Genomic DNA, 51304 nt, shown 5'->3' on the forward strand with positions numbered 1-51304 from the left:
GGTATTGTAGATAACTATACAATAGTTCAACTGTATCTATGTCTCTAGATAGATAGACAAAATATACGAAAGCGTTGATTATACTGAAATACTTAATATCTGTAGTTTTTGCTATACAAGCAAAACTACTTGCACTACTTTTCAAGGAAGATGATCAAAAAATTTACTAAAATGTTGACAACAACGGTCTCCGTTGTTATGGCTGGAACAATAATAGGTTTTGCTAATTTACAAACGGCATCAGCCGTAACATTAGGACTTAGTTTCCAAAATACTACTTGTAAGTTAACTGTTTTTAATTCTGAGATAGATTGTTCCTCTGCACCACCTTTAGTTTTTAACGGAACAATTGATATTAATGACTCTCCCAGCCCGGATTTTAGTGATTTGATTACAGATTTTAATTTGAATGTTTTAGCTCCCGCTCTTTCCTCCCAAACTTATAATTTATCTAAGTCTGCATTAGATAACTTATTTACTTCTGGAGTTTCTGCGGATACGATTACTATACTTGGAAACATAGTGCCTGCTGATGGTGATATTGGCTCAATTGGTGTGGATTCCTCTGGGTTATTTTTTGAAATTAATGCTTTTGCAAATAGTATAGATACGATCAGAATTTATGGTAATGCCTTATTACCACAGGTGCTACCACCAGAGTTATTAACTCTTGTTCCATCTGACGCAAATCCATCTGACGTTGAACAGTTTATAGGACTATTACCAAAAACACCGGAGTCTTTACCTTTTTCTCTGCTTCTGTCTGGAGACTTGGAAATTTCACCAATTAATCAAACTGCTGTTCCTGAAAGAGTTCCTGAATCTAGTACCATCTTAGGTACTGCTCTTTTAGGAGTTGGAGGCTTACTGATTAAGCGCGGAAAGGGCAAAAAATTGGCAGGTGTTCAAGCTTCCTAATTAATACCTGTATTGACGCTTCACTGACTGATACTACCTTTTCCGCAGCGTCGCACTAGCGATAATAATCTTACTCTGTCTGGTGCGTCCGTTTAGAGTCGTGGCAATGCCCTGTCCCGGCTTCTTTATACCCCGTCCTTGAGGACGGGGTTTTTTTTCATCTCGGTTGTATTTAGTGCCACAGTTAAAGACTTGAATCTTCTGAACTTTCAATAACCTAGCCAGTTGTAAGTAGGGCTTGCTGATAGCGTGGCGGTAGCCATATAAAGCTAGAATCTATTCCAAATCAAAAACCCATCTGAGACTTGTTCAGCAAATCCTACTTAAAGTTTTATGACAACCAAAACCACCTTTAATTCCTGGGTAACTTGTCCTCAACCCAACCCCCAAGCCAAAATACGTCTATTCTGTTTACCCTATGCAGGGGGTAGCGCCACGGTTTTTCGGACATGGCCGGATTATTTACCCTCAAGTATTGAAGTGTGTCCTCTAGAACTTCCTGGAAGGGGAAGACAAATGCGATTACCTCTCTACACAAAAATGCAACCGTTGGTAAAGGAAATAGCCCAAAATATCAGCCCTTATCTAGATAAACCCTTTGCTATTTTCGGTCATAGTATGGGTGGATTAGTCAGTTTTGAATTAACTCGCTTACTACGGTCAGATTATGGCTTAACTCCATTACATCTATTTATTGCTGCTCGCAATGCACCACAAGTTACTCCGACAAAAAAACCTATTTACAATTTACCAGATCCAGAGTTTTGGCAGGAAATTCGGAATTTTAATGGCACTCCTGATGATGTCATGAAAAATACAGAGATTATGAAACTTTTTCTCCCTATTCTCCGGGCAGATTTTACGGTTTTAGATACCTATATTTACACACATCAACCAGCTTTTGATTTTCCTATTAGTGTTTTTGGTGGGTTAAAAGATCAAGAATTTACTGATTATGAACTAGAAGCATGGTGTGAACAAACTATTGCTCCTTTTTCTTTGCAAATGATAGATGGTGATCACTTTTTCATCAATAAAGCTAGAAATATTTTACTTAAAAGTGTTATTCAATCTTTACAAGATATAGGATAATTATTTGATTTTGGAAATATCGCCACAAGAATACGGTAATTACGATAATCATATCTATAAAACCGAACTGTAATCAATTTATTTTCTAGTGTTATTATTTAGGTAGGAAGCCAAAGATAAAGCTTCAAAAATTTGAAAGTTAAAAGTTAGACCAGTCGTATTATTGTTTACCAAGTGACAAGCTGAAGCTTTAGGCTTAACAAATCAAGAAATCCAATAGTGAATTTTTGAGGAGATAGTTATGGCACTTATACGTTGGGAACCTTTCCGGGAAATAGAACGCTGGGACCCCTTCTCTGAAATGGGCGTTCTCCGGCGACAAATGGATCGCTTGTTTGAACAATTATTACCAACTAATGGAGATCAAAGAGAAGGAATAACTTTTATTCCTGCTGCTGAAATTTCTGAAGCTGATGGTAATTTGAATTTGAAAGTGGAAATACCAGGTTTAGACGCAAAAGATATTAATCTCGAAGTCACTCCTGAATCCGTTTTTATTAGTGGTGAAAGGAAATCGGAAACTAAAACGGAAGAAGAAGGTACAACTCGTTCGGAATTTCGTTATGGCAGGTTTGAACGGGTAATCGCTTTGCCTACAGTCGTAGAAAATGACAAAGTAGAGGCAGATTATAAGGATGGAATTCTCCGTCTTACTATTCCCAAAGCGGAAGAAGGAAGACACAAAGCTGTGAAAATTCCTCTGGGTTAATTGTAGGTTAAACCCTGAAGGGTGGAATGACTTTTCATTTCATCCTTCATTTTTATCCAAGTAGGGACGATAATTTATCGGTTTTTCCCAAGTAGGGGCGAAGCATTCGGGCGATTAATTCTCGGTTTTTTCCCCAGTAGGGGCGAAGCATTCGGACGATAAATTATCGGTTTTTCCCAAGTTTATTTTCCGAATGCTTCGCCCTTACACCGAATGCTGATGCTTCCAGCCCCTGTTAGGGATACGCCCTTACACCGAATGCTGATGCTTCCAGCCCCCGTTAGGGATACGCCCTTACACCGAATGCTGATGCTTCCAGTCCCGTCAGGGATACGCCCTTACACCGAATGCTGATGCTTCCAGTCCCGTCAGGGATACGCCCTTGCACCAAATGCTGACGCTTCCATCTCCCGTCAGAGATACGCTCCTACGACTTTTTCCGCAAGCCCTAATTAGTGATTACCTATGTTTGAAAATATGCCTAAAACTATATTTGCAATTATATAATTAATTCTCAGGATAGATGTTAAAAAGCACTGTTGTATTTAGTAATTACGCGGGTAATAATTTTTTATATATTCCTGTTAAGCCTATGACTTAATGGATGAGTAAATATATCTCTGTCACTGTTAATATATCGGAAATAGCTATTCTTTTTTCTGGCTTGGATAGGATTTTTCGATTTTTTGGAAAACTTCCATAAAAACACACACTGATACAGTTTCATTTGCTTGAATAGCTATATAAAGAGGATTGAGATTGGCAATTATTAATTATGGCAACCAAAGTAATTGATGTTAGAGAATATACTGTCAGAGCGCACAAAAGGCTGATTCACACGAGAGTTTTTAACTTTGTTTGTAAAGAATGTAATCAGGCTACAAAGCGGGAAACTTTCGGAACACGCCCTCTATATTGTGAAAGTTGTCGTCCTCCCCAACCTCCTAAAAAATCATTACAGGTATCTCAACCGAGTAAACCTCGACCGATGTCTTATACCAGCGATACAACTTTAGATTGATTGAATTGCTATGAATTCTCCAGGACAATTAAAATCACCACCCGATGTATTTATTACGCCATTGTTGGAATTACGAGATTACTATGGGAGTCTCGCCCAAAAATACCAACGTCTATTCATAGAGGCGCGATCGCAATTAGATCATGTAGAATCTTTGTTGTCTACTTGGTCTTACACTGATGACAATGAACAACTATCACAAATTGAGGATGTTGAAGATGATTCATTGTTATTGTTGTCTTCTAACCACAGCCATAATCGGGAAACTTGGCAGTCTTTAGAGTCGCAACGTTCAACATCAGACTCTTTAGAAATCACTCATTCCCTTTCCGAAATTAGAGATGCGGATAATTCGCCCCCTAAGCGTCGTCACTATGTCACTAAAGGGGAAGAGATTCCTATGCTTCCCCACTATGGAAATATGACTCGCATGGAGGCTTTAAAGAAGCTCTTGCGAGAATTTGTGGGGACTGTCTGTCACATAGATTTTATTGTGCGATCGCTTTATGGTGATTTAGAGTCTACTATCTTTAAAGTCGTTAAAGGTAGAGTCCAATCATCTCTGACTCAAGGACGAGAAAGTGGCTATTGGTCTGGCATTCCTAATGAACCTGGCTGTTACACTCTAGATTTAGGTTCACTTGCTCCTATTCATACTAAGGGAATATCTAGAGGCATTAAAGCCACTAAAACCAATAAACATTTCATCAGACCTCAGATGAAAGTAGTACCGATGTTGCCACAATTTGAGGGTCAATTTTTAATTGATGCTCTAACTGTATTCCTAGAAGACAATGCTGGACGAATTTTTAATGTTAATGAAATCGTCAATGGCATTTATGGACATCTAAATGCAGAAGAAGTTAGAGAGGTCAAAAATAAGGTTCTCAATGAACTATCTAGGGGTCATCGCACAGGCCGATTTGTCAGAGTTCCTCACCAAATTGGTTTGTATACTTGGGATATGAATATGGTCTCCCAAAAGTAAAATAAAGAAGGTGCGTTAACTACTTTTAACGCACCTGATCTATAAATACATTTTGACGAATAAAGAAGAAATGAACCACGTTCGCGGAGCGTGCCGTAGGCATTAGGACGCGAAGAGCGCGAAGGAAGAAGGAAGAAGGAAGATTATTTACCTGTCAATTACTTTTTGACAAACTACTAGCAATTTATGTTATCTATTTGAATTCCCACCTAACTACAACCTATAGCTGAAGCAGAATTAACTTTGATTAAATCGCCTGTAAATACGGCTGTGTATTTAATAGGTGATGGAGTACCTGCAACACAAGTCATGCGAGTTTTATTCGCACGCAGTGGACTCCATGTAGAATCTGCTTTTACAGTCAGAGTTGTACCATTCCATGATAATTCTTTAACAGTTAGAGAGTTAGTTTTCCCATCGCTTTTTTTAGCGGGTAAAAATGTAGCGTAGTTGACATCCCCATTAATGGGATTAATTCGGGCTATAACTCCTATTTTTGCCCCACCACCGCTACCATAACTGGTTAGCCAACGTCCACTAGCAAAACGTCGGAAATCATTGCCAGTCTGTGTACCTGTAGATGAAAAAACGCCATATAAAACTCCGCTTCCATCCCAAATTAGTCCATAACCTGTACCATCATCACCAGTTGTTTCATAATCACTACGACACCATTTCTTCACACCATTATCAAAACGAACAATCCGGGGATCTTTATTGACAGATGATACTTGTTGATAACCAATATAGATACTTGTTGTCCCAACAGTTACCTTGGGTCCATTTTTGGCTTTGATGGTTGCTTCTGTATCATTACAGGTAAATGTAACACCTTTACTCACCGATGATACTGCTGTTGTTTGGGCTAAAGCGGTAGACGCTATACCTGTGATTACTAAATTAGCCCCTAACATTACTGATAAGACTGGATACTTCAGATACTTTGCTAATTGCTGTTGATAATTCATGGTATTGCCCAATGATGTAACTCGCAATTCCTATTCTGTATACAAAACTTTGTTTCAACTAGGGTGAAATTACTGAGGTTGCCATTTTTATTAAGGAATTGTAAAGACCAGCTTTTAATCCGATCCTATATTGCACCCCTCCTTGTCTCCAAGTTAATGTGGCATCTGAACAATTAGCACCACAACGAAAATCAACAAAATAGCCTGTAACACCCTTAGCTAGAAATACAGGTTTACCAGTTAGGCGAGGTGTTGCCCGTGTGATAGCTTCTCCTGTAATTATACTGAAACGACAGGCCGAACCACCATTACAATCTGGACTAAATCCTAGTAATATCTCGTATTTATTTTTTGTAGCAGTTTCGATAATCGTGTAAAGTGGATTTTCTCCGTCTGATTCAGGAATATACTTAGGTAATAAAATCTTAATCTGGGTTTTTTGCTTTAAAGCCGGGAGAATTGCTTGAAAAGCTGGATGGGGTTGAGAATTTTTTCTCTGCGGTTGCTGTTTAACTATGATCTGGGGCTGATTTTTTACAGATGCTATGACTGTATTCTGAAAGCTGATGATCGAAGTTATCAAAATTAAGCCACATATAGTCTTGATATTTTTGCAACTACCCATTATTTTTTCCTTAAAAGTTTAAAATGTCTAAAGATGCTTCTATTTCTAATTCTATAATTCTAGCTTGTGTATCTTTATATTCTGCTAATTTTCCTTGTTGCCAATACAAATCTGCGGCTTTATGAAAATCCTCAACTGCACCCTGTTTATCGGCTACTTCTAAACGGGCATTTCCTCGATTGTAATAAGCATCAATATATTGAGAATTAATTTTGATTGCCTGAGTATAGTCAGTAATTGCGGCTGAATAATTTCCTAAATCAGAGTAAGCATTACCTCGATGATAATAAGCATCAACATCATGATTATTAATTTGAATTGCTTGGGTATAGTCGGCAATTGCCCCTTCATAATCTCCTAATTCAGCCCGATTATTACCGCGATTTTTATAACCAATAGCATCATCAGGATCAATATTAATTACTGGCTGTAATTGCTGTTGATAATCTAATAAATAACGAGATATTTGTTTGTTTTTCTGGGTGGTGGCATAATGAGGGTTAATATTAATTGCCTGATTATAATCTTCTATTGCCCCTTGATTATCACCAATATGAGAACGAACATCAGCCCGATTTTTATAATTAATAGCAATATGGGGATTAATTCTAATGGCTTGGGTATAATCTTCTATGGCTATTTGATAAGCACCTATTTGATAATATGCCAAACCTCTTTGATGATAGGATTTACCATGATTAATATTAATATTTATTGCCTGGCTGTAATTAGCGATCGCTGTATGATAATCTCCTAATTGATAATTAACTAAACCTAGTTTATAATAAATATCAGCGTCATGATCATTAAGTTTTAATGCTTGATTATAACTATTAATTGCGGCTGCATATTCCCCTTTTTGGAAATATTCATCGCCACTAGTTAAATAAACATTAGTTAAATCAACAGGAATAGATTGGTTGGGACTCAATGAATGCTGAGATAAATGAGAATTACTAGAAACTTGAAATTGTTCTAAATAAGAAAATAAACCACCACCATATAATAATTGATTAATGCCAAAAGAAATTTTCCCAGTTTTCAATTTAATCATTTGAGTGGGGAGAAATCCAGCCAAAAAAAGGTGATATGCAGATTGGGCTTCATTAACTTCTTCTTGAATTAATATACAGACAATTACTGCATTCTTCTCCACTTCTTCAGCACTAACTGACCACCTAACTCTATCAATACTACCGTGACGGGATTTTACTTCCACACCAACTACAGAATTAGCAGTCAGAGTAAAATCACTTTTACCATCACCACCAAAACGTTTTTCATAATCAATTTCAGTAATAAAATCCGCTAACCTTTCTTTAACAACTTCTTCACCTAATTTACCTTTGAGATTATTAATAAAAACGTCACGGACTGGGGAAGTACGTTTATATTTTTCTGCCATTAACCAGCAAAATTCCCGCAATGTTTTTAATCTGTTACCAGAAATAATAGTTAATTCACTATGTTGACCTTCTATTTCACAATGGAGTAAACAACCAGATGTTAACCTTTTGAGAAAGTCAGATTGTAGCGATCGCAGGAGGGTAATCCAATCCATTTATAATATATTTCTGCGGTATCCATAACTCATTGTTAATCGTCAATTGTACATTGTCCATTGTGGAAATAGGATGTTTGAAAAGTTTTGGGCGAATATAATTCACTACTACACAAGCAAAGTCCACCTACGTGGACTAACAGAAATTTGGAATTTAACCCACGGAGGTGGTGAGACCAGTCCTGTAGGCGGGTCTCCCACCGTAGGGAACTGGCGAACCCGAAGGGGTTTTGTCTGTGTAGCCAAGCCACTGCGTTGGGCGGGTTCCCCGACTTGTAGCAAGTGGCGCGTGACTTCTAGTCGCCAGGATTAGTTAAGGGTTTTTTCTCTCTTCCTTGATTTGACGTAATTTTTGGATGAGTTGTTGATTTGATTCTGTAGATACGGTAGGCTTATCGTTGTTTTCTGTAGGTGAAGGTGTAGGATTAAGGGTATTTACTCTAGGGGTATCTAGACGATTCTGGGAATTTTCAGGAGTAGATACTTTTTCAGAATTTAGAGTTTGTGCAGGTTGTTTTTCAGAAGTAGATACTTTTTCAGGATTTAGAGTTTGTGCAGGTTGGATATTAGCACTTACTCCAGAAGCAGGAGGATTATTTTGGAATCGCAATTGGAAAGCATAAGAAGTAGTTAGTTGTTTATCAGCTTGGGGTGGGTTAGCATTAAAAAACTCTCTAGCTTTAGATTGTAACTTCTGTGATCCCGTTCCTTCTTGGAATTTAATATCTAAGACTTTACCATCTGGATCTACAACTAATCTACCCAAAACTGTACCTTCCATCTCTGATTTACCTGTCGAGATGACTTCCCTAATTACCCCTTTTTCTTTGACATTCGGATATTCTTGGCGAATGTTTTGTCTCAGGGTGTTGTAAGCATCCAGTTTAGCCAACAGTTGTTTATTTGCTTCGCTTTTTGGTTCAGATTGGTTTGTGAGAATTTCTGGTGATTTCCTCACAGAAGTATCTGCTAAAGCTATTTTTTCGCCATTTTGAACAACTCTAACTTTATTTTCTTCTGACTCTATTGTTTGTGGTGGTGCAACTCCTGCGGCTATTGTACTACCAATATCAATAGGTTCAGATGATGGGTTATTTAGTGGTTCTCCAGGTATTTCGTTATTCTGCCTAACTTGTGGCAATCTATTGATATCTAGAGGTTCAGTTTCGGGGATTCTTCTGGTATTGAAATTATTATTATTTACGAACGGAGAAGTAGATGGAGAAAATGTACTTCTCGCTTGCAACCGAGATATTTCTGCTTGTAAATTATTGGGAGTCAATCTTTGGATAGATTGCCTACGAGGTAGGTATGAGAGGTTATAGTTGGTTGGTGAGCTAGGAATAACGGGTAATATTGGTTGAGTAGATAATGATGATGGTTGGATGGGGGGATAAATAGTTGATGAGTTGCCGAAGTTATTAGCTGGTAGCTGTTGTTGTAGGGGTAGTTGGGGTTGCTGTAAAGCTACTGGGGATGTACTGGGGGCTTGTGGTAGTCGGCTTTGATCTGCGGGACTCAATTCCATTAGTCCGACTGCTTTTGTGGAGTCAGTGTTTGAAGATTGACTAGAGTTAACTGGCATGAATGGCACAATTAAGGCAATAGCACCGTGAATACCAAGCGAGGCTATAGCGGCTACCCCCGTTGGTTGACTTAATATTTCTGGTATGTTTTTCAAAAGGGATACGTAAGACATAGCTGTTATCGTTCACTCGGATCAGTTGAAGTTGAATAGAAATTTTATCAAGAAAGAATTCACAGAATCATCCGCAGGATGAGGTATGTAGTATAAAAGCAAGAATCAGAGAGGAATTGAACTTTTTGTTGAGGTTCGATGATATAATAGAAGATTGCACCTAAACTTTGTTTTTGTGAATTCTTATTTTTTAGACTATCTTGCCATTTCTGAGATGCAAATTATCTTTACAATAATAACTTCTAACAGAGGATAATTCCAGCAGGAATATTAAAGTTTTTTGGGAGTCAACAGAAGAACGAAGTATATTTCTCCTTGGCTGGTTGTTTGTTCACAGATGACGGATCACTTCGGCTACAGACCAAGCTTGGGCGATCGCTCCTCTGGGTAAATGGGGAGCATCACCATCGAAAATTTCCGAAATTGATCCCAGGCAAGCACTATGATGAAAGTGATCTAATAATGGTTGCCAGTCAAAAGGTAATGGTTGTTCTGGGTAAAAACGTTGCCAGGCGCGGATATAAGCGCCAATTAGCCAACTCCAGACTGTACCTTGATGATAGGAGCGATCGCGTTTTTGAGGATTACCCTCATATTTACCTATATATTGGGGATCTCTAGGATCAAGGCTACGTAGTCCATAGGGTGTAAGTAGTCTATCGGTGGCTAAGTTTAATATTTGTTGCCCTTGAGATGGAGCAAAACCGCAATGATGTAGTGATAAAGCTAAAACTGCATTGGGACGAATTTGGAAATTACGACGATCATCTGGTTCAATGGTGTCATACAAATAGCCTAACTGGGGATTCCAAAATTTTTGCAATGAGGCTTTTACCTGTTCTGCTTGTTGGGCGTAGCGTTTTCCCTGTTTAGACAGCCGCACAGCGTCACCAACATCAAGCTGACTCAGTTTTTCTGCCCACGCACTAAACCAACATAACGCTGAATACCACAGAGCATTAATTTCCACTGCTTTACCTCGACGGGGTGTAACAGGTATGCCGTCAACTACCGCATCCATCCAAGTTAGGGAAACACCACAAGTATCCCAACTCACCAACCCATCAGTGGCATCAACTTGAATATTGTAGCGAGTCCCACCCACAAAAGCCTTATGAATTTGTTGGGCAATCGGAAATTGTGCTGCTAAAAACTGCCAATCTTGGGTAGCTTCTAAGTAAAGTCCTAAAGTTTCAATCCACCAGAGGGTAGCATCAATACTATTATAAAAAGGTTCACCATCAACATCAGGAAAAGCATTAGGAATTAGTCCATGACGACAATATTTCCCAAAAGTATTTAATAGTCCTTTGGCTAGATCAAATCGCTGGGGAACTAGCGCCAATCCTGGTAAAGCAATTAAGGTATCTCTGCCCCAATCATTAAACCAGTGATAGCCAGCAATGATGGTGGGTCCGGCAATAGAAGCGCGGTGAACAATAAATTGATCCCCTGCTTTGAGAAGTTGTTGTTTAGTCGTTGATAGGGAATGAAAAGATTTTTCTTTCTGTTCACTGGGGCTAAAAATATTTGTGAGTCTTTCTTGTTCTGCGTCTACTGCTTCTGCAAAACTATGGGGTGAAAGAAGTGGTTCGTGGGCATCGGGTAAACCTACTTTTGCTTCTAAAGTGATGATATCTCCAGGTTGGAAATGAACTGTTAAATATCCAGGACTATAAAGGTCTTCGCGATCGCCTAATCCCCGTTTTGTTTCTTCTGGTAATCCATAATGCCAATACCAAACTGCATCTCCGCTGTATTCTCCTTTTGTCCAACGTAAATGCCAAGGTGTTCCAAATTGGTCAGCATTAATGGCTTGGAGGCAGACTTGTTGTTGACCCAATAATTGTGAAAAATGTAATTCTTGACTATGAGTTTGTTGGTGATGAAAATTGCGATCGCCAATAATTAACCGTAATTTTAAAATTGCTGTTTCTTTGCCTTCATAGCGATACTGAATTAACAGCCTTTGGTTAAAACATATCGCAGAACTAAGGGCTTCTTTCTCCAATCCATAAGGCATCATCAACTGTCTAGTTAACTGCCAATTTTCTGCACCCCAAGTCCATTTAGGTACGGGGTTAAGTTCAAAAGAATGTAATAATTTATAGCCTTGGGGATCAATTTGACCATTACTCCAGAAATTTGTCCCCAGTGCGATAGCTTCCCCTTTTATTTCTAAACTTGCTTCTAAGTGAGAAAGTAATAATTTCCGGTCTGAAGGGGGATTTCCAACAGCAAATAGCCAACCGTGATAAGTGCGGGTGCGGACATCAGAAACTGTGCCACTGGCAAAACTACCCAAGCCATTAGTCAGTAACCATTCTGATGTATTCACAAGTTTACATTCCCGAATATTATTTACTAATGCTAATGCCAAATTATATCAAATTTTTACAGAATTATTTGGTCAGGTTTTTTACTCCTGCTTTGCGGTTCTTTTTGGACAATGGCGATTTTATGAGTCTTTGGCACACACTCCCATTCACCGTGACCTGATACAATTAAACTCTGACAGTGTTCAGGGAATCATGAATATGGATATAACGTGAAGGAGAATTAGGTTTATGAATCTCACTTATGGAAATGAAGGATGCCTGCGTGTTGGTCAACAAGCTCCTGACTTTACCGCAACAGCCGTATTTGATCAAGAGTTTAAGTCCATTAAACTGTCTGATTATCGTGGTAAATATGTAGTGTTGTTTTTCTATCCTTTAGATTTTACCTTTGTTTGTCCCACTGAAGTTGCCGCTTTTAGCGATCGCTATCCAGAATTCAGCAAATTGAATACAGAAGTTTTTGGTATTTCTGTTGATAGTGAATTTTCTCACCTCGCTTGGATTCAAACAGATCGGAAATCTGGTGGTGTTGGTGATTTAAATTATCCCCTAATTTCTGATATTAGAAAAGAAATTAGCGCCGCTTATAATGTTCTTGATCCTGTAGCCGGTATTGCTTTACGTGGTTTGTTCATTATTGATAAAGACGGCATTTTACAACATATTACAATTAATAATTTAGCTTTTGGTCGCAGTGTGGATGAAACTCTGCGAACTTTACAAGCAGTGCAGTATGTTCAATCTCACTCTGATGAAGTTTGTCCCGTTGATTGGCAACCAGGAGATAAAACAATGATTCCTGATCCAGTTAAGTCTAAAGTTTACTTTTCTGCTATTTAGGTGATTGGGGAAATTTAACTTTTTAAATGCGATCGCCTGACAATTAAAATAGTCGTTATCAGAGGAGCGAGCGCACTACTCAGCGAAGAGTGTTAAGTGTCAAACCAAGAGGATACGGTTTTTATGGAAATTTGCAGCGCAGACCGAGAGATCCTCGAACGCTTAGAGGAGGAGCTATGGCGCAAAGAAACTCGTTTTAATATGCAGCGTATGAACGAACTAATTGCCAATGACTTCTTTGAGTTTGGACGATCTGGAAAAGTTTCCCAAAGACAGGATACCTTGGCGGTAGCACCTCAAACAATAGATGCCGTCTTTCCTCTACCTGAATTTCATGTTCGTCTGCTCAACGAAAACATTGCCCAGGTTACATATAATAGTGAAATTGCGTATGATGGCATTGTTGAATATGCACGAAGAAGCTCTATCTGGTCACGAACCACAACTGGTTGGATACTTCGCTTTCATCAGGGTACACCATTTCAACCTTGATTTAGTTACAAAATATTACAGTAGGTAAGCAAAATTGATTATATAAAAGGATTTGATGTAGGGGTAGCGCCCCCGTGCCTACCCCATGTTTGATGTAGGGGTAGCGCCCCCGTGCCTACCCCATGTTTAGGGCAACCACAGGGGGTTTGCCCCTACGTAATTCATTGGTTTAGGTATTTTCAAAATGTTTAATTAATTTTGCTCAGGTACTTACGTCAGGCGATCGCCAAAATGCGGACAGAAAAACCCTTTGACAATATTCGGAAATTATCTGCATTTGCCCACCCTACAAGATCGGCGATCGCACTTCCCTGGCAAGGGAGTCGTCACAACGACAAGTCTCTGCATCAGATGCTTCTCTTGCCGACGGAGGTATTAAATCTTCACCATTCAGAAGTGAGTAAAGAACATCTCCTTGTGACACTAATTCTAATTGCTGAGGATCAGATGGAACAGCAAGTCCTCTGCGTTGTCTTTCCCAAGTCAATGCTCGGCGTAAAGTTTGAATAAAACTGCCATACCAGTCTCCATGAACCACTTGACAACCTGTAGAATCTGCTGTGACTTGATCACTATCCCAACCTCCTCCACTGTGGATGGCAATACCAAATTCTTGTTCATCATATCCACGATATTCTGGATGTCTTGGTAAATGATTGCGTCCATATTCTGTGCGTAGTCGATCATAGAGAATCTTTTCCTCAACTCCTGTTGGTATCATTTCTGAAGTTGGACTTCGATCTTGACGATTTTCCTCTCGAATTCTGGAACTACGACGATCCTCTTCAGAAATTCCTCGTTCCTTTAAAATACTACGGCGACGAGGATCTATAACGCCTGGATGATCGGGTGTACCAGAAATTTGCCCCAGCATAGGTCTATTAAATTTTTCACTGGTAGTGTAACTGAAATGATAATTTAATTGTTGATCTACTCCCATTTGATGTGTATTTGGATCTGAGCTTTGCTCATAACCTGTACGTCCACCTGGATCTGTTGTTCCTCTAAATTCTCTAAGCAGAGTTTCTCCTTGTTCATTTAAAGCCAAGATAAAAAACGTATCATCATAACGATTTGTTCTTTGTCTAACTCTGGGATTATCGTGAACCCCTCCACCCTGAAAGCCTCTCACGCCAACAATATTAACTCGTTGTCGATCAAAAGGTAGACTTCTTTGGAGAACTTGATTAGCAATGTATTCATAAGCTTGGGCTTGATTTTCGAGTAAAACGCCGAAAAACCGACGTGGCCAAGCATTAGCTAGAGCTTGATGTGTAACATCATTTGTTTGTATTTCGCTTTCTTGTAGTCTCATTGCTGCTCTAGCACTGCTGGAAGCATCTCCTGTACCTAGTGCTTCGATCGCTTCCATATCTTCTTGAATTTGAGTAATCTCTGAAGCGTGGCAGGTTTGAAAGCGGGCGATCGCTTGTGTAGTTGCATCATTCATCTGACCCCATGCAAACCCTTCATTTGTTTCTTGAAGACAACCAATATCTATTAAACGTTGTTGAATACGTCTGACACTACGCTCGTCATACTCTGTAGTTCTTCGTCTGTAAGTCAGATCCATCACATTACTATCAATATCTTGTGCTGTCTGGTGGTGATGTTGCAATTGGATCGCTGTTGCCAGATATTCTGGATTATCTGCAAAAATCCGCCGCAGAGTATCTGAAAGATCGGCATTGGTAGCCTCTGTACCATGAGCTTCCCGTAAAATTGCAAAAACAGCTTCAGACCCCCCGCTATCTGTCCAGCCTTGCATTTCTCGTTCTACACGCAATGCAATTGGCCAATTGACTTCAGCACCATACAGGAGAATATTATCTGCCAACCATCTATCATTTCCTCTCAGATGTTGATCTACCCATTGCCGTAAATCTTCATCTCTTCTTTGGCTGTCATCAAGTCGGCGTAACCTGTGAAAGAAGGCGGCTTTCTGCTCTGGATTCCAAAGTTGTGTTACTTCTTCTGATAAAGGACTTAGCTGAACAATAGATTGTCTTTGAACTCCGCCTGTCTGCTGCACCACATGGGTTAACTCATGCGCTGTTAACTCATTATTTCCTGGTGTTTTCCCTGCTCCATAGTAAATATCATTACCATTAGCAAATGCCTGTGCGCCTAATTCCCGATTCATCTGCACGGCTTCAGAACCCGTATGTACTCGCACCTGACTAAAATCAGCCCCAAAACGGGGTTCCATGAAGTTTCGCACCCCATCAGCCAAAGGACTTCCTCCACCTTTAGTGGCATTTAACCGACTTTCCAGACTTGGTTGTGCTTGAGTAGTACCATCGGATGATGCTTGGAGTAGGTTGGGAGATCGCTGAATTTGCTCTTCTTGTTCACAAGTGTCACACTTGGGTTGAATAGCCTCTTCTTCTTCTGATTCTGGCTTGCGACTGACTAGCGGTGTAATACTGCTGGCTATTGGTTTTTGATTAATGTTTGTTGTCCATGCTTCCTGGCCTTGACGCTGAATATTGGGAGTTGAGGGAGGAGACATACTCATGACCCTCTCAGCAACTTGATCTGCTTCTTGTTCATATTGATCATTTGGTTGACCAACAGTTAATTTGGCCTGAAGAGATACTGTTGGTGAAGGTGTAGAAGTTACCCTATTTGGTTGATGAGTATTTAGTTGAGGTTGAAGAGGTGCTGATGATCTGTGTGTGAAATTTGCCCTAATTGGTTTATTAGCAAGTAGACTAGGTTGAATCTGTTGTACAGATTGATTTTTCTGTGCAGCTTGATAATTATTTATGGCAATATCCAAAAGATTCGGTCTTCCTTTGACTGCATCCCACTGTCTTTGCAAAAAGCTATCCATTTTCGCTTGTAGGACAATTAGTTGTTCTGACTCTTCAGATGTAATTGTGCCGCGTGTTTCCTTGACTTCTAATCCCATAGCTTCAAACTTGTCCTGTTCAAAAGCCTGTTTTTCCAGTTCTTCTGGTGTTTGTGGTCTTTGAGGCTGTTGGACAGAGAAAGGACGAGATGCGAATGGGTTGTGATTTGAAGATGTTTGACTATTTTTCGGACTAGAGTCATGAACGCGCTGGAATGACATACTCTGACCTCGTGGTTTTTTAGTCTTTAATAATATAAATATGGTATCATGTCCGTATTAATACTGACAATAAGCTTAAGGTAAAAATTTTAAAATCTCATAAATTGGCAGAAGTTAATTTTGCGATATTTGCAATAAAGCTAAAAATGTACATTCCCAAACTAAGCGAGGTTGGGCATAACAAAGTAAATATTTCCGAGTTTTTTCTAATTGTTGAATAATTTTCGGTTCATGTATTTGTTGCCAATAATATTGTTGTAAATAATCAACTAACCATAATTGCGCTTCGGTATCTAATTCTTTATCAATTTTTTTTCCTAATTCTAAAGCATGACGGTAAGATGTCGGCGTTTTTTTTACCTGTGCTATAAACTCGCTAGGAATACTTTGTAATTGTTGGTAAGATGACATTGCATTTCCCGGACTACCTGCGGCTATATTCAAAACTTCTGGATGTTGTAAAATCTCTCCATTTCCTGTTTGTGTTAAAACCTGATTCATAGCCGCAGTATCCAAACGATAAAAAGGAATTTTTTGACAACGAGATACTAAAGTTGGTAATACAGATTCCGGTGAAGGGGCAATTAATATTAATGTCGCTTTTCCTGGTTCTTCTAAAGTTTTTAATAATGCATTTGCAGCGGATTCCGCCATTGTTTCTGCTTGTTCTAGAACTATGACATTTCTCAATGCTTCCAATGGTGGACGAGAAAGAAATTGGGTAATTTCTCGAATTTGTTCTAAACGAATCACTGGCGGTGCTTTGCGTTTAACTCCCTTTTCTGCTGCTTCTGCTGGGGTGAGTCTTTGTCCTTGATATTGATAAGTTGGTTCTACCCACAATAAAGCCGGATGATTTCTTTGACGAATCCGATTTTGTAAAATGGGAATTTGATCAGGTTTTAGAGAACTAGAAAAAAGTAATTCAATAAAACACCGGGCTGCTAAACTTTTGCCTATACCATCTGCACCGACAAACATATAAGCTGGTGCAATTCTGTCTTGTTTAACAGCTTGAGTTAATAATTCTACCGCTTGCTGTTGTCCGACTAATGGCGAAAACATAATTATAAAAACAGGCGTTTCTGTAAAATTTCCTGTATACTTTGTTGCACTACCTCTTGACTCCCACTCCCATCTACCTGCACAATTCGGGATGGATAAGATACAGCTAACTCAGTATATCCCTGCTGTACTCGACGATGAAAAGCAATAGTTTCTTGTTCAATTCTATCTAGTGTAGCTTGTCCACGTTTGCGAGATAGCCCCACCTCCACATCTACATCTAACCAAATAGTTAAATCACTGACTAAACCACCTGTAGCAATCTGATTAAGTTGATTAATTATACTCATACTTAAACCCCTGCCATAACCTTGATAGGCAATAGTAGAATCAGTATAGCGATCGCATAGGATATACTTATCCATAGCTAAACTCGGTTTTAGTTCCTCTTCAATATGTTGCGCCCTGTCCGCAGCATACAATAGCAGTTCCGTGATTTCCCCCACTGGTTTACTAGGTGACTTTTCCAATAATAACCTCCGCAAATCCGTTCCTAACTCTGTTCCCCCCGGTTCACGAGTCAGCACGACAGATATATTTAAACTTTCTAACCACTGAGAACACAGTTGCATCTGAGTAGTTTTCCCACAACCTTCCACCCCTTCAAATACAATTAATTTACCACTCATGTTGTTAAATTTTGCTACCACCGCTTTATATAGTAAACTAAATCAACGCTGTTTTAAAAGTCACACTTGCTCATAGTAAAGCATTTATGTCTATAACTGATGCTCAAAAACAACTCCAGGATATGCGTGCAGGCGATCGCGTCAGGTATCATGGTGTAGATTGGGATATAGAAGATTACAGTACCTATCGAGATACCGAAGGTTATCAAACTGATGAATGGTTACTAAAATCATCAGGAGGAACTGAACATTACTTATTGCGAGAATATGATTCTGAAGAACCATCCTGGCTTGTTACTTGGTATATCTCTAATCTAGTCCAAAATGCTCGCTTATTAGTACCAGAATCTAAACAAAATATATTACCTGAACTCTGGGAAAGAATGCAAGCAGACAGTATTCCCTATCCAGAATTGCAGCTTTTTTATAAATCTTATTACTTTGAGTCTGACACAGAAGGTAAATATGAATCAACCAACAAAACCCAATCTCGAATTACTTGGGATTACTGGGATAAAGATCATATCACCAACTTAGCTATTGAAGCCTTTCCCCAGGGAAAAATAGAAATTTACTCCACTAAAATTGTCAAAATTGAAGAATTTTCTCACATTCAAAAAGGAGTAGTTAAAAAATCATCTAACTTGAAATTAGATGCAAGTCTATTTGGTGAACTTGTCATAGCATTAATGGTGCTGATTGTCGGTGTTTGCATGATGATATTTGGATAAAATTTTATGTCTAATTCTCTATTCATTGAACAACAAAACGATTATATCGCCTTTTATATTAATGGTGAATTACAGTTTCATAGTCAAGATGAAGCCATTTATCATGAATATTTAGTAATTCCGGCGATAAAATTGGCAATTTCCAGATTTCCTGACACAGATTTGCGCGTCTTAATTTGTGGTGGAGGTGATGGATTAGCCGCTAGAGATATATTACGTTTTTCCGAAGTTAAACAGATTGATTTAGTAGATTATGATCCAGAAGTTTTAGAACTAGCAAAAACAGTATTTAAACCTTACAATCATGGTAGCCTAGAACAGGAAAAAGTCACCATCTACACAGAAGAAGCATTTGGATTTATTTCCCAACTTCCAGAAAATTATTATCACATAGTTATTTCTGATTTTACCTATCCCAACACAGCCGAAGAAACTGCAATATATAGCCGAGAATGGTTTCAAGAAATTAATCGCGTACTTATTCCCGCTGGATTAACTTGTATTAATGCTGTCTCCCCTAATTATAACACAGAAGCATTTTGGTGTTTATATCAAACATTAATATCAGCGGGTTTATTTACCAAACCTTTACAACTAAATATTCCCTCATTTAGTGATCATGATTATGGAAAATGGGGATTTTTATTAGCATCATCCGAAGTAATTCAGCCAGAGGAAATAGAAAAAATTTCTCTTCCCGATAATCTCCAATATTTAACCCACGACAAAATTCTCCAAGCATTTATCTTTGACGAAGAAATTGCTAAAAACCGCCAGCAATTTATGGTTAACACCATAGAAAATAAACAGTTATTTTATTACTTACTCAATGGTATAGATAATGCTGAATTAGAATCAAATTTAGAAGCAAAAGAAACTATTAATTTCCTAGACATTAATGAACAAACAAGCACAGAAATAGGTAATAGTAATGCCTTAGATTTAGACACAGTAGCTAAATTTTGGTTAGAAAATATTTACACCCAAGCAGATACAGAAAAACCCCCAATAGACATTAATCAATATATCCCAGTTCGTCATCGCTATCATAGCCAAAAAATGACAACATCATGGTTAGAACATATCCAAGACTTATTACTAGAAATAGACTGTCAAAGCCTATTAAATAGCTTATTAGCAAGAGCGCAAGAACTACCACCGCAAATTGCGACTGAACTCAAAAATTTAGCCGAAAAAATCAAATCTAATCAACCATTAACCAACTTATCACCAAAAACCATTGAATTTATCACCCTCTTATCAGTCACATTATTAATGGCCAATTTAGTCGCACCAGACTCTGTATTTGCAAAAGGTTACTATTCTAGAAGTTCAAGTTCTGGTAATGCTTACTCTTCTAGTGGTGAAAATAAAGTCTTTGGATTTATATTAACTATGGTAGGAGTAGGTTGGTTAGCCAGTATATTTCATCGCTTCAAAAATGAATAAATACCGTATTTCTGACTTTGCGTATTTGCTCCTCTGCGTCTCTGCGTGAAACAAAAACAAACCATGACTCATCAAAACCAATTAACAATTAGAAAACTAACCCAAAAAGATCAAGAAAATTGGCAAATTCTCATCAATAATTCCCAGTTTAGCTCCTTTATGCAAACTTGGACTTGGGCGGATTTTAAAGAATTAGAAGGATACAAAACATTTCGCTATGGCTTATTTTTAAATAATTATTTAGTAGGTGGCTGCATTTATTATTTATATCCCCATACTAACAAAGCAAATTTATTAATTTCCCCTGGTGGACCAATTTTACCAGAAAATTACCCAGAAGAAGGCATAAATTTATTATTAAAAACAGCCGAAAAAATAGCTCAAACAATGGGAGGAATAGCTTTCCGAATAGAACCAAATTGGCACGAAAAACCCGATTATCTCCAAGGATTTGTACGCTCTCCTGCTGACTTATTACCCAATGAAACCTTATTAATTGACTTGCGCCCAGATAACGAGCAAATACTAGCCGCCATGAAGCCAAAAGGGCGTTATAATATCCGGTTGAGTCAGCGGTATCATGTCAATATAGAATTTAGTAATGATTCCCAATCAATTCCCTTATTTTATGATTTATTTTGGGAAACTGCACAGCGTCAAAATTTCTTTGCTGAACCCTATGGATTTTTTATCAATCTTTGTCAAACATTATTTACAACTAACATGATAGAAATTGGTTTAGCTACCTGGAAAGGGGAAATAATAGCAGCCATTTTAGTGATATATTGCGGTAATGTCGCAACTTATTTATATGGTGGAACGAGCTTATTGCATAGAGAAGTTATGGCCAGTTATGGCTTACATTGGGAAGCAATGCAAAAAGCTAAAATCCGGGGTTGTCAATTTTATGATTTCTATGGATTTACCAAAGAACCTAATCATGCTTATACTAAGTTCTCCCAATTTAAAAGTAGATTTGGTGGCACATATAGAAAAACTATCGGCGCTCATGATTACTTCTTTTATGATCAATTAGCTGATACTTTAATTAGTTTATTTCAAACATTGATAGGGAATAAAAATGAATGAATTAATCATGTCAGCTTTGACTCAAGCAGGAGTTATTACTGTAGAATTGTTAGTAGGGTTTGGCTTATTTTGGATAGGACAATTCGCCTATCAAAAATTATTTAGACGGCGCATGGAATTGAATGTAGAATTATTTGTAAAAGATAATCCTGCGGTTGCTATTGCTTTAGTTAGCTATTATTTTGGAATGTTTATGTGTCCTGGTTTTAGTCACTTATGTTTATCCCTTAATTACTAAATATAATGTTTTTGCGGAAATAGAAAGACGCAATAATCCAGCCGCAGGTGTAGCTTTAGCTGGTTTACTAATTGCGACTGGGAATATTATTATAGTCGCATTTTCCACAGAATTTCAAAATTGGATTTTTAGTTTTACTCAATACAGTTTAACACTCTTATTTTGTTTAATTTCTCTAATAGGAATTCGCTGGTTAGCCGATTTAATTTTAGTTCCCGGTGTCAGGTTTTATGATGAAATTGTTAATCAAGAAATTCCTAATGTTGGTGCAGGTTTAATTGAAACTTTTGCTTATATTTCTGCTTCCTTTCTAATTGCTTGGTGCTTTTAGGCGCTTACTTAAAAGACTTCCCAAAAAAACACTATCAAACCCTTATTCCTCTGTGTCCTCTGCGGTATGCGCTACACGCACGCTACGCTAACGTTTATTTATTTCTTGGAAGTCCTTAATCAGAAATAGATAAATAATGCCAATTTTCTAAACTATCATCATTACTAATTTCCCTAGTCAGAATGTTAGCTAAAAATCTACCTTTTTCTAAATTATCCGTTTGGTAATCACAAATATGAATATCAATTGTCACCTTTGCTGCTTCCGGCCAAAAGTGCAACGCTATATGAGATTCTGCTAACAAAACTACTGTAGAAATTCCCTGGGGGACAAATTCAACCGCTATTTCTCCAACAACATTTAATTCAGCAGTATCAGCCGCATTTTTTAAAACAGCAATAAAGTCCTTTTTATCCCAATTGAAAACCGCTGGAGAAGCTGACAAAATAGCAGAAAAATGATGAGACTTAATCACTTTAGACAGAAAATAATCGCTCACAACTATTAGATATTAACTGATTTTTGTTTCATTCTTGAAAAGATGTATAGTAAACAGTTGATTTGCGAGTATTCTTAATTATGACTGTAAGAGAACTATGAGGAAATAAGTGAAAGTTTTAGTTATCGGTAATGGGGGACGTGAACACGCTCTAGCGTGGAAATTGCTGCAATCTGATAAAATTGAGCAAGTTGTCTGCGTACCAGGTAATGGGGGTACAGCAAGTATGCAAGGTTGTCAAAACTTGTCTTTAGCAGTAGATGACTTTGCAGGTATTAGTCAATATGCGATCGCTCATGGTATTTCTTTAGTAGTAGTTGGTCCAGAAGTGCCTTTAGCTCAGGGAATTACTGATTATCTGCAAAATCAAGGTTTAATGGTATTTGGTCCCAACAAAGCAGGGGCGCAAATAGAAGCAAGTAAGGCTTGGGCTAAAGCATTAATGGCAGAAGCTGGAGTTCCCACTGCCAAAGCTGCGGTATTTACGGAAGCAGCCCCAGCAAAAGCTTACATCCAAACTCAAGGAGCGCCCATAGTTATAAAAGCCGATGGTTTAGCTGCTGGTAAAGGTGTCACAGTTGCCCAAACCATTGCTCAGGCTGAAGAAGCGATTGCAGCGATTTTTCAAGGACAATTTGGTGCGGCTGGTAGTTCCGTTGTCATTGAAGAATGTTTACTGGGACAAGAAGTATCAGTTTTAGCTCTAACCGATGGTTTAACCATTCGCCCATTATTACCTGCTCAAGATCATAAACGCGTTGGCGAAGGTGATACAGGAGAAAATACAGGCGGCATGGGTGCTTATGCTCCTGCACCGATAGCAACACCAGAATTAATGGCACGGGTGCAAACTGAGGTGTTAGAAAGAACCATCACAACCTTAAAAGCTAGGGGGATTGACTACCGAGGCGTTTTGTATGCTGGGTTAATGATTACACCAGATGGTGATTTTCGCGTTTTAGAATTTAACTGTCGCTTTGGTGATCCCGAAACCCAAGTAATTTTACCGATGTTAGAAACACCTCTGGAAGATTTAATCTTGGCTTGTATCGAACAGCGGTTAGGAGATATGCCCCCTATTGCTTGGAAACAAGGGGCTGCGGCTACGGTGGTGGCTGCTGCTGGTGGTTATCCAGGAGAGTATGCCAAGGGTAAGGTAATTACTGGCTTTGTAGCAGCCGAGACAGCAGGGGCGACTGTGTTTCATGCCGGGACGAAATTAAATGCAGCCCAGGAAGTGGTGACGAATGGTGGACGAGTGTTAAATGTGACAGGATTGGGTGCGGATTTCCAGGAAGCGATCGCTCAAGCTTATGCAGGTATCGAACATATTCAATTTGAGCAGATGTATTATCGCAGAGATATTGGTTATCGGGTTTTAGGGTGATTTGCAGTTAGATATTTTGTTTCGCGCAAAGAGGCAAAGGAGCAAAGGCGCAAAGGAATCCCCCTTGCTCCCTGCTCCCGGTCGGTGAGCGAAGCCGAACCGCTGCCCCCCTGCCTCTTCGGGTTGGTTCAAATTTTGTTTTTCTTGTATCCCAACTCTCACCGGAAACAGGTAAAACTTTGTATCCTGAATATATATAGTTCTTTATAGTTCTTATTAAAACAGGTGCAAGAAGATTTTCGGTTAATTGTTGATTTGGTTTCGGTGTTCGCTGTCGCTGCTTGTGGTGGATTATTGGCGGCGCTGTTAAAACAACCTGTTTTGCTGGGCTATCTCATCGGCGGTATGGTTGTTGGTCCAACTGGGCTGGGATTAATTAAGGAACTGATTCAGGTAGAAACGTTGGCTCAGTTTGGAGTAGCGTTTTTATTGTTTGCTTTGGGTGTTGAGTTCTCTTTGGCAGAACTAAAAAAGGTGAAAGCGATCGCTCTGGGCGGAGGCGCTTTACAAATTACTCTCACGATTCTGATCACTGTCTTGGTGTGCGGTGTTACAGGTGCTTGGGGTGCTTTACCTGCTAAAGGTGTCTTTTTGGGTTCGATTTTGTCTTTGTCTTCCACCGCGGTGGTTCTCAAATGCCTCATGGAACGCAATGAGACGGAAACACCCCACGGACAAGTAATGCTGGGGATTCTGGTCGTTCAGGATTTGGCTCTGGGATTAATGTTAGCGGTATTACCAGCCCTCCATGAACCAGCGGAAGCTATTGGTGTCGCTGTGGTCATGGCTTTGCTCAAAATTGGTTTATTTGCGGCTGGTGCAATTGTGGCGGGAATTTGGTTAATTCCCCCTTTATTGAGATTATTAGCTGGGACGGAAAGTAAGGAATTATTTTTATTAGGTGTAGTTACTATCTGTTTAGGAATTGCTCTCCTCACGGAATATTTAGGGCTATCTATTGAAATGGGGGCATTTGTCGCCGGGTTAATGATTTCTGAGGTGGAATATGCTGATGAAACTTTGACTATTGTTGAACCTTTGCGGGATATATTTGCTAGTTTATTTTTTGCAGCTATTGGGATGTTAATTGATCCCGGTTTTTTGTGGCAAAATCTGGAATTAATTCTCGGATTAGTAGCTTTGGTTTTTGTTGGGAAGTTTTTAATTATCACTCCTTTAGTTAAGTTATTTCGCTACCCTTTGAAAACTGCTTTAATTGCTGGACTGGGATTATCCCAAATTGGGGAATTTTCTTTTGTGCTTGCTAGTAAAGGACAAGCTTTGGGTTTGGTTTCCCGGCAAATATATTTACTAATTTTAGGAACTACCGCAGTTACTTTGATGCTGACTCCTTTTATCTTGCGGTTAGTTCCATTTTTATTCGATTTGGCTGAATCTATGCCTTGGTTAAAACCCTACTTTGTGGATGATCAAGCTCATGATTTTTCTGAAGATTTGCCTCGGAAAAATCATATTGTTGTTTGTGGTTATGGCCGCATTGGTAAGAATTTAGTGAAGTTGTTACAGCAATATCAGTTACCTGTGGTGGTTATTGATCAATCAGAAAGTCGCATTCAACAATTACGAGATGCGGGAATTCCCTATGTTTATGGCAATGGTGTCAGTCTTCATGTATTAGAAACTGCTGGGGTAAGTCATGCTCAAGGTATGGCGATCGCTCTCCCAGATCCTGCTAGTATTAGGCTATGTTTAAAACGAGCTTTGGAAGTATGTCCCGAATTAGATTTAGTTGTCCGTGCTACCCAAGATAAAAATATTGAAGTCCTTTATCAATTGGGAGCAAAGGAAGTAGTTCAACCAGAATTTGAAGCGAGTTTAGAAATGGTCACTCATCTCTTAATTGCTGTGGGTTTGTTACCGGAAGTTATCCAACAAAAAATGCAGCAAATTCGCCAAGATCATTATTTATATTTACGTCCTCAAAGTTCACCTGCTGAAGTTTCTCAATATTTGCAAAAAGTTACTCGTGATCTGAATCGTCGTTGGTATGATTTACCAGCAAATTCACCTTTAATTGGCATGAGTCTAGAAGAAGTGAATATGCGTTATTTAACTGGAGTGAGTTTAATGGCTATTCGTCGTGCTACTGGGGAAGAAATTGATTATCCTAATAATCAAACTACATTACTTTCCGGCGATCGCTTATTAGTGGTAGGATCAGCAGCAGAACTCACAGCTTTAGTAGAATTTGCCGAAGGAAAAATTACACAGTAATAACCCACCTGTGTGGTTTGTAAATCATTGATTTTCCGTTAGTCCGTGCAGTTTGACTTTGTTTGTGTAGTATTCCTCTATACAGGAAATAGAGCAAAGTTTATGTATTTCACTAATAAAGGTAGACTTTGTTTATGTAGCGTCGGTATTCTATTTATGAGAGTTAATCAACGTAAATTGGCCACTTTTTTGTATAAAATACAGTTATGCTCTCTCTACTTTTAATCTCATAACCAATCATTACCTTGGCTATTTTACTGTTAGTTATTTTAGTTGTCCCGATTCTATTTGACCGGCTCAAATTACCAGCATTAGTGGGTTTAGTTGGTGCTGGAGTCGTCCTTGGTCCATCAGGATGGAATTTGTTGCCGTCATCATTACCGATGATTAACCTAGTTTCAGACATCGGTTTGGCTTACTTAATGTTTATAGCTGGCCTAGAAGTTGATTTCCAACTTTTCCGAAACCAGAAAATTCCGGCTTTAATCTTTGGTGGTATAACTGTTAGTTTATCCCTGCTTTTAGGAATATTACTAGGAGAAATTTTTAATTGGACTGAGAATACTTCTATATTAATTGGGGCATTACTTGCCGCTTATAGTCCTTTAGCTTATCCAATTATTAGCCGCTTGGGAATAGTTAATAACCCATCTGTCAATGTGACAATGGCAGCAACTTTAATTACTAATATATCTGCACTGTTAATTTTATCCATATCTATAGTAATTCCCAATGCTCAATTTATTGACTTGACTCAACTTATGATTATTCTACCTAGAATCATCATTTATATGACGGTGATTGTAGTTGGTATTGATTGGGTTGGTAAAGAATTTTTTCGGCGATTTGGAGATAACGAAAGCTACAAGTTTTTATTCGTACTATGTTCTGTTTTTTTTGCTGCTGTCGTCGCTCAATGGATGGGAATAGAAAAGATTGTCGGCGTATTTTTAGCAGGTTTGGCAGTAAATGATGCAGTAGAAGATGGACCAGTTAAAGAAAAATTGCTGTTTATTGGCAGTGTGCTATTTATTCCCGTTTTCTTTGTGCATCTGGGTTTAGTGCTAAATTTATCTGAATTTATTGATAGCAATAGCACTATTAAGCTATTAATATTCATGCTCTTGGGTTTAATAATTTGCAAATTTATAACCGCCTTTTTCATCAAAATTTTATATCAATATAATTGGCAAGAAACTCTCACAATGTGGTCACTATCTATGCCTGTGGTAGGGACAACATTAGCAGTTACCTTGGTGGGATATCGTTCTGGGTTATTGTCATCCGCCGTATTTAACAACATCATTATTTTAACCCTGATCACATCATTATTTAGCCCTTGGTTAACCAGTCGCTTTGCTGGGAAACTGACTTGTGCAGTAGTTAATCAAAGTGAGAAAATTAATTTATCTAGAAATGAACAACACCCAGAACAGCAGGATTTTAATATTCTCGTACCTGTTTATAATCCCCAAACGCAACAGAATTTAATTGAAATGGCGGCATTATTAGCACGTCAAGCCGAGGGGAAAATTGTCCCTTTAGCGATCGCTCATGCTACTGCCCAAATGCACAATTACCGTCTAGAAAAAGCTTGCGATCGCAGTGAAAGGTTATTAGCAAAAGCTACCACCCAATGTCAATCATTAGGCGCAACCGTCGCACCCCTATTGCGAATTGATGATGCTTTTGCCCCAGCTATCAGTAGAGCCGCCCGTGAACAAAAGGCTAGTCTGATTATTATGGGTTGGGGTAAACGTCATGGCTTGAGAGCGCGTTTATTTGGCAATGTGATTGATAATGTCCTTTGGTCTTCTCACTGTTCAGTTGTTGTAGCACGCTTAGTAGAATCCCCAAGCAGAATTCAACGCATTCTTGTACCCATCGAAAACCTGACTACACCTAGTTTTGAGGCTGTCAAGTTTGCCCAAATCCTGGCAAATGCCAATCAAGCTCAAGTGACTCTATTAAATGTGTGTATAAGTGAAATTGGCAGGTTAAAGACAGATAAACAGACTACTGAAAACCAGTTACCCACACGAAATTCCAGCAGCAATTCTAGTCAAATTGAAGCTAGGCATGAGCATCTACATCAATGGTTATCACAATTAAATTTGCCTAACCCCCCAGAAATTCAAATAATTATTCATGAAAATGTTGGACAAGCAATTTTGCAAGCCGCAAGACTGTATGATCTAGTAGTTTTTCCTTATATACGCAATCATACCAGTCCCGGAGGATTAGCCAACCATGATGTCACCACCCAATTAGCTAGACAACTCACCTGCTCTATCATTATTCTCAAGGAGTCAGGAGGTAGGGGCGCAGGGCCTGCGCCCAATCAGGATTCACTGGGTAGGTGAACGCCCTAATTATCAGTTCCGTATTGCTACTTGGACAGTTAGGAACTTCAGTGAAAAAACTGTATTGTTTTTTTAAAGCTTTGATGAAAAAGCCCCACAATAAACCTATCTATTAGAGAATAACTTGTAGACAATTAGTATCAAACTAAAAAACATACAGAAAAAATCTTGAATAGATATCCGCTTTTTTGTTACCTATGTGGTTAATATAAAAAAGCATGATAGCAACCTCGAAATATATGTTAGTAAAAGGGAAAATATGAGAATTTTAGTGACTGGCGGTGCAGGGTTTATTGGTTCTCATCTCATTGACCGATTAATGGCAGATAGTCATGAAGTCATCTGCCTGGATAACTTTTATACAGGAAAAAAACATAATCTCCTAAAATGGTTAGGTAATCCTTATTTTGAAATGATCCGTCATGATATCACCGAACCAATTCGGTTAGAAGTGGATCAAATTTATCATCTGGCTTGTCCAGCTTCTCCAGTCCATTACCAATACAACCCAATCAAAACCGTTAAAACTAACGTTATTGGTACACTGAATATGCTCGGTTTAGCCAAACGGGTTAAAGCGAGATTTTTATTAGCTTCTACAAGTGAAGTTTACGGTGATCCAGAAGTTCATCCCCAAGTAGAAGAATATCGCGGCAGCGTTAATCCTATTGGTATCCGGTCATGTTATGACGAAGGCAAAAGAATTGCCGAAACCCTAGCATTTGACTATTACAGAGAGAATAAAGTTGAGATTCGAGTAGCGAGAATATTCAACACTTACGGACCAAGAATGCTAGAAAACGATGGGCGAGTAGTCAGTAATTTTGTCGCCCAAGCATTACAAGGTATTCCCTTAACTGTTTACGGAGAAGGTCAACAGACCCGTAGTTTTTGCTACGTTTCTGATCTAGTAGATGGACTGATGCGATTAATGAATGGTGAACACACAGGACCAATAAATCTGGGTAATCCTGATGAATACACTATTTTAGAACTGGCTCAGGCAGTGCAGAACTTAATTAACCCAGATGCACAAATTAAATTTGAACCCCTACCTGCTGATGATCCTCGCCGTCGTCGTCCCGATATTAGCAAAGCAAAAACTTTGTTAAATTGGCAACCGACCATTCCTCTCCAAGAAGGGTTAAAACTGATGATAGAAGATTTCCGTCAACGTGTTAAAAGTAACAATTAGTTAGTTAATCATTTATTCACAACTGATAACTGTAAAAACGAGGGGTTAAAAAATGCGTGTTTGTGTAATTGGTACTGGTTATGTAGGTTTGGTTACAGGTGCTTGTCTAGCTCACATCGGCCATGATGTAATTTGCATAGATAACAACGAAGAAAAAGTAAAATTAATGAAGTCTGGACAGTCGCCAATTTTCGAGCCTGGACTCTCGGAAATTATGCAGTCTGCCATCAATAGCGGCAATATTCTATTTTCTAGTGATCTTGCGGCTGGTGTTGCACATGGGGAAATCCTGTTTATTGCTGTCGGTACTCCTCCTCTACCCAATGGTGAAAGCGACACCCGTTATGTAGAAGCTGTAGCCCGTGGGATTGGCGAAAATCTCAATGGTGGTTATAAGGTAATTGTTAACAAATCTACTGTCCCGATTGGTTCTGGTGACTGGGTAAGAATGATTGTTCTAGACGGTATTGCCGAACGTCAAAAAACATTGGTCGCCGCTGGTGATACAGCCAGTGAGGATAAATTATCGGAAATTGCTACTCAGTTTGATGTAGTCAGTAATCCGGAGTTTCTCAGGGAAGGTTCAGCAGTTTTTGATACCTTTAATCCTGATCGGATTGTCTTAGGTGGCAATAGTCAACAAGCCACCGGTATGATGAAAGAACTATATGCCCCCATTGTCGAACGCAAATTTGCGGCTGATAAATCTTTACCGCCTGTACCCGTTCTGGTGACAGACTTAAGTTCGGCAGAAATGATCAAATACGCCGCTAATGCCTTTCTAGCCACCAAAATTAGTTTTATTAATGAAGTTGCTAATATATGCGATCGCGTTGGTGCGGATGTTACCCAAGTAGCCAAAGGCATCGGTTTAGATTCCCGGATTGGTAACAAATTCTTACAAGCTGGCATTGGTTGGGGTGGTTCATGCTTTCCCAAAGATGTTTCCGCTCTCATTCACACCGCTGATGATTATGGCTATGAAGCCCAACTGATGAAAGCTGCTGTCAGTGTCAATGAACGCCAACGCCTAATAGCTCTGGAAAAACTCCAACAGGCTCTCAAGATCCTCAAAGGGAAAACGGTGGGATTACTCGGTTTAACCTTCAAACCAGATACCGACGATTTACGGGATGCACCCGCACTGAATTTAATTGAACAACTCAACCGTCTGGGCGCTAAAGTTAAGGCTTATGACCCCATTATTTCCCAAACAGGTATGCGTCATGGTCTTTCTGGTGTATTAGTAGAAACTGATGCTGAAAGACTAGCAGATGGCTGTGATGCCTTGGTACTCGTCACAGAATGGGAACAGTTCAGCACTTTGGATTATGGAAAAATGGCAAAATTAATGCTCCACCCTGTCATGATTGATGGTCGTAATTTCCTTGATCCCCAAACTATGGTAAAAGCTGGATTCCAATATGTTGGTGTGGGAAGGTAGGTCATTGGTGATTGGTGATTGGTCATTGGTCATTGGTCATTGGTCATTGGTAATAGGGGAGAAATTTCTTTCTTATCCTGACTCCTGACTGGGCGCAGGCCCTGCGCCCCTACCTCCTTCTATAAAAATGCAAACGCCGCCTAGAGTCAACTAGGCGGCGTTAATTTAATATTTTATCAATTTTACGAACTATGAGGAATTCTTTCTATTTCTGCATAACCACTAAAAATTAATTTTTGACCTTCTGTTTCTAAACGATTAAGTCGCATTTTTACACCATCTAAGTCAAAACGGTCTAAATCAACCATATTATCCAAGATTTCTACCAATGCCACACTTAAAGTCTGAGAAACTTCTCTTTGCGATTCTGGAACTCCCTCAAGTTCAATTTTTGGTTCTTTGAAAGAAACCCGCCTTCTTCTTTCAATACCGATGCCAATAGTCATACTTAGGGGTATGAGTTCGCCGTTGTTTAAATCGGCTTTAGCTACCAAATGCACACGATTTTCAGGTAATAGCTTAACTTCAACATCTGTAAAAGAAACTGGTTCACCACCTGATATATCTATCAAAGTTGATTCCGAAAGGTTCAGTAGGCGTTTTTTAACCAATTCCGACTGAAAAGCTTGATTAATACCAACTTCTGATAAAATCACCTGAGCTACAGCTTGGGTGGGTTGTTTGAGAGTAAGTTTGCCACTTAAAACCGAGCCGAAGTCAATGGCTACTGCATCGGTTTCAAAAGACATTTCCTCCACTGCGAAGTCTCTACGAATTACTAAGCCGCGACCGTTCATCTTAAAGCTATCAATGCTGCCTTGCAACAGTTTGCTGGAGGGGTAGCAGCGCACAAAGACTTCTACTGACTCGCTTTGGGTGAACAAGTGGCGAATCGTTTGGCTGGCGACTGTGTTGAGCATTCGCTCACCCCAATCGGTGCTTTTGGGTTCTGTTAAACCAGTAAGTCCGCCGAACATTAGGTTTTAGTCTCTAGAAGTTCTTTATATTTTTGTAACAAATTGTGAACAATTGTGCAAGCGATCCCACAATTTAATCTGATTTAATCTGCTGATGGATCACAGTAGGATAACTGATGGTTTGTAGCTGATTGTATTGGATAATACCATTTTTCGGAAAAATAATGTCAAAACTCACACTAAAGTGTCAGTCCTAGTGTTATGTGAATAAATCAAAATATCCTGAATTCATGACTCACGGGCAGAAAAGTTTTGGTAAGTTCCTGTCTGGAGAAATATTTACCCCAATTCAAGATAGTCACTCAATTTTTTTGGTTTTTCAGTACCTAATATGCGAAATTAGTTAATATATATAGATATTAGCTATAGCAGATAACAGAGTGGGAAGCCTATTTGGGTCTTTTGTTTGATTGTGAGTTAATTTCCTCACCAGCTTGGCAGTTGCGGTAACTTGACACTCCCCGACCTAAAGGTGCGGAGATTCTTGGTTCAACGAGTCCACTTAGACTAGACCCCTTGCGGTATCTAGCCCAGAGGTGGTTCTCTCCCCAAGCGTTACTTTCCCCCAGCCCGGAGGTAGTTGCATTGCTGCAAATTTTGTTTGAGTTAAATTCTGTGTCGTCTAGTACCTGTAAATCTTTTATCTACTTCCAGGTGATCCTAGAACTACGAAGTAGAACCCCATAGATTTAGTTGTCAAGGTACAGATTGCTGTTAGGCAGTTAGGTTTTTATGCAGGTTAATTACCGTTCCTGTAAGGATAATTATATCACAAATCACCAAGGCGTTTACGCCTCAACTGGCTTTCATCCCTTGCCTGAAGGACGGTTAAGTTTTGAAGCCAAGCTCCAAAACTTAACCTCAAGGGTTTTCAGCCTTTTTTCTTATAATTACTTTGTATGGGAGCAAAGATTTATGAATTATCAACCAGAAGAAGATTTGCAGCGTCGTCTCCAAAATCTAGAAGCAGAAATAAAATCCTCTGGGATTAATGATACTCAAGCAGAAGCACCGACACCGACAACAAGTTCTAACAAATGGAATTTATATCTAGAAAGATCCAGAAATTGGTTTAATGGTTTATCAACAATTAAAAAGCTGGGAGTGACAGGAATAGTTATGTTGTTAACTGTTTGGATGTTACAAACAGTATTTGCTTTAGTTACTTCTGTCATCACTCTGGCAGTTTTGGCGGGGTTAGTGTATCTTGGATACAAATTTTTTATTGCTAATAGCTGGAAAAATAAGCAATAGCCTATTTTAATCACGCCGATACTGGTGTAAAAATAAATTCACAGGTAATTATCTAATGGCGAATCCAATTATCGGGAGAAGTAGTAATCAGTCTAGCCGCCCAAAAGAACCAAAAAAAACTAATGTTACATCACTAGTAACTAGGCGTTTTGTTGCTTGGACAGTGGAAATAACAATTTTTGTAGCCAGTGGGTTAGTTCCGTATTCTTTGGGTGTGTATGTTAACTCTCGTAGCGATATCAATCGAGTCCCCCTGAATCCTGTTTTAGTAGTTACAGAAAAAGCGATCGCCCGTCCATTAGCACTACCTGTAAGTTATGGTATTCGCAACGTTGCCTGGCCGACTAATATCTTGTGGATATTAGCTCTATTATTACCGACTACCCTCTCCAGTGGACAATTGTATTTACTAGCCAAAACTGGTAGTACCATTCCCAAACGCTGGTTTGGTGTCAAGGTAGTTAACGAAGAAGGAACAGCCCCTGGTTTAGGTGCAGTGGTGGTACGAGAAGGATTAGGGCGTTGGACTATACCTGTTTCTGCGGCCTATCTGCTTTGGCGCTACAGCTTTGTTTTTCCTAACTTAGCTCTGTTCACATCATTAACTATGTTCATGATCCTGGCAGAAGGAATAGGCTGGCCTGCCCGAAAACCTCGCCGCGCCTTACATGATCAACTAGCAGGGACATATACAATAGACGCTAAAAGCACTTTAAATAAAGAAAAATTAAAAGTAGCAGCAAATGTTGTAGATAAAGCCCCTACTCAACCATCTATTCCCACTCGTTCCCAAAGCAGCAACCCTAATCTCAGCCTCCTTATAGTGGGTTTGACTAGTATGATTGCTGTCTTATCAACTTTAATCGGTACACAAATCTATATCCAAACTCAAGAAAGCCAACGCAGAAGCGAACAAAATAATAGCCAAAAGTTTATCGAACTCATCAAAGCACTTAATCCCAATAACGGCGTTGCCAATGAAGATCGTCAAAGAGCCGTTTTAGCCTTGGGTAGTCTTAATGATCAACAAGCGGTGAAATTGCTCGTTGATTTACTGGTAAAAGAGACAGATCCGACAACTTTAGATACTATTCAACAAGCTTTAATTAATGCTGGTCTGAAAGCCATTCCCGAATTAAAGCGGATGAATCAGTTCCTAGCTGGAGAACTGGAATCTATGGGCAAAAGTCCAAATTGGGAATTTAGACAAAATCAGTTAGTGATCACCCAGCAGGTAATTAATAAAATCCTGACAATCTACAGTGGCAAAATTAAGAATATTGACTTGAGCAACGCTAAATTAGGTTTTCAAGGATCTGGAGAAAAATCGTTATTTAATCTCACACTGGACAATATTGATTTATCAGGAATTATCTTGAAATCGGCAAATATCAACCAAGGTAATTTCCAAGGTAGTCGTTTTCGCAGTGTGGGTGAAGATGGGCGTTGGGATACCTATGATGATGTCATCGCAGATTTGAGCAACGCTGATTTAAAACAAGCTAATTTTAGTGGTGCTAATCTGAGTCGTGTTTTAATGAGTCGTAGTGATTTAAGTCGCGCTACTCTGAATAAAGCCAATTTATCCTATACCCGCTTATTTGGTGCTAATCTCAGCAGTACCCAGCTAGTAGGCGCAGATTTACGAAATGCCATTTTAGAAAATGCCAGTTTGACAGGTGCGGATTTAAGCGATACAAATTTAACAGAAGCAAATTTATATGCTGCTCAATTAGGTCGCGTTTCTGCTATTGGTACACAATTGGCTTATGCAAATTTAACTAAAACCGATTGGCAAGGTGCTGATTTATCGGAAGCATTTTTAGATCATGCAAATCTTAGTGATGCTAATTTAAGTATTGCTCGACTGACTGGGGTTAGTTTACGTTCTGCTAATTTAGAAAACGCTAATTTACGCAATGCTGATTTAAGTCGTGCTGATTTACGAGGAGCAAATGTTGCTGGAGCAGATTTTCAAGGCACAATTCTGTTTGTAGGTAGACAAAATCCAGCAGATCAATTTGTGCAAACTCCTGATCTTGGTTCAAAAAATGCTTCAGTTCAAGGAGTAGATTTTAGTAAAGCTAAAAATTTAGATCCTCAACAACTGGCTTTTATTTGTACTCAAGGTGGACAGCATTCTCGTTGTCCGTAAAGAAAACTGGCGTTGCTGAATTAGGGTATGAAATTCAAAAATTAATGAGTTTAAACTCTTACTCTCTGTGACTCTGCGCCTCTGCGTGAAACAAAATCATACTCTTAATCAGCAACGCCAAAAAACTAAATACTACTTTTTATCTCAAGTATAGGTGCGTCTTCCTGAGTCGATCGCACCTCACCATTATACTGATAATATTAAGTATGTAAGATTGTGTCAGGAGTGGGGTCATGAAGCATCTTCAGTATTGGATTCTAGGGATTGGGTCAATTTTGAGTGTAGCTATTAACTCTCAACCAGCACAAGCTCAAGTGGCTTATGGTAGCTATGTTGGTATTGGTCCAGCTATTGGATTGAGTGATGGTACTCAAGTTGGTGGGGTGCTGGCTTTCCGCTACAAGTTACTAGAAGCACCTCTTTCTTTCCGCGCTCAAGCTTTAATTGGTAAAGGGACAGCAGTAGTACCTACTGTTTCCTATGATCTCCCTCTCAACTGGCAAACTGATGCTTATTTAGGGGCTGGTTTAGTTTTGACTAGTGGTGATACACCTTCCCCTGTGGGTAATAAAATGAGTTTTGCTTTACAACCGGGAATTGATTACGTTGTTCCTAATAGTAATACTGTGATTTTTGGTAATGCTATCATTGCCTTTGATGCTTACCGGAATGGGGGTGGTACGGCGCTATCTTTACAAGGTGGCGTTGGGTTAAGATTTTAAGGATTGGTCATGGGTAATTGGTAATATTATTTTATTGCCTATTCCCTTTCCTTTTTGTGTAAAAGATGGTAATAAATAGAGAAAAAATAGAGTTTTATTTAAAAGACCTGGAAACTCCTATTGGTAAAGTCATTAATTTAAGTATTGCTTTATTGGTTTTAGTTTCTTCAGGAATTTTTGTAGCTGAAACTTATCATCTTCCTCCAGATGCTCGTTTGGAGTTAAGAGCATTAGATACTTGTATATTAATCATTTTTGCTGTGGAATATCTACTCCGTTTATGGAGTGCAGAAGATCCAGTTAAATATATTTTTAGTTTCTATGCAGTGATTGATTTAATAGCAATTTTGCCATCTTTTATAGGATGGGTAGATATTAGCTATATCCGGTTATTGCGTTGGTTTCGGATTTTGCGGTTACTCAGATTTATTGACCGAAAATTTTTAATTGGTAGTATTAGTAATGAAGATAGTTTAATTTTTGCTAGAATATTATTTACCTTATTTGCAATTGTTTTTATTTTTTCTGGGTTAATTTATCAAGTTGAGCATCCCGCTAATCCCCAAAATTTTAATACTTTTTTAGATGCTTTTTATTTCTCGGTTGTGACGATGACAACGGTGGGATTTGGTGATGTGATTCCGGTTTCGGAATTAGGACGTTTACTGACTGTATTAATGATTTTAACAGGGGTGGCGTTGATTCCTTGGCAAGTAGGAGATTTAATTAGGCGATTGGTAAAAACAGCTAATCAAATAGAAAATGTTTGTTTAAATTGCGGTTTAGCTTTTCATGATACAGATGCAGTATTTTGTAAAAGGTGTGGTACGCAATTGAAAGTTAATAATTAGGAGTGTTTCTTATCTGTTCCCTCTTCCCTTTTTCTGTAAAAATTATATATGGCATACACCAGGCTGTACGATCAAACGTTAAGCGGCTTTTACTTCTGAATCCCACTGTAATTTATGATGATTTATGTCACTTATTTCCTTGATAGAAACTAATAATTTAGAACAGGCGATCGCTTCACTGGCCGCAGGGATCACTCATAATCCGCTGATTGTGACTCCTGATACACCAGTAACTGAGGCGATCGCTCTGATGAGTCATGCTAGAGCTACTTGTAAATTAGAAAATATTAATCCTGATCAGAATTATTTATTAATTGATGCTCGTGCTAGTTGTGTCTTGGTGATGGAAAAAGACCAATTAGTGGGAATTTTTACCAAACGCGATGTTGTCCATTTAAGTGCCGCCGGTCAACAGATTGGGGAAATGGTAATTGCAGATGTGATGACTTCCTCGGTTGTCACCATTCGAGAGTCGGAGTTTAAAGATTTATTTACAGTATTAAATATATTTAGGCGTAATCGCATTCGTCATTTGCCAATTTTAGATGATAATAACCAGCTATTAGGATTAATTACCCATGAAAACTTGCGTCAATTACTGCGTCCGATTGACTTGTTAAAGTTGCGTTTGGTTTCGGAAGTTATGAATATTCGTCTAGTTCATACTACTCCAGAAACCTCCGTCCTAGATGTCACTAAATTAATGACAAGGAATAATGTCAGTTCAGTAGTAATCATAGAAGAGCGAAATGATTTACCCATCCCCATCGGAATTATTACTGAACAAGATATTGTCCAGTTCCAAGCATTGGATCTAGATTTAGATAATATTTCCGTGGAAAAGGTGATGAGTAGTCCAGTCTTTTCCGTCTCACCGGATCAATCTCTGTGGTCAATTTTCATGCTGATGAAAGAAAGAAGAATACATAGAGTTGTAGTGACAGGGGAACAAGGAGAGATGCTCGGCTTTGTCACTTACACCACAATATTGCAAGCTTTGAACCCGTTAGATATTTATAAAATAGTCCAAATTTTAGAGCAGAAAGTATCTCAGCTAGAAACAGAAAAGCTGGATTTACTACAAAATCGGAATGCAGAACTAGAAGAAGAAGTTAAAAAACGCACAGCAGAATTACAAGAACAGACCGAACGAGAACGGCTCTTAAGTGCGATCGCTAACCGGATTCGAGTTTCCCTAAACTTAGAAGAAATCCTCAATTCTCTAGCCATCGAAGTCAGAAAATTATTAAACTGCGATCGCGTTCTTGTCTACCAACTGTATCCTAGTGGTAACGGTATGGTAATTGCAGAGGATATCAAAAGCGGATGGTTATCTTTTCAAGGAGAAGAGATTTTTGACCCTTGTTTTGCTCAAGACTCGATTGAGCCATATATTCAAGGGCGAATTCGGGTTGTAGAAGATATTTATACGGCTGGGATGACTCCCTGTCATTGGCAACTACTAGAACGTCTACAAATCAGAGCTAAAATTATCGTTCCTATTGTTGTTGGTAAAAGACTTTGGGGATTAATGCTCACCTGTCAAAACGATGCCCCTAGAATTTGGCAACCAGAAGAGACAGAATTGCTACAACAGTTAGCTACTCATGTATCTATCGCCATCCAACAAGCCGAACTCTATCATCGTCTCCAGTCAGAACTTCAAGAACGACGACGGACGGAAATAGCTCTAAGTAAATCGGAAGAAATATACCGTACTACCCTCAGTAATATTTCTGACGCGGTTTTTATAACAGATGATCAAGGTCAATTTACCTTTATCTGTCCTAATATTGATGTTCTTTTGGGATATTCACCAGCAGAGATGATTCAGATGGGAAGTATTCACAACTTATTGGGAGAAACATTATTTGATCCTGAAGATTTGGCAATATCTGGAGAAGTTACGAATATTGAACGCCAAATTTATGATCACAAAGGAATAGAACATATTGTTTTAGTCAATATCAAAAAGGTACAAATTGGTGAAGGAACTCTGCTTTATTCTTGCCGAAATATTAGCGATCGCAAGCGAATGGAACAGAAACTCAAAGATAGTGAAGAACGCTTGCGAACTATTGTCGAAACAAGTGCCAGTGGTTTTGTAACTGTCAATATGCACGGCAAAATCCTCTTTGTCAACCCAACAGCAGCCAGGATGTTTGGCAGAAATATTCCCGAACTGCAAGGTTGGCCTTTTGCACTTCCTTATGATTGTGATAGTCATCAAGTCCAAGAAATTGAAATATTGCAACCAGAAGGGCAACGACGGAAAGTAAATATGCAGCCGGCATCAATTCCTTGGAATGGTGAAAAGGCTTTTCTCATGTCACTGTCAGATATTACAGAACTTAAACAGACTGAAGAATTATTACGTCAAAGTGAAGGAAATTATCGGTTATTAAATGAAGAGCTAGAAGCTAGAGTCCAACAACGGACAATTGATCTGCAACTGGCTCAGGAACAATTAAAAGCATCCGAAGCAATGCTGCAATTGGTATTAGATACAATTCCTCAGCGGGTATTTTGGAAAGATCGTCAATCGGTGATTTTAGGATGTAATCGTAACTTTGCTGAAGATGTCGGTTGTACACCTGAAGAAATAGTCGGTAAAGCTTCTCATGAGATATCGGCCACTTCCGAAGAAATTGAATATTACATAGAATGCGATCGCTTGGTAATCAATACTGGTGAACCACAATTACACATCCAGGAAACTTTCCATAAACCTGATGGTTCATGTATATGGTTAGAAACTAATAAAGTCCCTTTACGAGATTTTGACGGTAATATTATTGGCATTTTGGGAACTTATGAAGATATTACTACTCGTCGGACTGCCGAAGAAGCCCTGCGCTATAGTGAAGAACGTTTTCGTATTGCTTTAAATAATTCGCCAATTATCGTATTTAACCAAGATATTGATTTACGTTACACCTGGATTTACAACCCAGCCTTTGGCTTAGAAGTTGCAGACGTAATTGGTAAGTTGGATGATGATCTTTTATTACCTAAAGATGCTCAAAAATTAACATCTTGGAAACGCCATGTTTTGTCTACCGGTCAAAGCATGAGAGAAGAAATTGTCATCGGTGAAGAAGATGATTTCATTTGTTATGTATTAACAATTCATCCCTTACGCGATCGCAATGGTAATATAGAGGGGATCACCTGTGCTGCTTTAGACATTACGGACCGCAAAAAAGTTGAACTAGCTTTGAAAGATAGTCAATACTTAATTCAGCGGATTACCGAAGCCAGTCCAGATATTCTTTATATCTACGATTTACATGAAAAACGTAATGTTTATATAAATCGTGAGATTGCCAGATTAATTGGCTACTCTACTCAAGAAATACAAGATATGGGTAATGAATTATTTGTAAACATTATGCACCCTGACGACTTAATCAGAATTTCTGAGTACCATGCTGCTTTAATTACAGCTAGTGATGAAGAAATCCGAGAAATAGAATACCGAATGTGCGATCGTCAAGGTAACTGGTATTGGTTTCTCAGTCATGATACTGTATTTAGTCGGGATAATAATCACCTCCCTAAACAAATTATTGGCGCAGCTTCAGAAATAACTGAACGCAAACAAATGGAAGCACAACTCCGTCAAACTAATGCAGAACTAGCCCGTGCTACTCGCTTAAAAAGTGAGTTTCTCGCCAACATGAGTCATGAATTGCGTACTCCGCTAAATGCCATTTTGGGAATGTCTGAAGGTTTACAAGAAGGTGTTTTCGGCACAATTAATCATTTACAAAAACGAGCCGTCGAAACCATTGAACGCAGTGGCAAACACCTCCTAGAATTAATTAATGATATTCTCGATTTGTCAAAAATTGAAGCTGGTAAATTAGAATTACAACTTGCTACCGTTTCTTGTAGTTCCCTTTGTGAATCCAGTGTGATATTTGTTAAACAACAAGCACTCAAGAAAAATATCGAGATTAGTGTAGAAGTTCCAATCTATTTACCAAACATCATTGTTGATGAACGCCGTTTCCTTCAAGTATTAATTAATCTATTGAATAACGCCGTTAAATTTACCCATGATGGTGGCAAAATTCAACTATTAGTAGAACAGGTAGAAGCAGGTGACAGTAAAGAAGGGAAGAGAGAAGAAATTATTGAAGATTCTTCAGCACTGCCACCTTTTTCTCAATGGATATGTTTCTCCATTATTGATAATGGTATTGGTATTGATGGCGCTAATTTAGATAAACTTTTTCAACCATTTGTGCAAATTGACAGTAGTCTCAATCGTCAATACAATGGCACTGGATTGGGTTTATCTTTAGTTCGTCAACTCGTAAAACTACATGGAGGTAAAATCACAGTAGCAAGTAAAATTGATACGGGTAGTTGTTTTCAAGTCTATATTCCATACACAGGAGAATTAATCAATCAGAATTTTTTGTTGGCAGATGGAACACAGAAGCAAGCAACTACTTCATTCACAGTACCTATTCATACTATCGTTAACCCTATTCCTAAAAAATCTTTTTCCATAATTCTCCTGAGCGAAGATCATGAATCCAATATCGCTACAATTTCTAACTATCTAGAAGCTAGAGGATATCACGTGATTTTGGTAAATGAAAAAGCAGAATTTATAAATATCATTACAGCAGAAAACCCTGATCTTATTCTTATAGATATGCCAATACAAAGCATAGATAAACTAGAAATAATTCCCTACATTCGTGCCAATCAGCAGTTTCAGCATATACCTATTATTGTTTTGGCGGCTGCAACTCCATCAGATATCAATAATATGGATAGCAGTCATCGAGAAAAATGTATCGCCGTCGGAGTAAATGAATATTTTACAAAACCCGTCAAATTGAAAATTATCCTTGATAAAATTCAAACCCTATTAACTCAATCCTAACCTTTAGATATGGCTATTCCACCTAAAATTTTAATTATTGATGATGAACCTGATAATTTTGATGTAATTGATACATTATTAGATAATCAAGGTTATGAATTGAGCTATGTTAGTAATGGCAAACAAGCTCTGGATCTTTTAGGCTATTTTAAACCTGATGTAATTTTATTAGATGTGATGATGCCAGAAATGAATGGTATCGAATTCTGTCAAAAATTCAAATCCAATTCTCTTTGGAAACATATCCCTGTGATTATGGTGACAGCCCTTTCTAGTAAAGAGGATTTATCCCAATGTTTATTAGCAGGTGCAGATGACTTTATTAGTAAACCCATTAATGGTTTAGAATTACGTTCTCGAATGCGTTCTATGTTGCGTATTAAACAACAATATGATGCTTTACAAGAAACTTTATATTTGCGGGAAGACCTTTCTAATATGATAGTTCATGATTTGCGAAATCCCCTGACTGCTATTATTATGTCTGCGGAAATTTTGCGAATTACAGACTATTCACCAGAACGTCAAGAGAAAAAAACTAGTCAAATTATCACTAATGCCCAAAAATTACAGGCTATGATTGATAGTTTATTAATTATGGCAAAATTAGATTCGGGAAAAATGATAATTCACCGGACAGATACTGATATATTTGATATTTGTTTATCTGCTATTTCTGATATAGAATTAACTATAAATAAGAAGAATATAGAATTAATTACTAAACTCCCTGAACCAGGAACTCTAGTTAGTGTAGATGCAAGTCTTTTCCGGCGCGTTATTGATAATTTACTTTCTAACGCGATTAAATTTACACCTGAAGAAAGTCAAATTTCCTTTTTTGCTGAATATACATCATCAGGAAAATTTCGCATTCAAATAGGTGATGCTGGTCCAGGAGTACAAGAGGAATTAAGGGAAGTTATTTTTGCAAAATATGAAATAGGAAATATGATTACAGGTGCATATCAGATTGGTTTGGGTTTAGCTTTCTGTAAAATGATTGTTGAAGCTCATGAGGGATATATCAAAGTTGAGGAAAATCATCCCATGGGAGCAATTTTTATTATTGAAATTTAAGATTTTTCATCCCTAACTCTTTAATTTCTGCGTTTTTCCTGCTTCGACATGACAAGTAAAGTTTCAATGCACTTCAAATTTATTTATGGTTTACTGATAGCGTGGCGTAAGCCATACTCCTGACTGGGCGCAGGCCATACTCCTGACTGGGCGCAGGCCCTGCGCCCCTACCTCCTAGCCATACTTAATTAAATTCTCAGTCTCGTCACCTATTCCCCAATTACCTTTACAATGTGAATTTCGAGCAATTACTAGGAGTGAAAAGTCGTTATGTTGTCTAAAAGAATCTTACCTTGCTTAGATGTTAAGGCGGGCAGAGTTGTTAAAGGAATTAACTTTGTTGATTTGAAGGATGCGGGTGATCCCGTAGAACTAGCTAAGGTTTACAATGAAGCCGGTGCAGATGAGTTAGTGTTTCTAGATATTACGGCTACTCATGAAGACAGGGACACAATTATTGATGTAGTTTACCGGACTGCTGAACAGGTCTTTATTCCATTAACTGTGGGTGGTGGGATTCAAACCTTAGAAAATGTTAAAGGTTTGTTACGAGCCGGGGCTGATAAGGTTAGTATTAATTCTGCGGCGGTCAGAAATCCTGATTTCATCAATCAAGCAAGCGATCGCTTTGGTAATCAATGTATTGTTGTCGCTATTGATGCCAGACGTAGGGTTAATCCTGAAAATCCTGGCTGGGATGTCTATGTCCGTGGTGGGCGGGAAAATACGGGGATTGATGTCCTCTGGTGGGCTGAAGAAGTCACAAAACGGGGGGCTGGAGAATTGTTGGTGACAAGTATGGATGCTGATGGAACTCAAGCTGGTTATGATTTGGAGTTGACAAAAGCGATCGCTAATGCAGTAGAAATTCCTGTCATCGCTTCTGGTGGTGCTGGCAATTGTGAACACATTCACACTGCTTTAACAGAAGGTAAAGCCGAAGCTGCACTTCTCGCATCATTGTTACATTACGGTCAACTCAGTGTTTCCCAAATTAAAACCTATTTGCATGAACGCCATATTCCTGTTCGCCTTTCTACTTGACATCCGATACGACTAACTACATCTCTGGAATCAAGCACAGTTACCCGAAATAGTGTTAAGATTAGATGACTACTATTAAGAAATATTAAGAAATATGTTGATTCCTATTTTAATCTTTGATGTAGCACTTGTAGCATGGTCTCTACACCTGATGGAAAAAGCCTATGAGCATAAAGAATTCTCTCTCATGTTGGCTGGTACACTTGTGGCTTTAGCTGCCGCAGCCATGCTAGTGGTTTATTTTTTAATGGGACACTGTATGAGCTATTTATTAGAAGTATCCTAGTACCGCAGGGCGGAATTAAAAATTAAAAATTAAAAATTAAAAAAGCATATTACACAAGCTTCTTGAGAATTCTTAATGGTTGGTTGACTTACGCCCTACTGTACTAGTTATCCTAGAGCTAGAAATGATTGAGGATTGTTATACAGCAGATTACATATCTAATGAGGTACAGAATCTAAATTGAAACCTATACACAAAGCCAGTACGGGGGTATCCCTGACTCCTGGTGTATATTGGTATTGTTAGCAGTGAGCAGCAACAGAATATTGAATTTACTATAATTAATAAAATCTGCTTGTTATATTAGACTAAATCAATAGTATGTTAAGGATTTAGCAACTGTGCGAAATGATTTACAGGGATTGAATATTAGTCATGATGATTTGCGAGAATTGACTAACTTACCTGTTAATAATAAATTAATAATTATTACTGATAAAATTCAGCAATTCAGTCAAAACTTACTCAGAAAAGCCCAAGGGACGGAAAGTGCAACTGTAGTTTTTGTCGGACTTTCTATTTCGGTTTTTACTTATCTATTAGTAGATATTGTTGTTAAATTATTTTTTAACAATTTAACAATTCCATCTTGGTTATTGTTGATTATTTTCAGTTTGTGGATAGGTGGAACTATACAAACTTTATGGTATTTAATCTGGCAGCATAAAAGCAAGATTCTCAAAAAGAACATCACAAATTCTTTGAGAATTTTACTCAATGATGTGGAAAGATATAATTCTGTGATTAAAGCGATTGATATTAATGACCAAATTGAGGAAGCTGGAAATCTCCAAGTAGGAATAGAAGGAAGAGAAAAAGTAATTGAAGCACTTAAACTTACAAAAGAAGATTTAATACGCGCTTTAAAGACTGAAAAAATTTTGCGAGAGAATAAAAATTTTATTATTACCAATTCTAATTTATTTGCCAATAATTTAGCAGCTTTAGCATCAATGCAAGTGACTGAAGAAGCTACAGAACATAGCAGATTATTAAATGAAGCGTTGCAAATTTCCTTAGATGTACAGCAGGAAATGAAAAGTTTAAAAAACAAGAGTTAAAAATAATACAATAGATGTGTTTAGATTAAGATGTAGACATGGGAAATATATTCTCTCAAGTTTCCCTGACTTCATCTATATTTGAGAAATTCGATTGTCACACACTCCAAAACTGTGGAAATGAACTGGAAAGAAATTAGGGGTAATTGGGTTCTTGTTCCTCGCAACCCAATCGGTATTATTCATTTTTTAGGTGGTGCTTTTGTCGCCACTTTACCACATTTAACGTATCGTTGGTTACTCGAACATCTGGCTAATCAAGGATATGTGGTTATTGCTACACCTTTTGTGAATACATTAGATCATATTGCGATCGCCGAATCCGTATTACTCAACTTTGAACGCACTAGAGAACGTTTACAGGACTCAGGAGAATTACGCAAACTCTACCTCCCTACCTATGGAGTAGGACATAGTATGGGTTGCAAACTGCATTTGTTAATTGGTAGTCTTTTTCCTGTACAACGTGCAGGTAACATTTTAATATCTTTTAATAACTTTGCAGCAAATGAGGCCATCCCCTTAGTAGAACAATTAAATTCTACATTAGCTATTGAATTTACACCCACACCAGCACAAACTAACCAGATAGTCCGAGAAAGCTATCGAATCCGGCGCAATTTACTCATAAAATTTAATAAAGACACATTAGATCAATCATTAACCTTAACCCCAATTTTACAACAACTCTTTCCTGATATGGTAACTATACAAACTTTATCCGGAACTCATACTACACCACTAGGACAAGATATTACATGGAAACAAGGAACTGCGTTTAGTCCTTTTGATGCTTTAGGACAATGGTTCAAGCAAGAAGTTTACCGTGATTTAAACACATTAAAACAGATTTTAGTGTTGTGGTTAAATCCCCTTTCTTAACTAAAATTTATACCTGAGAAAATACAAAAATCAGCTAAGAAAAACTGTTTTAGTTTAGCCGTCTAATCTTGAACATCTGGGTTGAAAGATACCCACTAAAACTATAGATGTATTGTTCCTATGTTTGAAATACTCGTTATTGATGATGACCGTTCCATACAAATGTTCCTCAAAAGGATGTTAGAAAAACAAGGTTATGAAGTAATTACTGCTAGTACGGGAGAAGAAGGAATTTTAAGAACTCTCAATTCACCTCCAGCCCTAATTATATGTGATTGGATGATGCCTGGATTGAGTGGTTTAGAAGTATGCGATCGCATTAAAAAAGACCCCAAATTATCTACTACATTTTTTATTTTATTAACATCTCTAGATTCGGTTGCTGACAGGGTGAAAGGATTAGATACAGGTGCTGATGATTTTATCACCAAACCTATAGAACAAAATGAATTACAAGCAAGAGTCAGAGCCGGCTTACGTCTACATCAATTGAGTCAGGATCTCCAAACCCAAAAAATGCTTTTGGAAACAGAATTAGCTGAAGCTACAGAATATGTAAAATCTCTTTTACCTCTCCCGATTGATAAACCTCTGAATATCAAATTTAAGTTTCTACCATCACGACAACTTGGTGGAGATTGTTTCGACTACAATTGGCTTGATGCTGATTCTTTAGCTATCTATTTGTTAGATACTGCTGGCCATGGACTCAAAGCAACTCTCCCTTCTATTTCTGTATTGAATTTATTACGTTCTCGCGCTCTTAAAGATTTAAATTATTATCAACCAAGTGAAGTATTAGCAGCTTTAAATAATACCTTTCAGATGAATTATCAAAATGATAAATATTTTACGATTTGGTATGGAGTTTATAATCGAGTTACTCGTCAGTTAATTTATGCTAGTGCTGGACATCCACCAGCAATTTTAATTTCTGGCAACTCTCCTATGAATACAGATATCAAACAACTGAAAACTCCTGGAATGCCTGTAGGTATGTTTCCTGAAGCCAAGTATGTTGATGCTAGTTGTTATATTCAAGAGTCTAGTACCCTTTATATTTTTAGTGATGGAGCTTACGAAATTGCCCAATCAAATGGTACTCTCTGGAGTTTAGAAGAATTTATTCAGATTCTCATTAGTTTGCAGTATTCTGTTGATAACCAACTTGACTATATACTAAATTATCTGATTAACTTAAACTCCAAAGAGACATTTGAAGATGACTTATCTATTCTTCAAGTTAAATTTATTTAATTAGCTAAGTAGGTGAACAGAAAAATTTAAAGGTATGTGAAGAAAAGTAAAATCGCCAAAAACTCTCTTCCTGTTCCCTGTTCCCTTGCCTCAATGACAATTTTTAACGCCAACCTAACTTAAAGTGGCAGAAAGTGAAAGATTGTTAAACGCATCTTTACTAGGAATAATCGTAAATATGCTATCCATGCCAGTTAATTCAAATAACATCCTCACTTGCTCATTAATCGAACAAAGAACCATCTTTATATCAGCTTCCTGTAGAGTTTTAAATGTTAAAACCAGAGTTCCTAATCCAGAACTATCCATAAAAGTGATGCCTTGACAATCAACTAACACAGTTTTGATACCACTGCTAATCACTGTTTGAATAGTTTGCTGAAATTCTTGTAAGTCATTGGTATTGAAGCTGCTGCTGAGTGTAATTACTTTCACTTGGTCATTCATAAGATCCTAATCTTGATTTAATTTAAGAATGTTCTGATGTTGCTAGTATATCTTAATATCTCAACATATAAAGACATTTATTACACAAAAATATTGAGTAGTTCATCATAAAAAAATTATCAAATTTACTTAAATAATAATAGCAAATATGGGCGTATGACTTACGCCACACTGCCGATGTATTTCTCTGAATCTAATTCTTAATTCAACAACCGTAAATTTTATAGGGGACTAACCCTAGCTCGATACACTAGTTGGTCATCTTGAGTATAGCCTACATAACGGACTTTAACTATTTCTCCTGTTTGTACTGTTCCCTCTAATAACTGATGTAACTGTGGATTATAGGGTATTTCTGCTCCTACGTAAGCGATCGCACTCACACCCCAAGTCTGTAATAATTTCTCCAGCGGCTTATCCACCAAAGGTACTATTTTTACCGCTGCTAATTGGTGATCTTCCTTAGCTCTATATGCTACAGTAGGCCATTGCAAGATTAAAGACTCTAATATTTGCAAACTCGAACGCTGAAATTCTTGTTGCAATTCTTCTCTTTGCTGTGATAGCTTTAGCAATAAACGCTGATACTCATTTTGTAAATCTATAACTTGTTTAGATATTTCTGTATTTGTATTATTTTGATGTGTTGTTTTTAAACTTGAAGATGAAATCTCAACTGCAAACGTTGCTATCAACTCATCCAAAGATATCTGTAAAACCTGAGATAGTTTTAGTAATATTTCCAGCCGCATTGTCCCAATTTTTCCCCTCCTTAACTGTAAAATTTGCCTCAGTGAAACACCAGCAGCATGACTTAAAGATTTAAAACTAGCAAAACCCACCTTGTGCATCAAATTTTGCAAATTCTGGGTAAAGTCAGTTTGGGGCATAGGTTAAAGGAGGAGTGGGGAATAGGAATCAGGAAAAAAATTCTTTTATTCTTCTAATAAACTTCTTAACATCCAAGCTGTTTTTTCATGTACCTGCATTCTTTGAGTCAATAAATCGGCACTGGGTTCGTCATTGACTTCATCTACTAATGGAAAAATAGAGCGTGCAGTTCTAGTGACTGCTTCTTGGCCTTCTACAAGGAGACGAATCATTTCCTTTGCTTTGGGAACTCCAGCAGTTTCGGGAATTGAACTGAGTTTAGCATATTCACTATAAGTTCCTGGTGCAGGATAACCAAGCGCCCTAATCCTTTCAGCAATTAAATCTACAGCTAAAGCTAATTCTGTATATTGTGTCTCAAACATCAAATGTAAGGTTTGAAACATCGGTCCAGTAACGTTCCAATGGAAATTGTGAGTTTTTAGATAGAGTGAATAGGTGTCAGCCAATAACCGAGATAAACCATCAGCAATTTTGGCTCTATGCTGATCATCAATACCGATGTTGATATTTGTACTATTTGCAACAGATGACATGATTGTGATCTCCAAAACATTAATTTGATCTTAAATAAATCATATTCATAATGACTTTTATTGGCAATTTTGCCGAAAAACAAAGTGTAATGATATTATAGAAGCGCATAAGCGTCAATATCAAGAAAAAAAGGAGTAATTACGAATTACATTAGTGCAGCCATAAGCCATTTCGGTAAACTAGTACACTGCGGACTAAATCAACCATTTCTAACCTCATAAAAAGCTGACGCTGTATTAATTTTAATTCTGAATTCCGCCTTGCGCTACTAGCAACTTGGGTAATCACTCTTTACGTACCTGAGCAAAATTAATTGCATATTTTTGGAACAAATACAAATCCCTGTAGTGTTTATCTGTTCCCTGTTTCCTGTTGCCTCTCCTAAATGTACAATTTATTTTGCACGACTACTTATGAAAATATTTTTTTGGCGTTCTTCCTACAAATTAATCACCACCTTATGCTTATTAGGATTGGCTGCTGCATCAGAGCCTGTAAGCAAAAATCAGGATGTAAAATTGCAAATTGGGATTGTGCAGCGATTTGGGGCTAAACCCACAGCCAAATTAGAATTAGCACCGACAAAAGGCGATCGCCTCACATTAAAATTTGCAGTTGGTAGTCAGCCCCAAATGCTAGTTACCGACAAACCCATCCAGTTAACAACAGTAATGCAACCCTTAACCCAACCAGCGGTTCAAGAAGTATTAGTGCTGGGGGACTTCCGCACCTTTGAAACAGCAGAAGATAGTGCTAACCGCTGGCGTTCTCAGGGAATAGAAGTAGAAATAACCCAGCCAGAACGCTGGCAAGTATGGGCAAAACGAGAAGTATACAGCACCCCCTTAATTCGTCGCTTACTATTACAAAGTATAGAAACATCTGGTGATAAAACTGCTTACTTAGCAACAAACATTCTGCAACAAGTACCAAAAATCACCTGGTCTGTAAATGGTAAAAACTATAGTCCTAATAATTTAGAAGTGAAGGCGGGTAAAGACTTAATTAGGGTGAGTACAGATGAAAACCTCAAAACGAAGCGTGTTTATGCCGGACAAATGACTTTACAGCCTAATGCCTATGGACACTATACCCTAGTAAATACAGTCCCATTAGAAACTTATGTGCGTGGAGTTCTACCCCATGAAATTGGGACAAATGCACCAATGGCAGCCCTAGAAGCACAAGCAATTATAGCTCGCACTTATGCTTTAAGAAATGTTCGCAGATTTGCGGCAGACAATTATCAACTATGTGCTGACACGCATTGCCAAGTATATCAAGGAATCAGCGGAGTTGCCAAAAAAACGGATCAGGCAATTGTTTCTACTAGAGGTCAAGTTCTGACTTATAATAATGAAATAGTTGATGCCTTGTATTCTTCCACTACTGGTGGTGTAACAGCCAATTTTAGCGATATTTGGAATGGTGAAGATCGTCCCTATCTAAAACCAGTTATAGATGCGCCTAATAATAATATTTGGGACTTGTCGAGTCAGGATTTAGCCAACGAGCAGAACTTCCAAAAATTTATCAATCTCAAAACAGGATTTAATGAAAGTAAATGGGATGTCTTCCGATGGAATAGAGAAACAGACATCAATAGAATTACCACAGACTTACAGAAATTTTTACAGGCAAAAAAAAGCCCATATAGCAAATTCCAAAAAATTCAGGCCATGTCTGTAGTTGAACGTAGTTCTAGCGGACGGATTTTAAAGCTGGCCATTAAAACAGATATTGGCGTTTTTACTTTACAAAAAGATGAAATTCGTAGCGCCTTTGCCGCACCCATCAGCACCCTTTTTTACATTCAACCTTTAAATAAAGGGAAAACAGATATTTGGGGATATGCTTTTATTGGTGGTGGTTTAGGTCATGGAGTCGGTTTAAGTCAAACAGGCGCTCAAAACCTAGCTAAATTAGGTTGGTCTAGTGCCAAAATTCTAGACTTTTATTATCCTGGTACTGAAA

At 38.2% G+C, this 51304-nt stretch carries 42 protein-coding genes; 29 read left to right on the plus strand and 13 right to left on the minus strand.

Going from position 1 to position 51304, the window contains the following annotated elements; translation table 11 throughout:
- Positions 1 to 171 precede the first annotated feature (171 nt).
- The 5 genes from FJR04_RS11300 to FJR04_RS11320 all read left to right on the plus strand — a co-directional run bounded on the left by FJR04_RS11300 (position 172) and on the right by FJR04_RS11320 (position 4728).
- Positions 172 to 918, plus strand: a complete 747-nt coding sequence (locus tag FJR04_RS11300; protein ID WP_168494681.1) for a PEP-CTERM sorting domain-containing protein — start codon at positions 172 to 174, stop codon at positions 916 to 918.
- Positions 919 to 1251: 333 nt separating this feature from the next.
- A complete protein-coding gene (locus FJR04_RS11305) occupies positions 1252 to 2010 on the plus strand; it encodes a thioesterase II family protein (protein ID WP_168494683.1) in 759 nt (252 codons plus the stop codon).
- Between the two features lie 241 nt (positions 2011 to 2251).
- Positions 2252 to 2719, plus strand: a complete 468-nt coding sequence (locus tag FJR04_RS11310; RefSeq protein WP_168494685.1) for an Hsp20/alpha crystallin family protein — start codon at positions 2252 to 2254, stop codon at positions 2717 to 2719.
- Positions 2720 to 3494: 775 nt separating this feature from the next.
- Positions 3495 to 3740, plus strand: coding sequence for a hypothetical protein (locus tag FJR04_RS11315; RefSeq protein WP_168494687.1), 246 nt, complete (start codon positions 3495 to 3497; stop codon positions 3738 to 3740).
- A gap of 10 nt (positions 3741 to 3750) precedes the next feature.
- Positions 3751 to 4728 carry a hypothetical protein gene (locus FJR04_RS11320; RefSeq protein ID WP_168494689.1) on the plus strand — a complete coding sequence of 326 codons (978 nt, stop codon included), beginning with the start codon at positions 3751 to 3753 and terminating at the stop codon, positions 4726 to 4728.
- 209 nt (positions 4729 to 4937) lie between these two features.
- Here FJR04_RS11320 and FJR04_RS11325 read toward each other — a convergent pair whose 3' ends face one another.
- From FJR04_RS11325 to FJR04_RS11345, 5 genes are all read right to left on the minus strand, one after another.
- The gene (locus FJR04_RS11325; RefSeq protein WP_168494692.1) at positions 4938 to 5696 is read right to left on the minus strand and encodes a hypothetical protein; all 759 of its coding nucleotides are present in this window, start codon (positions 5694 to 5696) and stop codon (positions 4938 to 4940) included.
- Between the two features lie 58 nt (positions 5697 to 5754).
- Positions 5755 to 6324 carry a hypothetical protein gene (locus FJR04_RS11330; protein WP_371717791.1) on the minus strand — a complete coding sequence of 190 codons (570 nt, stop codon included), beginning with the start codon at positions 6322 to 6324 and terminating at the stop codon, positions 5755 to 5757.
- Between the two features lie 7 nt (positions 6325 to 6331).
- A complete protein-coding gene (locus tag FJR04_RS11335; protein ID WP_168494696.1) occupies positions 6332 to 7882 on the minus strand; it encodes a tetratricopeptide repeat protein in 1551 nt (516 codons plus the stop codon).
- 313 nt (positions 7883 to 8195) lie between these two features.
- Positions 8196 to 9581: a hypothetical protein gene (locus tag FJR04_RS11340; RefSeq protein WP_168494698.1), complete on the minus strand. Its 1386-nt coding sequence runs from the start codon at positions 9579 to 9581 to the stop codon at positions 8196 to 8198.
- A 331-nt stretch (positions 9582 to 9912) separates the two neighbouring features.
- Complete coding sequence (locus tag FJR04_RS11345; RefSeq protein ID WP_168494700.1) at positions 9913 to 11919, minus strand: amylo-alpha-1,6-glucosidase; 2007 nt, start codon at positions 11917 to 11919, stop codon at positions 9913 to 9915.
- A 229-nt stretch (positions 11920 to 12148) separates the two neighbouring features.
- Here FJR04_RS11345 and FJR04_RS11350 point away from each other — a divergent pair, with 229 nt between their 5' ends.
- A complete protein-coding gene (locus tag FJR04_RS11350; RefSeq protein WP_168494702.1) occupies positions 12149 to 12760 on the plus strand; it encodes a peroxiredoxin in 612 nt (203 codons plus the stop codon).
- A 123-nt stretch (positions 12761 to 12883) separates the two neighbouring features.
- A complete protein-coding gene (locus FJR04_RS11355) occupies positions 12884 to 13252 on the plus strand; it encodes a DUF4440 domain-containing protein (protein ID WP_168494704.1) in 369 nt (122 codons plus the stop codon).
- A gap of 286 nt (positions 13253 to 13538) precedes the next feature.
- Here the strand turns inward: FJR04_RS11355 and FJR04_RS11360 are convergent, their stop codons facing one another.
- From FJR04_RS11360 to tmk, 3 genes are all read right to left on the minus strand, one after another.
- Positions 13539 to 16328, minus strand: a complete 2790-nt coding sequence (locus FJR04_RS11360) for a DUF4157 domain-containing protein (RefSeq protein ID WP_217359320.1) — start codon at positions 16326 to 16328, stop codon at positions 13539 to 13541.
- A gap of 114 nt (positions 16329 to 16442) precedes the next feature.
- Complete coding sequence (locus tag FJR04_RS11365; protein ID WP_168494706.1) at positions 16443 to 17393, minus strand: DNA polymerase III subunit delta'; 951 nt, start codon at positions 17391 to 17393, stop codon at positions 16443 to 16445.
- A gap of 2 nt (positions 17394 to 17395) precedes the next feature.
- The gene (tmk, locus tag FJR04_RS11370; protein ID WP_168494708.1) at positions 17396 to 18022 is read right to left on the minus strand and encodes a dTMP kinase; all 627 of its coding nucleotides are present in this window, start codon (positions 18020 to 18022) and stop codon (positions 17396 to 17398) included.
- A gap of 86 nt (positions 18023 to 18108) precedes the next feature.
- Between tmk and FJR04_RS11375 the strand changes: the two genes are divergently transcribed.
- From FJR04_RS11375 to FJR04_RS11390, 5 genes are all read left to right on the plus strand, one after another.
- Positions 18109 to 18753, plus strand: coding sequence for a DUF4178 domain-containing protein (locus tag FJR04_RS11375; RefSeq protein WP_168494710.1), 645 nt, complete (start codon positions 18109 to 18111; stop codon positions 18751 to 18753).
- Positions 18754 to 18759: 6 nt separating this feature from the next.
- Positions 18760 to 20202 carry a spermine synthase gene (locus FJR04_RS11380; protein WP_168494712.1) on the plus strand — a complete coding sequence of 481 codons (1443 nt, stop codon included), beginning with the start codon at positions 18760 to 18762 and terminating at the stop codon, positions 20200 to 20202.
- 63 nt (positions 20203 to 20265) lie between these two features.
- A complete protein-coding gene (locus FJR04_RS11385) occupies positions 20266 to 21291 on the plus strand; it encodes a peptidoglycan bridge formation glycyltransferase FemA/FemB family protein (protein ID WP_168494720.1) in 1026 nt (341 codons plus the stop codon).
- Positions 21284 to 21529 carry a DUF350 domain-containing protein gene (locus tag FJR04_RS25910; protein WP_217359322.1) on the plus strand — a complete coding sequence of 82 codons (246 nt, stop codon included), beginning with the start codon at positions 21284 to 21286 and terminating at the stop codon, positions 21527 to 21529. The genes FJR04_RS11385 and FJR04_RS25910 overlap by 8 nt, the downstream gene beginning before the upstream one ends.
- A complete protein-coding gene (locus FJR04_RS11390) occupies positions 21474 to 21860 on the plus strand; it encodes a DUF350 domain-containing protein (protein WP_217359324.1) in 387 nt (128 codons plus the stop codon). The genes FJR04_RS25910 and FJR04_RS11390 overlap by 56 nt, the downstream gene beginning before the upstream one ends.
- Positions 21861 to 21975: 115 nt before the next feature.
- Here FJR04_RS11390 and FJR04_RS11395 read toward each other — a convergent pair whose 3' ends face one another.
- A complete protein-coding gene (locus FJR04_RS11395) occupies positions 21976 to 22359 on the minus strand; it encodes an S-adenosylmethionine decarboxylase family protein (RefSeq protein ID WP_371717749.1) in 384 nt (127 codons plus the stop codon).
- Positions 22360 to 22468: 109 nt separating this feature from the next.
- Between FJR04_RS11395 and purD the strand changes: the two genes are divergently transcribed.
- The 5 genes from purD to FJR04_RS11420 all read left to right on the plus strand — a co-directional run bounded on the left by purD (position 22469) and on the right by FJR04_RS11420 (position 30983).
- The gene (gene purD / locus FJR04_RS11400) at positions 22469 to 23746 is read left to right on the plus strand and encodes a phosphoribosylamine--glycine ligase (protein ID WP_168494722.1); all 1278 of its coding nucleotides are present in this window, start codon (positions 22469 to 22471) and stop codon (positions 23744 to 23746) included.
- Between the two features lie 225 nt (positions 23747 to 23971).
- On the plus strand, positions 23972 to 25981 hold the full coding sequence (locus FJR04_RS11405; RefSeq protein WP_168494724.1) for a cation:proton antiporter: 2010 nt from the start codon (positions 23972 to 23974) through the stop codon (positions 25979 to 25981).
- Between the two features lie 245 nt (positions 25982 to 26226).
- Positions 26227 to 28344, plus strand: coding sequence for a cation:proton antiporter (locus FJR04_RS11410; RefSeq protein WP_217359326.1), 2118 nt, complete (start codon positions 26227 to 26229; stop codon positions 28342 to 28344).
- A gap of 259 nt (positions 28345 to 28603) precedes the next feature.
- Positions 28604 to 29539: a UDP-glucuronic acid decarboxylase family protein gene (locus FJR04_RS11415; protein WP_168494726.1), complete on the plus strand. Its 936-nt coding sequence runs from the start codon at positions 28604 to 28606 to the stop codon at positions 29537 to 29539.
- A 52-nt stretch (positions 29540 to 29591) separates the two neighbouring features.
- Positions 29592 to 30983 carry a UDP-glucose/GDP-mannose dehydrogenase family protein gene (locus FJR04_RS11420; protein WP_168494728.1) on the plus strand — a complete coding sequence of 464 codons (1392 nt, stop codon included), beginning with the start codon at positions 29592 to 29594 and terminating at the stop codon, positions 30981 to 30983.
- Between the two features lie 182 nt (positions 30984 to 31165).
- Here the strand turns inward: FJR04_RS11420 and FJR04_RS11425 are convergent, their stop codons facing one another.
- Positions 31166 to 31960 (minus strand): DUF2993 domain-containing protein, encoded by a 795-nt coding sequence (locus FJR04_RS11425; protein WP_168494730.1) that lies wholly within the window; start codon positions 31958 to 31960, stop codon positions 31166 to 31168.
- 915 nt (positions 31961 to 32875) lie between these two features.
- On the opposite strand from FJR04_RS11425, the gene FJR04_RS11430 reads away from it, so the two are divergent.
- From FJR04_RS11430 to FJR04_RS11480, 11 genes are all read left to right on the plus strand, one after another.
- Positions 32876 to 33214, plus strand: a complete 339-nt coding sequence (locus tag FJR04_RS11430) for a hypothetical protein (protein WP_168494732.1) — start codon at positions 32876 to 32878, stop codon at positions 33212 to 33214.
- Positions 33215 to 33269: 55 nt separating this feature from the next.
- The gene (locus tag FJR04_RS11435; RefSeq protein WP_168494734.1) at positions 33270 to 35369 is read left to right on the plus strand and encodes a pentapeptide repeat-containing protein; all 2100 of its coding nucleotides are present in this window, start codon (positions 33270 to 33272) and stop codon (positions 35367 to 35369) included.
- 233 nt (positions 35370 to 35602) lie between these two features.
- Entirely contained in the window at positions 35603 to 36091 is a 489-nt protein-coding gene (locus tag FJR04_RS11440; protein WP_168494736.1) for a hypothetical protein, read from the plus strand.
- Positions 36092 to 36156: 65 nt separating this feature from the next.
- Entirely contained in the window at positions 36157 to 36942 is a 786-nt protein-coding gene (locus FJR04_RS11445; RefSeq protein WP_168494738.1) for an ion transporter, read from the plus strand.
- A 124-nt stretch (positions 36943 to 37066) separates the two neighbouring features.
- Complete coding sequence (locus tag FJR04_RS11450) at positions 37067 to 41845, plus strand: PAS domain S-box protein (protein ID WP_168494740.1); 4779 nt, start codon at positions 37067 to 37069, stop codon at positions 41843 to 41845.
- A 9-nt stretch (positions 41846 to 41854) separates the two neighbouring features.
- Positions 41855 to 42925, plus strand: a complete 1071-nt coding sequence (locus FJR04_RS11455) for a response regulator (protein ID WP_168494742.1) — start codon at positions 41855 to 41857, stop codon at positions 42923 to 42925.
- 270 nt (positions 42926 to 43195) lie between these two features.
- Entirely contained in the window at positions 43196 to 43969 is a 774-nt protein-coding gene (hisF, locus tag FJR04_RS11460; protein ID WP_168494744.1) for an imidazole glycerol phosphate synthase subunit HisF, read from the plus strand.
- A 94-nt stretch (positions 43970 to 44063) separates the two neighbouring features.
- Positions 44064 to 44255 carry a hypothetical protein gene (locus tag FJR04_RS11465; RefSeq protein ID WP_168494747.1) on the plus strand — a complete coding sequence of 64 codons (192 nt, stop codon included), beginning with the start codon at positions 44064 to 44066 and terminating at the stop codon, positions 44253 to 44255.
- 341 nt (positions 44256 to 44596) lie between these two features.
- The gene (locus tag FJR04_RS11470; protein ID WP_168494749.1) at positions 44597 to 45316 is read left to right on the plus strand and encodes a hypothetical protein; all 720 of its coding nucleotides are present in this window, start codon (positions 44597 to 44599) and stop codon (positions 45314 to 45316) included.
- A gap of 120 nt (positions 45317 to 45436) precedes the next feature.
- On the plus strand, positions 45437 to 46198 hold the full coding sequence (locus FJR04_RS11475; RefSeq protein WP_168494751.1) for a DUF1350 family protein: 762 nt from the start codon (positions 45437 to 45439) through the stop codon (positions 46196 to 46198).
- A gap of 120 nt (positions 46199 to 46318) precedes the next feature.
- Entirely contained in the window at positions 46319 to 47455 is a 1137-nt protein-coding gene (locus tag FJR04_RS11480) for a PP2C family protein-serine/threonine phosphatase (protein ID WP_168494753.1), read from the plus strand.
- A gap of 114 nt (positions 47456 to 47569) precedes the next feature.
- Here FJR04_RS11480 and FJR04_RS11485 read toward each other — a convergent pair whose 3' ends face one another.
- The 3 genes from FJR04_RS11485 to FJR04_RS11495 all read right to left on the minus strand — a co-directional run bounded on the left by FJR04_RS11485 (position 47570) and on the right by FJR04_RS11495 (position 49329).
- A complete protein-coding gene (locus FJR04_RS11485) occupies positions 47570 to 47902 on the minus strand; it encodes an STAS domain-containing protein (RefSeq protein ID WP_168494756.1) in 333 nt (110 codons plus the stop codon).
- A 221-nt stretch (positions 47903 to 48123) separates the two neighbouring features.
- Positions 48124 to 48792 carry a nucleotide exchange factor GrpE gene (gene grpE / locus FJR04_RS11490; RefSeq protein WP_168494758.1) on the minus strand — a complete coding sequence of 223 codons (669 nt, stop codon included), beginning with the start codon at positions 48790 to 48792 and terminating at the stop codon, positions 48124 to 48126.
- 45 nt (positions 48793 to 48837) lie between these two features.
- Positions 48838 to 49329 (minus strand): Dps family protein, encoded by a 492-nt coding sequence (locus FJR04_RS11495; RefSeq protein ID WP_168494760.1) that lies wholly within the window; start codon positions 49327 to 49329, stop codon positions 48838 to 48840.
- A 414-nt stretch (positions 49330 to 49743) separates the two neighbouring features.
- Here FJR04_RS11495 and FJR04_RS11500 point away from each other — a divergent pair.
- The coding region (locus FJR04_RS11500; protein WP_168494762.1) for a SpoIID/LytB domain-containing protein at positions 49744 to 51304 on the plus strand (1561 nt) is incomplete at its 3' end.

This window comes from Anabaena sp. UHCC 0204, assembly GCF_009711975.1.
In the GTDB taxonomy this organism is placed as follows: Bacteria; Cyanobacteriota; Cyanobacteriia; order Cyanobacteriales; family Nostocaceae; genus Dolichospermum.

What these genes read in the sequence shown, in the direction of transcription:
- FJR04_RS11300 (WP_168494681.1), top strand. Translation starts at nt 172, where the DNA reads ATGTTGACAACAACGGTCTCCGTTGTTATGGCTGGAACAATAATAGGT.
- FJR04_RS11305 (WP_168494683.1), top strand. Translation starts at nt 1,252, where the DNA reads ATGACAACCAAAACCACCTTTAATTCCTGGGTAACTTGTCCTCAACCC.
- FJR04_RS11310 (WP_168494685.1), top strand. Translation starts at nt 2,252, where the DNA reads ATGGCACTTATACGTTGGGAACCTTTCCGGGAAATAGAACGCTGGGAC.
- FJR04_RS11315 (WP_168494687.1), top strand. Translation starts at nt 3,495, where the DNA reads ATGGCAACCAAAGTAATTGATGTTAGAGAATATACTGTCAGAGCGCAC.
- FJR04_RS11320 (WP_168494689.1), top strand. Translation starts at nt 3,751, where the DNA reads ATGAATTCTCCAGGACAATTAAAATCACCACCCGATGTATTTATTACG.
- FJR04_RS11325 (WP_168494692.1), bottom strand. Translation starts at nt 5,696, where the DNA reads ATGAATTATCAACAGCAATTAGCAAAGTATCTGAAGTATCCAGTCTTA.
- FJR04_RS11335 (WP_168494696.1), bottom strand. Translation starts at nt 7,882, where the DNA reads ATGGATTGGATTACCCTCCTGCGATCGCTACAATCTGACTTTCTCAAA.
- FJR04_RS11340 (WP_168494698.1), bottom strand. Translation starts at nt 9,581, where the DNA reads ATGTCTTACGTATCCCTTTTGAAAAACATACCAGAAATATTAAGTCAA.
- FJR04_RS11350 (WP_168494702.1), top strand. Translation starts at nt 12,149, where the DNA reads ATGAATCTCACTTATGGAAATGAAGGATGCCTGCGTGTTGGTCAACAA.
- FJR04_RS11355 (WP_168494704.1), top strand. Translation starts at nt 12,884, where the DNA reads ATGGAAATTTGCAGCGCAGACCGAGAGATCCTCGAACGCTTAGAGGAG.
- FJR04_RS11360 (WP_217359320.1), bottom strand. Translation starts at nt 16,328, where the DNA reads ATGTCATTCCAGCGCGTTCATGACTCTAGTCCGAAAAATAGTCAAACA.
- FJR04_RS11365 (WP_168494706.1), bottom strand. Translation starts at nt 17,393, where the DNA reads ATGTTTTCGCCATTAGTCGGACAACAGCAAGCGGTAGAATTATTAACT.
- tmk (WP_168494708.1), bottom strand. Translation starts at nt 18,022, where the DNA reads ATGAGTGGTAAATTAATTGTATTTGAAGGGGTGGAAGGTTGTGGGAAA.
- FJR04_RS11375 (WP_168494710.1), top strand. Translation starts at nt 18,109, where the DNA reads ATGTCTATAACTGATGCTCAAAAACAACTCCAGGATATGCGTGCAGGC.
- FJR04_RS11380 (WP_168494712.1), top strand. Translation starts at nt 18,760, where the DNA reads ATGTCTAATTCTCTATTCATTGAACAACAAAACGATTATATCGCCTTT.
- FJR04_RS11385 (WP_168494720.1), top strand. Translation starts at nt 20,266, where the DNA reads ATGACTCATCAAAACCAATTAACAATTAGAAAACTAACCCAAAAAGAT.
- FJR04_RS25910 (WP_217359322.1), top strand. Translation starts at nt 21,284, where the DNA reads ATGAATGAATTAATCATGTCAGCTTTGACTCAAGCAGGAGTTATTACT.
- FJR04_RS11415 (WP_168494726.1), top strand. Translation starts at nt 28,604, where the DNA reads ATGAGAATTTTAGTGACTGGCGGTGCAGGGTTTATTGGTTCTCATCTC.
- FJR04_RS11420 (WP_168494728.1), top strand. Translation starts at nt 29,592, where the DNA reads ATGCGTGTTTGTGTAATTGGTACTGGTTATGTAGGTTTGGTTACAGGT.
- FJR04_RS11425 (WP_168494730.1), bottom strand. Translation starts at nt 31,960, where the DNA reads ATGTTCGGCGGACTTACTGGTTTAACAGAACCCAAAAGCACCGATTGG.
- FJR04_RS11430 (WP_168494732.1), top strand. Translation starts at nt 32,876, where the DNA reads ATGAATTATCAACCAGAAGAAGATTTGCAGCGTCGTCTCCAAAATCTA.
- FJR04_RS11435 (WP_168494734.1), top strand. Translation starts at nt 33,270, where the DNA reads ATGGCGAATCCAATTATCGGGAGAAGTAGTAATCAGTCTAGCCGCCCA.
- FJR04_RS11440 (WP_168494736.1), top strand. Translation starts at nt 35,603, where the DNA reads ATGAAGCATCTTCAGTATTGGATTCTAGGGATTGGGTCAATTTTGAGT.
- FJR04_RS11445 (WP_168494738.1), top strand. Translation starts at nt 36,157, where the DNA reads ATGGTAATAAATAGAGAAAAAATAGAGTTTTATTTAAAAGACCTGGAA.
- FJR04_RS11450 (WP_168494740.1), top strand. Translation starts at nt 37,067, where the DNA reads ATGTCACTTATTTCCTTGATAGAAACTAATAATTTAGAACAGGCGATC.
- FJR04_RS11455 (WP_168494742.1), top strand. Translation starts at nt 41,855, where the DNA reads ATGGCTATTCCACCTAAAATTTTAATTATTGATGATGAACCTGATAAT.
- hisF (WP_168494744.1), top strand. Translation starts at nt 43,196, where the DNA reads ATGTTGTCTAAAAGAATCTTACCTTGCTTAGATGTTAAGGCGGGCAGA.
- FJR04_RS11465 (WP_168494747.1), top strand. Translation starts at nt 44,064, where the DNA reads ATGTTGATTCCTATTTTAATCTTTGATGTAGCACTTGTAGCATGGTCT.
- FJR04_RS11475 (WP_168494751.1), top strand. Translation starts at nt 45,437, where the DNA reads ATGAACTGGAAAGAAATTAGGGGTAATTGGGTTCTTGTTCCTCGCAAC.
- FJR04_RS11480 (WP_168494753.1), top strand. Translation starts at nt 46,319, where the DNA reads ATGTTTGAAATACTCGTTATTGATGATGACCGTTCCATACAAATGTTC.
- FJR04_RS11485 (WP_168494756.1), bottom strand. Translation starts at nt 47,902, where the DNA reads ATGAATGACCAAGTGAAAGTAATTACACTCAGCAGCAGCTTCAATACC.
- grpE (WP_168494758.1), bottom strand. Translation starts at nt 48,792, where the DNA reads ATGCCCCAAACTGACTTTACCCAGAATTTGCAAAATTTGATGCACAAG.
- FJR04_RS11495 (WP_168494760.1), bottom strand. Translation starts at nt 49,329, where the DNA reads ATGTCATCTGTTGCAAATAGTACAAATATCAACATCGGTATTGATGAT.